We start from the raw sequence: 45,407 nt of genomic DNA, 5'->3' as shown, positions 1-45,407 counted from the left end.
CGGCAGCAGACTCAACTGCTCCATTGCGTACGGCTTGAAGGTGAGGTTTCGGTTGTTCATCTCCCTATTGTATTAAACTTTTCCCCAACTGAGGAGGGGCTGTCCTCCCCTTTTTAGACAGCCCCTGTTCGTCGAAGAGGATGGGGTTATTTCGCGGCGCGGGGCCAGACCGCAAATTCCAGCGTGACGCGTTGGAAGTAACTATTTTGGGGCATCGAGCCCATTCCGTATTCCAAATCCACCACGGTGGCGAGGAGTTGCAGATTGGCGGTCTCCAACAGGATTTGTTCCCTCGGCTGAAGCAAGACCAACTCTCCCTTGGCTTCGAGCCGGTCGCGAATCTCCGGGTTGTTGAAGGCATGGTCAGACATCAGCACTTTGGTGGCGGTTTTGATATCGTTTTCCTCGAAGAGCCAGATTTCCAGCGCGGTGACCTTCTTCGGCTCGCCGACGCCGATCTTTTCACAAATGCCAACACCGAACTCGCCGAGGTACTTCCCCGCCTGCGTGTCGATGCTGAACGATTCATCGTACAGGTCGTAACCGTACACATACGTTGTTAGGGATTGCGTGATCGGGGGCTCAAGGCCATGTTGCTGATAATCGGTGCGCTCGATGCTCTTGTTGAGTTTGGTCGCTTCCATCGCCGGGGTGACCGTGCCGCTCCCTTTGCGGAACAAACGGAACAGATAGAATGCGGCAACCGCCAGGAGGATAGCAACCACCGCGATCGCTCCGTACAGGACGAACCGACCTATGCCGGAAGACACCGAACCAGAAGATGGGACCTCCGCGCCAGGCGTTTGGGGGTTTTGAATAGGCGCGCCTTTCACCGCCTGCACCAGCACCCCAAACTCTTGCACTTCCTGTGAGGTCAGGTTCCCCGGATCAGATTGCAAGCTGATATACGCGGGAGCGGCGGAGGCGCCGAGGCTGTCCCAACGGCGCATGGCGGCGTCCACATCGCCGGTCTTGTTATAGGAATCGATGGTCATCCGCAGGAAGTCTTGTTGCAAATCAAAGCGCATCACGTCCGGCGTGGTATCCACCACTTCAACGGGCCAAATTCCCCACGCGAACGTAATCCCAAGCGCCAAACCTAAAAGCACTCCGAGGATGAATACGATCCGATTATTCTTTAGAAGGTTTTTCACGATCGCGATTATCGCTTCCATAGCCTTTTCCTTTTTTCGCAGGTTTCGCTAATTATATACCATCCCACATTCAATACAACACCTGAATTACCTACCATGTCGCCCTGAGGGAGCGTTCTTCAGCGACCGAAGAGTCTCGATCGCAATAACAGAGATGCTTCGGGGCGCGAGGTGTCCCTCAGCATGACATGCCGTTATTGACTTACTTCCTCTCCATCAAATACAACACCCGTTCCGATTCGCGGATCTCAACCGCCTCTCGAATTGCGAAACGTTCAACAAATGCCGCTTCAAATCCCTCGCGTGTGTACGAGGGGAAAATATCTTTCCGCGAGGCGAGTAGTTTCTGCACTTGGCTATCTTGCTTCGGGACGAACTCGATCACCAGCCATTTTGTGGTTTCGGCAAAAAAGTCCGCGAGTTGAGGTAGCGGCACATTGTTTGAAATCGCGAGATGATGAATGACCGCCAGAGCCAGCGCCAGATCGGCGGGACCTCGCCCACCGAACGAATCGCGCTCACGGTTCGCCCAGCCGATGGCGGGACTCGGATTCGTCAGGTCTAATAATAGCGGCAAAAGATTCTCAGTTTTATCGTGCTTCATCTGCCGATAATTTTGTTCGACGGCGGCGGGATCAATATCGAACGAAACAACGAACGCGCTGTTCGCGCCAGCCACGCGGCTGAACTCGCCGTTGTTCGCGCCCAAGTCCCAGGTGAGCGCGGGCTTGAGTCGCGCCGACCATTCGCCCACGAGTTGCTTTTTGTGTTCAAACGCCGCGTCGGAATAATTGGTGATGTCGTAATAATTTCCCCATTCGGTGCCGCGCGGAGTCCAATCGAGTTTTTGAATCGTAGACTCGAGACTCTCGATCAAACCTGTCATCGCTTGTCGGCTCATCGAACCTCCACGCGACTTGACTTCCTCACCCGCATATTTTTTCTGCGCGCCCGCGTGAACGTGAATATGCGTAAGCAAACCAAAATTAAATCTTGTCTTCGTTGGGAGCAATTCGCTCGCAAGGTCAAGCGGCACGCCGTCAATGTAGGCGCGCAAAAGTTGACTCAAGCGCACGTCGCGCAATGCCATCAACGCCAGCGGCGCGAGAAAATGTTGGCAGAATTGTTTATATGCCACCCACGGCTGTCCCTCTTCATACACTTCAAACGACAACGTGTCGATCAACGTCGCTTTGCCGCGCACGAATTGCATGTTGTACGCGCTCGCGTCTTTCAACGACATGTCCGCTTTCAACGCGCGCTTTTGGATGGTCAACGTCGCCAGCGCGGCAGACTTCAACTGCCCGAACGACCATTCATACGGATACGAAATGAACGGCACGCGCTCAGGCTGGATGACTTTAAATGCTACATCCCCTTTAGGGGACGCTTCGCTCTCAGGGGCAACCTGATTCGCTTCGACATGCGGAATCAAAAACCCAGCCTTCACCAGCCTCTCGTACAACCCCGACTCCATCAAACGCGAATAATCGCGCTCGTAAGCGCGATTAATCTGTCGGTACAGGACTCCGCCTCGAGAAAACAAAAACCCGCTGGGGTCCCGAAAAGAAGCGGGTAGTCCTCCGCTATTCGTTTTCTGATTCGTCATCGTCTTCGGTCGGCTTCGGTTTGACTCCGAACCATCCTTTGATCTTGCTCCACGAGGCGCGGAATGCGACCCCTAAACCAAGCAGTGCGGCGATGGCGAGTTGAATCAAAAAACTGCCAGAGCCAGGATCGAGATATGGAAGAGGCGCAAAGTGCATGGTGACTCCTATTCAACTGTTTCGGGAATAATCGTTTCGAGCAGGAAAGTTTCCTGACAGTTCGTGCATTGCGCTTCGCGTTTGTTGGCGTACACAAGCAAGCCGTTGCATTTTGGGCAGGGCTGTTTGAGCGGGCGCTTCCACGAGGTGAAATCGCAATTCGGATAATTCGCGCATCCGTAGAACGTGCGCCCTTTGCGCGTTTTCTTTTCGACGATGTCGCCGCCGTCTTTGGGGCATTGCACGCCGATCTTGACGAGCCACGGTTCGGTGTAACGGCAATTGGGGAAGTTCGCGCACGAAATAAATTTGCCGAAGCGACCATAACGGATGACGAGATCGCCGCCGTCGGTGGGACAGATGCGCCCGATCTTTTCTGGCGCGCTTTTTGTGACGGGCATTTCTGCCTGCGCTTTTTTCAAGTCTTCCGCGAACGGATGATAGAACTCGTGCATCACTTCCGTCCACTCGGCTTGACCGTTCGAGATCATGTCGAGGTCTTCTTCCATACGCGCGGTGAATTTCAGGTCAACGATGTCGGGGAAGTATTCCACCATCAAATCATTGACTTGGATTCCGATCTCCGTCGGCACGAGTCGTTTTTCTTCGCGCAAGACGTATCCGCGCGCTTGGATCGTGGAGATCGTCGGCGCGTATGTGGACGGGCGACCAATGCCATCTTCTTCGAGCGCTTGCACAAGCGACGCTTCCGAATAACGCGGCGGCGGTTGTGTGAAATGTTGTTCGGGGATGAGGCGAATCAATTCCTGCTTTTGTCCCTCGGCAATGCCCGCAGGGATTTTGACATTCTCTTCCTCATCTTCTTCCGATTTTTTATCTTCGTTCTTGGCTTCTTCATACACGACCAAAAAGCCCGCGAACTTCACCGCAGAACCAGAGGCGCGCAATAAATATTCGTGCGCGCTTGTTTTGCCTGTCACTTCTACTTGTAGCGTGTCGTATACCGCCGCTTCCATCTGCGAAGCGACAAAGCGTTGCCAGATCAAACGATACAACTTGAACATGGCAGGCTCGAGAAATTCTTTCACCGATTCAGGTTCGCGCATCACCGAGGTTGGGCGAATCGCTTCGTGCGCTTCTTGCGCGTTGGCGGAGCGTTTTGTATATTGCGGCGGTTCGTCAGGCAAAAAGTCTGCGCCGTATTTTCCCGTCACATATTGCCGCGCTTCCTGTTGCGCGAGAGCGGAAACGTTGGTCGAGTCGGTTCGCATGTAGGTGATGAGACCCGTCGTGCCGCCGTTGCCCACGTCCTGCCCTTCATATAATCCCTGCGCCAGCGCCATCGTGCGTTTGGCGGTGAAGCCGAGTTTGCGCGAAGCCTCCTGTTGCAGGGTCGAAGTCGTAAACGGCGCGGCAGGCTTACGTCGGCGTTCGCCGCGCTTGACCTTCGTCACCGTGTACGCGGCAGTCTCCATATCCACAAGGATCGGCTTGACCGTTTCTTCGTTGGGCAGTTCGGGATCGGCATCGTCTATCTTCGCCAGCTTCGCAAGAAAATTGGATTTCAATCCCTCGGGCTGGAACTCGCCATGGATGGACCAATACTCGACTGGCACGAACGCTTCGATCTCACGTTCTCTCTCGACGATCAGCCTGAGCGCCACCGATTGAACGCGTCCCGCCGACAGGCGTCCGCGCACCTTCTCCCAGAGGATCGGGCTGATGCTGTAGCCGACCAAACGATCGAGCACGCGTCGCGCTTGCTGGGCATTCACCAAATCCATGTTGATGTCGCGCGGATGCGAGAACGCTTCTTTGATGGCGGGTTCGGTGATCTCGTGAAAGACGACGCGCTTCGTGCGCGCAGGTTCGATCTCTGCCGACTCGAGCAAATGCCACGAAATCGATTCGCCTTCGCGGTCGGGATCGGTTGCGAGATAAATCTCTTCGGCTTTTTGCGCCAACTTCTTGAGTTCTTTGACGACTTCTTTTTTCTCGTTTGGCACGCGATACTTCGGCGTGAAGCCGTTGTCCACATCCACCGATAACTGCGACTTCAACAAATCACGCACATGCCCCACCGATGCGCGGACTGTGTATCCCTTGCCGAGAAAACGACCGACGGTCTTCGCCTTCGCGGGCGATTCGACGATGACGAGTTTGCCGTCGCGCTTTTCCACCTTTGCCACCTTCTCAGGCTTCGGCGGCGGGACGAGTCCCGCGTGCGCGTCGGTCTTTCCCATGCGATATAGTTTTGTTCCACACACTGAGCAAGTGCCAATCGTGACAGGAGACGCCTTCGCGTTGAAACCCGCGACAGGGTCTTTCATCTCACGTTTGGTCTTGCATTTCATACAATAGGCTTCCATAAATTACCTTTACACCGTCATTGCGAGGGCGGTGTTCTTCCGCCCGAAGCAATCTCCAACACGTTGACGGAGATCGCTTCGTCGGGCTACGCCCTCCTCGCAATGACGAGTTACAAAAATTTCTCCTGTTTCGCTTTCTTCAACTTTTCCACAACATCGCGCACGCGCTGGGCTTGATCCGCTTTGCAGACCAACAGCACGTCGCCCGAATCTACCACAATCACGTTATCCATACCAATAGTGACCATCAAGCGTCCGTTATTTGCGCTGTAGACGAGCGTGTGATGCGAATCGATTTCGATATGCTCGGTATTGACCGCGACATTTCCATTCGCGTCTGGCATCAACACTTCGAACAACGAATCCCACGCGCCCACGTCGCTCCAACCGAGTCCGCCCGCGGGAAGGACTGCAACTTTCTCCGCGTGTTCCATGATCCCGTAATCAATCGTCTGGCTTTTCAGCCCCGACCAATGCTCTTGTATCACAGCCTCGCGTTTTGGAGTATCCCACGCGGACGAAATTTCGCTAACAACTTTGAAGAGTTCGGGCATTTGACGTTCAACTTCGGCGAGAATCACGTTTGTTTTCCAAACGAACATGCCGCTGTTCCATGAATGGTCGCCGCTTTGAAGCAACTGTTGCGCGGTGACTTCATCGGGCTTCTCTTTGAATCGCTTCACTGTGTAGACAGGATATTTGTATTCGTCAGGCAATGGCTCGCCTTGTTGAATATACCCATATCCAGTGGATGGAAACGTCGGTGTGATTCCCAGCGTGACGAGATACTCTTTTTCCGCCACATCGAATGCAGAAGCGATGAGGTACTTGAACAGATCCTTGTTGCGGATGTGATGGTCCGCTGTTTGGATCGTCATCATCGCTTGCGGATCGCGCTTTTGCAAAACCGCCGCCGCCAATGCTACCACAGACGCCGTCCCGCGCGGCGCAGGCTCGATCAAATAGTTCTCTTTGGGGATGGCAGGGACTTGTTCCTGCATCACACGCGCTTGCTCTGCAACGGTGACGATCAAGATTCGTTCAGGCGGAAACAACGCCTCCAGCCGCGCAACCGTGCTTTGAAAAAGAGTCTCTTTGCCGAGCAAAGGCAATAATTGTTTCGGCGTTTCTTTGCGTGAGAGAGGCCACAGACGAGTCCCCCCGCCTCCAGCCATGATGACAGCGTATGTGTGTGGATTCATTAGCAAATATTTTGATCCCAGAGTAATTCGGTGGTTGAGTAGTCCCGCGATGCTCGTCGCGGGACGTATCGAAACCACCACGTCGTAAAGCAATTCTTGTTACAAAATTCCTCTTGAACATCGTTGGTTTCGATACGGGTCTCGCTATCGCTCGCCCCTACTCAACCAACGGAGCACTTATGTTTTATATTCCGATTGTACCTCACGCACTGCGACGTAATTCATACCACCGACCTGCCTTACCATTCCTTTCAATTCCATAAGCGCCAGAGACGCGGACACTTTCTCGATGGGCAACTCGGATTGATTGCGGATCTCGTCAATCTGCATCGGCTCGTTCGTCAACACAGTTAATAGTTTTGCTTCGATTGCATCAGAGGGCATGATCTTACGTGCGGCTTTGTGTTCACCGACGCGCGTGATGTCTAATGCTTGCATCAAATCGTTGACGCTCAACAGCGGAAGCGCGCCGTTTTGGATCAATTTATTCGTGCCTTTGCTTTGCGGCGCAAGGATACTCCCAGGGACGGCGAAGACTTCACGTCCCTGCTCGGCGGCAAACTCGGCGGTGATCAATGCGCCGCTTGTCTCGCCCGCCTCTACGACAACGACTGCAAGCGACAAGCCCGAAATGATTCGGTTACGCGGCGGGAAGTTCGACGCGTCGGGCGGCGTGCCTGGCGCGTAATCGCTGATGATTGCGCCGCGCTCCATCATTTGTTCCGCGAGCGCGCGATGTTCAGGCGGATAGATCTTGTCCACACCCGAACCCAACACGCCAATTGTTCGTCCGCCCGCCTTCAACGTGGATTGATGCGCGACCGCGTCCACGCCGCGCGCCAGTCCGCTGATGACGGTCATGCCGTTCGCCGCGAGAAAAGCGGACAACTCTTCGGTGATCTGTCGTCCATACGGAGTCACTCGCCGCGTGCCGACGATGGCAACTGCGAATAGATCATCAGGCAGATATTCACCGCGGATGTACAACACAGGCGGAGGCTGGTCAATTTCTTTCAGTCGCTGCGGATACGCTTCATCCTGCCATGTCAGGATTTTGATTCCTTGCTTTTCGATTTTGTCCCAGACTTTATCAAGGTCGACATTTTCGCGCGCTTGCACCACGCGCTCGATCACCTTCAACCCCAAGCCTGCCTCAGCCAATTCGTTCGGCGCGGCTCCCCACGCGGACTCCAAGTCGCCGAAGTACGCGACCAGTCCCTGCATGCGGACTGCGCCGATGCCTTTGATCAAGTTGAAGCCGACCCAGAATTTTTTGTCGTCCATAAATTTGATTCTAACTCGGTGGTTGAGTAGTCCCGCGTGCTTTTCGCGGGGCGTATCGAAACCACAGGTACGCATACAATTTTTTGTAACAAGAGTTGCTTTACGGCATGGTGGTCTCGATACAGGCTCCGCCCTACTCGACCACCGTATCGTTTCCCCCGCAGTTTAACTGCGGGGGAACAAACTACTCGACCACCGTTATAAACCATCCAACAGATGAACCCTCACCAAACGGCGGGCAGGCTGAAGGTCCAGAATGACCGAGGGAATCGCGGGGAGGAGAATCTCCTTGCCTGAGTCATCCCGCACTACATAGACATCGTTCGCGCCTGTCTCCAGAATCTCGACCAACTCGCCAAGCGGATTGTCGTTTTCATCCACAACTTTGAATCCGATCATTTCGTGCTGATAGATCGTGCCCGCTGGCAGTGGAGGCGCATCCGCTTTTTTGACGAAGACCCATTGATTGCGAAACATCCCCGCGTCTTCGGGCGTTTCAACATTTTTGAATTTCACAAGCAGACCCGATTGATGCGGGCGCGCGCTGGCAAGAGTGACGGGCTTGTGTTCGTCGCCGACAAAAAGTTTTCGCCCGCTCTTCATGCGTTCGGGGAAATCCGTGTGCAAGTCCATGATGATCTCGCCGTGCAACCCATGCGGACGCCGTAAAAATCCCACGCTCAAATAAAGCGGCTCGCCTTTCGGCGAGCCTGTGACTTTTTCTTTTGCCATTATTCTGGCTCGACCACATCGAGCGTGGCTTGCTTGCCTTCGCGCTCCGCCGCCACTCGCAACAACGCGCGGATGGAGTTGGCGACCTTGCCGCCTTTGCCGATGACGCGCCCCATGTCGTCTTTCGACACGCTCAACTCGATGCGCGCGCGCGAACCGCCTCCCGATTGAGTCACGTGCACTTCCTCAGGATGATCCACTAACGACTTTGCGATGTACTCGATTAATTCTTTCATCGTATTGCGCTCTTTACGAAGTACACAATACGCAGTATTTCTTACTTCGTACCGCGTATTGCGTAATCAATAAATTTACTTCTTCACTTCTTTGCGTTTGGCTTCCGCCTCGTCCGCTTCTTTGACGAGCGTTTCAACTGCCTCGCCCTTCTTGAAGCGTTCCCAGCGGTCGAGCGTGCCAGAGGCTTTGAACACCTGCGCCACCGACTCGGTCGGCAACGCGCCGTTCTTCATCCAGTGATACACGCGGTCTTCTTTTAAATGGACTGTTGCAGGTTGGGTGCGGGGATTATAAAAGCCCAGAATTTCCAGAAACTTGCCATCACGAGGGGACTCTTTGTCCGCGGCGACGACGCGATAGGTGGGCTGACCCTTCAAACCGATACGACGTAAACGTAAACGAACCATCTTGCTTTTCTCCTATAAATTTTTGTGCATCCGCTGGCGTTAGAGAACGCCAACTACGCGACACATTTTGATTTACGTTTCAGGCAGGCATAGAGAGGTGTGTGTGAAAGGAACACATGCGGGCTGAAATCGCAGTCGCCATTTTACCAGACTTTCTCCCCGCTCATTTGCCTATCTTCTGCCAGCCGTTTTCCGCCTCGCAGGCTTGGAAGTTCGATAGCCCGCGTTCTTCTCGCCGACTTGCTTCTCAGGCACAAGCGAGATCAACGTTCGCAAGGCGCGGTTTACGCTCTCCGAATCAGGGAACCGCGCCGCGACATCGGCGTCAAGCAAAATCACCTTTTGCAGAGAATCAAAACTCTGCCTGGTGATCGTGCCGTCTGCATGACGGACATGAACCGAGTGAGCCTGCTTCGGTCCAAGATAATATTTGCCTCGCGCGCCCTTCTGCCCCTTGAAATCATATTCAGGGAGCATGTCGTCATCAAAAGTTTTAGATGTGTTATTCGCCTTCTTCATATAAATTTCTTTCAAGTTGAGTCGCCTTGCGACAACTGATCATTCGGATGAACACGCCTTCGGATGTCTCTTCTCTTTCCAAATGGACAACCAGCAAAAGTCTTTCGTTGAACGATGTGCCTATGCTGATCAACCGCTCTTCATGACGCGAATGAGACTCATCGTCAAACGTAATAATGAACGGGTCGTAAAAAATTGTCTTGCCTTCGTCGAAACTCACTTTATGTTTCGCCAGATTACTGCGCGCTTTATTGTCGTCCCACTGAAAAATATACTTCATGTCCAAATTATACCCCTCAGGTTTACAGAATCGGTAACGTGAACGAAATCCTCGTCCCCTGCCCCATTTCGGATTCCGCCCAAATCTTGCCGCCGTGCGCCTCAACCAGATATTTCGCAATGGACAGCCCCAGCCCCATCCCACCCGAATCGCTGGATTTGTAGAATCGGTCGAAGATACGACTCAGATCGTCGGCTTGGATTCCCTCCCCGCTATCTTGGACGAAGACCGTCACGCTTCGAATCTCAGGGACAGCTGATTCAGTCACCCCAACCTTTATCTCCCCTCTGCTTGGGGTATATCTCACCGCATTCGCCACGATATTCGTCAACACCTCGCGGATGCGCAATGGGTCAATTTCAATTGCTTCCACATCATCTAGTTGAAACTCAAACCTGAACTTCTTTTCATTTGCCCGTGATTCAAAACCCGAAAGGACTTCACGAATCAACAAACCCAAATCGGTCGCCTCGCGCTTCAATTGCAGTGACCCGCTTTCGGCGAGCGCGAGAGTCCGCAAGTCGTCCACCAGCCGCGAAAGGATTTGCGTCTCATCGTACAGCGACTTCAATCGCTCCGTATCCGCCGCGTAGACTCCGTCAATCATCCCTTCGAGGTTGCCCTGCATGATCGTGATCGGCGAGCGGAGTTCGTGGGAAATATCCGCCAGCATGTTGCGGCGTTGTTTATCGTTCAACTCCAATTTCTGTGCCATCGAGTTGAACTCCCGCAACAACGCGCGGACTTCAAACGGTCCCCGCTCCTCCACGCGCACGGCAAAGTCGCCATCCGCCACGCGGCTCGACGCTTCGAGCAATTCATCCAACGGCATGGACATTCGCCGCAAATTGCGAACGGCAAAAAATACAGTTGCTATCAAAATGAGGAAGCCGATAAACCCAAACGGCACGATGAAACCTGGGCGATCCATTGGCGGCATCATCGGCGGCATGTTATGAAATTCAACGAATGGATCGAGGAAGAATCGCAGCATCGCCATCACGCCGATGCACGCGAAGAAACTGAACAGGATGAAAAAACATCCCATCCTGCGGAAGAAAGGTTTGCCGCGCATGTGACGCCAACGTTTGGGGGGCCATTCTTCGTTGTCGGGCCACCAAGGTGGTTTGGAGCGGTGAGGGTGGGAGTGGGTCATTTCATTCATACTTCGGTGGTTGAGTAGGCGGCGTTCGTCCGCCGTATCGAAACCACCAGTTACAGACATACTCTTCAAACAGAAATTGCTTTGCTTACATGCTGGTTTCGATACGCCCTTCGCAACGAACGCTCAGGGCTACTCAACCAGCAGAGGCATCTTATTTATCCGAAAATTTGTATCCAACGCCGTACACAGTCAACACATACTTCGGCTCGCTCGCTTTGACTTCCACTTTGCGGCGGATGTTTTTGATGTGCGCGTCAATGGCGCGTTCATAAGATTCAAATGCCACGCCGTGAATCGCATCCAACAATTGGGCGCGGGTGAAGACTCGCCCAGGCTGGCGGGCGAGGGTGGCGAGCAATTCAAATTCGGTGGGAGTCAACTCTTCGATCTCGTGCTTCTCAGCAGTGACACGCATCCGCGGCACATCGAGAGTGAGGTCTGCCACGCGGATCATTTCTGAGCTCATGCTGGTCGCATTCTCAATCCGTCGAAACATTGCACGGACACGCGCCACCAATTCTTTCGGGCTGAATGGCTTGGTCATATAATCGTCCGCGCCGAGTTCGAGCCCGATGAGTTTGTCCGATTCGTCGGCGCGGGCGGTGAGCATGATGATCGGCGCGTTGGATGTTTTGCGAAACTCGCGGGTGAAATCCAGCCCATCGAGCTGAGGCAGGCCGAGGTCCAGAATGACCGCGTCGGGTTTATCCGTTTTTGCATGCGACAAGGCATTCTTCCCATCATGCGCGATCAAAACGCCAAATCCCGCGCGTTCGAGATAATCGCGCACGAGTTGGGTGATCTTGGGTTCGTCGTCTACAACGAGGATGGTTTTCATGGTGAGGGATGGTCGAGTTTCCACTTTCTACTTTCATTGGTGAAGAAAGTGGAAAGTGGAAAGATCGTGAGGCGGAGAATCTTGCCGCCTCACGACCATTATACGTTCTTATTCTTTCTTTTCTTCGGCCGACTCACCGTGCGCTTTCTTATGCCACTCATCGAACATTGGCGGGACGTTGTGCTCGCCCCAGCCATGACGACCTCCCCAGCCCCAGCGCGGACCCCACATCATCACGCGGAATGACTTGAGCGCGAGGACAAGCAGGAAGATGCCAACGAGGGGAATCAAGCATCCGAAGCCAAATCCGAATGGATGATGACCGCGCATCCCGTATCCATACTCGTAATGCGGATACGGCATGGGCATCCCTTCGCCCGAAGGCGCTTCGATGGTGATCGGCGAGCCTTGGGCGACTCCCGCCTGAAACGCGAAGAAGCCGATGGCGGCGATGACCGCCAGCAAGACCAACCCCGCAACGACACGTAGTGCAATTTTTCCGTTCATGTTTACTCCTTTGTTTTGAACTGATGCTCGGAGTATAGGAGTCGGTTGTGAATTCGGTGTGAAGAGAGGAGGGAACTTTGTAGTTCGTAAATTCCACAGTTTCCCATCATTCCCAACAATGCTATAATCGCCCCATGCAAGCGTTCGCCCCTTTCCCCAAAAATATCTCACGCAACGCATTGACCCGCCTGCGCGACGATTTGTCGCGCCGCGAGTCGGTCTTGCAAGCGATGATCCAACGCTTTGAGACGCAATACAACGTGTCGTTGGAATCGCTTGAGACGCGCCTCGCAGAAGGAAAAGGACGGGAGCACCCCGACTGGGAAGATTCCATCGAGTGGCGAAATGCGCTTGACGCTTTAAAGCAAGCAGACCTGATGAAGCGGGTGCTGGAATGGCTGCTCCAATCGAAGCCGCATTAAACCGTTTCGTCGCAACCTGCGCTCTTGTCGTCTCGGTACATGATCTTCTGACCAAGTGGCGGATTCAACTTAAGGGCGGCTATATTCTCGATATTTACTTCAACGAGAGCAACGATAAATACTCTTACACTCTCACACAGGGCGAGAAGCGAATTTTAGGCTGGGATAATGCCCCTCATCATTCCGATCTGTCAAGTTTTCCTCATCACTTTCATAACGCAGACGGAATCGTTGCCATTTCGGCGCTAACTGGTGATCCCAATAACGACCTGGAAATTGTTCGTTTGGAAATCGAGCGATTTTTGAAGGAGATGAACTATGAGTGATCTATATACCCTAAAGCATGGAGACCTCTTCGTTGAGTTCACGCGCTTTATTGCCATGCATCCCAAATTCAGCGAACAGATTCCCGATGGCGCGGAAGTCATTTTGCTCGATTCCCGCGACAAGGGCTATACGCGCTTTATGCTCAAGCACGCCCCAAAGAAAGATGTAAATGTTGTTTTTGTGGATGTTGGCGAACTTGCTCCTATTCGTTCTCGCGTAAAAAATCCAAAAGTTATCTCACGTGAGACGGCGAGGAAGGTCAGCACAAAGAACGGGAACTCCTCGCGTACCCGCAAGGCAAACTTGCGCTTTCAGCCCACGGATGTGGAGGGTGTATAATCTTCCTAGCGATGAAAAATGGCACACGCGGAAGCGTTTGCAGATGCTTATCATCTGCCTGAGGTGAACCATGAACATGGTGACAGTTAACGAGGCAAAACGCAATCTCGACTCGCTGATCAAGAAAATCTTTTCAGACGCCGAGCCGACGATTATCACGACCGAAACGGGTCAGCAAATTGTCCTTCTATCTTTGGATGAATTCAATTCATGGCAGGAAACAGCCTACCTGTTGTCTAATCCTGCAAACGCCGCGCGTCTTCGAAAGTCCATGGCGGAGGCGCAAGCAGGAAAGGTAACCGAGCGCGAACTGGATGAGGCATGAGGCTGGTCTTCACCGAATCGGCTTGGGAGGATTATCTATGGTTTCAGGAGAAAGATCGCCAGCTACTGAAACGGATCAATCAACTGATCAAAGACACAGTACGCACACCATTTGAAGGGATTGGAAAACCCGAAGCGTTAAAGGCGGACCTATCGGGTTATTGGTCTCGACGAATTGACGACGAACATCGTCTGGTTTATGGGGTATCAAAAACAGATCTCGTGATTATTTCCTGCCGCTATCATTACTCGAAGTAAAGCGATGCCCAACATGGCTGTTGTTACAAAACTCAACAAAGCAAAACGACACCGTTGCCACACGCGCTCTTTTCGCAAGACGTTGCGATGGATGAAATCCAGCGCGCATCGAAAGTATCGCCGCTCAGCCAAGCAGGCTATCAAAACGGGACAGGAAATAGATGAGAAGCCGCGCTTGACTTCGTGGGATGTTGTGTAGGAGAAAATGCTCCCTCGGTGAATTCACTACGACCAGCTCAATTCGGTTGTGACTTCGGTGTGAAGAGAGGAGGGAGGAAAGCTGCGAGACGGGCATGGCATGGCATAACAGGGCATCACATTGTTAGGAGTCAGTTCCTATGAAAAAATCAACAGCAGCGATTAGTGCAATCTTCATTACCAGCATTTTCATCCTTGCTTGTTCATCGGCGTACCTGCCCAGCCTGGCAACGGCAACCCCTCAAACAATCATCACTATCCCGCCCATGCCGACCGAGTTTTTCACTCAGCCTCCTCCAGCGGATACGCCTGAATCTGGAATAGGGTTGGAAAACGAAAATCTCCTGGCAGGACTACCCGATGGATTCAAGATCGGCTATCAGGCAGAGCAGGGAAATGAAACCATCACCGAGATGATCGCAGAAAACGAGACTGTCGAAGACTGGACAACCATGGTCACGGTTCTGGTTTATCTGGGCGAAAAGAATACCACCCCGCAACAAGCCCAAGAGACCATGACGAATCGCTGGTTCGGCGCGTGTGAGAACAGCGAGTCTTATCCTGTAGCCGATGGCGTTGAAAACGGATACAACTTCGTGCTTTGGATGTTATATTGCCCCTTGAACCCGTCCACGCAAAAAGTGGAGTTTACTTACATGAAGGCGATTCAAGGCAACGACAGTTTTTATCTTGTGCAAGTCGCCTTCAGGCATAAACCGTCAGAGGATGAAATTACACAATGGATGAACTACTTGCGTGATGTGAAAGTCTGCGATTCGAGAATCCCCGAGCGGGCTTGTCAATAAATCTCAGCAAAAAAGTAGGTCACGCTTTAAGCGTGACCTACAACATTAATCAGCCAAACCGCAATCACGCGACTATCAAACTACCCAACTAATAAACTATCCAACTAACCCCCAAACAACCTCCCCAATCCTTTTCCTCCCGTCTTCGTCAACATCTTCATCATCTTCTGCGCTTCGCGGAACTGTTTGATCAGGCGGTTCACATCCTGCACTTCCATGCCAGAGCCAGCCGCGATGCGACGTCGGCGTGAGGCGTTCAAAATGTCAGGGTCGCGGCGTTCTTTCAATGTCATTGAATGGATGATGGCTTCGGTCTGCTTGAAATTCTTTTCGATATCCTTCGGGTCAATCTGACGCGCGGCTTGTCCCATTTGCCCAGGCAACATGTCCATGATCTGCGCGAGCGGTCCCATCTTTTTCATCTGCTTCATTTGGTCGAGCCAATCTTCGAGCGAGAACTGTCCCTTCATCATGCGCTCGGCAGATTTTTGCGTCACTTCCTGATCGAACGCGGCTTCGGCTTTTTCGATCAAGCCGATCATGTCGCCCATGCCCAAAATGCGAGACGACAACCGCGCGGGGTCATATGTTTCGAGGGCATCCAATTTTTCACCCGTGCCGATAAACTTAATCGGCACACCCGTCACCGAACGGATCGAGATCGCCGCGCCGCCGCGCGAATCGCCATCCATTTTCGTCATCACCAATCCCGTGATCGAAACGTTATCGCGGAATCCCTGCGCGATGTTCAACGCTTCCTGCCCGATCATTGAGTCGACCACGAGCAACGTCTCCACAGGCGGGACTTTCGCCACGATGGACTTTAACTCGCTCATCAACTCCGCGTCCAACTGCGACCGTCCAGCGGTATCCACGATCACGACGCCGTATCCGCCCTTTTGGGCTTTTTCGAACGCGCGTTGGACGAGTTCTGGCGGCTTGACATTCAAATCAGACTCAACGGGGACATCAATCCGTTCGCCGAGTTGTTGCAGTTGAGTCACCGCGGCGGGGCGATACGGGTCGCCTGCGACGAGCATTACCCGCTCCCCTTTTGAACGCAGCATCTTTGCGATCTTGCCCGCGTGAGTCGTTTTACCCGATCCCTGCAAACCCACCATCATAATCACATGCGGCTTGGGACCAAAGAATTTCAGCGGCGCGGGTTCGCCGAGAGTCGCGATTAACTCTTCGTTGACTATTTTGATTACTTGTTGACCTGGAACCAACGCCTTCGACACTTCCGCGCCGACGGCGCGTTCACGCACACGCGCGATGAATGTTTTGACGACGCTGAAATGCACGTCCGCTTCGAGCAGGGCAAGGCGCACTTCGCGCATCGCCGCGTCCACATCCGCTTCGGAGAGTTTGCCGCGTCGGCGCAGTTGGTCGAATACTTGGTTGAGTCGTGAGGTGAGGTTTTCAAACATAGGTCAATTATACGTCATCAAGTTGAAGGGGAGATAAAGTCGAAGAGGGCGAACCAGACCGACGCCAAGAGAGAAGCGCGGCTCTTCCCGTTCTTGTTCCGCAAACTTTACGTCCGTCGCCCTTTCGAGTTACGTCACCGCGCTCGGGCTTAATAGGCGATTAGACGACAAACAGAATCGTACAATCTGGGGCTGTTGACATCCCACCTTGAAGGGGATAAAATCTCTCTACAAATTACGAAAAGACCTTCTCAAAGGAGTAGCAATGTTAGAAGAAATCAACACTCAGGTTATTGTAGGAACCGATACGCCCCAGATCACCCTCTCCAGCGCCGCATCGGATGCTGTCAAAAATATCCTTGCCGAACGTCAATTGGAAGGTTACGCTTTGCGCGTGTATGTTGCAGGCGGCGGTTGTTGTAGTGTGAACTTCGGCATGGCGTTAGATAACAACTTCCGCGATCTAGACACCACGCTCGAACTGAATGGCGTCAAAGTGGTGATCGACGAAGTTTCGATGGAATACCTTCACGGCGCGACGATCGATTTCATCGACGACCCTGAACGCGGCGCCGGCTTCGCAGTGGATAGCCCCAACGCAAAAGGGCACGGGCATGAGCACGGAGAAGGCGGTTGCGGTTGCGGCGGTTCATGCTCCTGCCAAAACTAACCGCTAAACGAAAAGAAAAAAGACCGATCTCTCGGTCTTTTTTTTATCTGCCGCGCAGGTATGAGATGACCGCGCCCATAAACCCCACCAATCCCAACAAGACAATAGCCAGCCCGGCAGGAATTGGCGGTTGCGCTTCGGTCACATCGCTGAAGGTCGGCGGCTCGATCACAGCAGGTGGAGTGAATGTCGGTAAGCGGGTTGCTGTTTGCTGACCGATAAAAGCCGCCTCCAGTGTCGGGTTGATCGTCGGCGTTGAAGCAAGCGTTGGTGTGGCAGGAATTTCTTCTAGCAGTAGAACCGCGCCCGGAGATAAAGATACATATAACCCGAATATCCATGCCGTTGAACCCGGCACGCCCGGATAATAGATCTTAATCCAATCCTCCCGGCCTTGCGCGCGCGTCAGCGCGGGAACTGTCTCGCCGGCTACCAAAACCCCCACTGCGGGATAATCAAAAGAGCTGGGTCCCGCATAAACACGGACTTGGGGAATACTTGGGTCAACCTTGACCGTTGGACCTGCGGGCGTGCCTGTCACGGTCGGAATACTGCCGGTCGGCTGTTGCGCGCGGACAACCGCCGGCTCTGTATAATCGAACAAAGCCAGCAGGAGGCAAACAACAATAATAAAGAAAACAGGGAATACCCGGACTTTACGAGCGTTCATCTTCGCGCGGTAAATGAAAAAACCAGCCCGATCAAGCCGAACACGCCGAGGATCATAATGAATATACCGGATGGAACCCCGGACGGTGAAACCGGCGCGCCTTCCTCAAACGACAACTCGGTCATCGGCGGAGGAGGCGTAAAGGTCGGCAACCGCGTCACCGTCGGCGTGAGGTGGAATTGGGCGGCAAGGGTTGGGTCCACCGTATTGGTGATTAGCGGCGTCGGTGTCGGAGGCGACTCGACGACCTGCAATTCGCCGCCAGAGACCGCCACATACGAAGCGTACACCCATCCGATACCGCCCTCATAAGAAATTTGGATCCATTCCCGTCCCGGCGAAATTCCCAGCGCGGGGAAGACATCGCCCGGGAAAATTTGCCCGACAATATCGTAGAAGGTTCCGGGCCCATTGCGGACATTCATTGGGTCGGTGTACGTCACGGTGATGACGATGCCGCCCGGGGTAGGCGCATCTTGATAAGCCTCCGCCTGCCCCGCCAGCGGAAACATGACCAACCCCGCGCAAAGAGCGGCGAGCAAGATTGAGAAAGACTTAAACCAAATTTGTTTCATTACGTATAACTTCTGTGAGAGACAAAACGCGACGACTCGTAGTCGTCGCTGATGAAGCGGATTATAATCGAAATCATGGACAGACGAATTTTTCACGGAAGTATAAAACCTGCCGATCTTGCGCATGCGCTTTTGGCAGAATTCAACCGCGGCAATATGCTTGCGCAAACCGTCGGCGGGCCGGAGAAGATGTCAGTACAGATCGCCACGCGAACGGGTTCCATGTCGGGCGGGCAGACCGCGCTCACGGTCAACATCCAAAAAACCGAGGATGGGATCATGGTTCAGGTGGGCGAGCAAGCGTGGCTGGGAGTTGCGGCGAGCCTCGGTCAGACGGCGTGGTCGGCGCTGAGGAATCCGTTCAATCTGCTTAGTCGACTGGACGATCTGGCGCAGGATGTTGAAAGCATCCAGCTTAGCGACAGGGTCTGGAAGTTGATCGACCGAACCGTCGCCGCTTTTGGCGCGTCACACGAGCTCTCTGAACGCTTTGCCCGCCTGACGTGCGATTACTGCGGTGTGGCAAACCCGGTAGGCGAGGGGGCGTGTCTGGCGTGCGGCGCGCCGCTCGGCGACGCCCAACCCAGCGCATGTAGGGCGTGCGGCTTTATCGTGCGGGGCGACGAAGCGGTTTGCCCGAATTGTGGACAAAAACTCCATTAGGCGACCTGCCTGTCGGTTTTGAAATTGTAAGTTTGCCGCCTTGCAGTTTTTTGTCTCCGCTTCTATAATACTCGCAAAAGTTGCAAATCAAAATGCGCGGTACAGGAAAATGACGAAACTGAATCTGGACCTGTTGGAAGCCAAATTACAATCACTCGTTGAAAACCAATTGGTTGGGATCTTACCGGGTTTGAAGTTGGAGGACCGGGTTATCCAACGCCTCTCTGCGGCGTTAAAACAAAATATCATCGATAAAAAAGACGCGGAGGGCGTTGCGCCAAATGTTTTTACGCTCATCGTCGCCCCCGAATCTTCCCCCATGTGGAAGGAACAGCGCACGCTCGATACACTCAAAGCCATTATTACCACAGCCGTGCGAGATTCCGGGTTGAAATTCACCGGCAACCCCACGATTACAATCTCAACAGACGACAAATATACGAACGACGATATTAGCGTGGTTGCCTCGCATAAACTTGAACCGGTCGCCGATACACAGGGCATGGAAAATAAAGGCGGGGTCACCAAAGAACTCGAAGATGACGCGTATGTGCCGGATAATGCCTTCCTAATCGTCGAAGGCGTGAAAGTGTTCCCGCTCACCGAGCCGGTTGCCAATATTGGGAGACGGTTAGACAATCAACTCGTCATCGATGATCCGCGGGTTTCGAGAAATCATGCCCAATTGCGCTCCATCAAAGGGAGATTCGTGTTGTTCGACCTAAATTCCACCGGCGGCACGTTTGTCAATGGACAGCGCACCAGCCAGACCGTGCTCTACCCCGGAGATGTGATTTCCCTCGCCGGCGTGGCGCTCATCTTTGGGCAGGACAATCCTCCTGTGCGCCCCGATATGGCGGAAACCTCTCCTTTGAATCCCAACGGTATAGGCAATAGCGAACGCCCCACCGCATTAGTGGACCAAAAAACAGTCGACATTAAAACAGACCGCCTGAAACAAGAACAACAAGGACGATGATCGCTACCGTTGTTTTGGTTCTTCGGTTTGCGCTGTCGATCGCGCTTTATGTATTTCTTGGCTGGGCGCTGTGGACGCTCTGGCGGGAACTTGACCAGCAAGGAAAAGCGCTCGCTGTTCAGAAAAAACCGCGGATTTCTCTGCGTTACAAACCGGAATGGGGAAACGATCGCACTCTTTCTTTTTTGCAGTCGGAGATCATCATCGGCAGGCATGCCTCTTGCGACGTTTCGCTGATGGACGAAACCCTGTCTGCCCAGCACGCGCGCATCACATATCATCACCGTCAATGGTGGCTGGAGGATTTGAATTCCACGAACGGCACCAGCCTCAACGAGAATCCGCTCACGACGCCGACGGTCGTGATCTCGGATGACGAATTCCAATGCGGAAACGTTGCGTTCGTGATCCGCATCGACACCGAAGAACCGATTTCCACCCAATAGGATATGAATAAAACCATGGCAGACACCATCAAACTTGCCGTCATCGGCGGTTCGGGCTTGTATGAAATTCCCGGTCTCCAACACGCGCGGGAACAAGCGATCGATACCCCGTTCGGGAAGACCAGCGCGCCGATCGTCACTGGGACTCTTGAAGGCGCTCCGGTGGCTTTCCTCGCCCGTCACGGGATCGGGCATCACATCACGCCAACGGAAGTGCCGTATCAAGCCAATATCTTTGCGTTGAAATCCCTCGGCGTGGAGCGGATCGTCAGCATCAGCGCATGCGGGTCGCTGAAGGAAGAGTTTGCGCCGGGGCATATTGTCATCCCTGACCAACTCTACGACAATACACGCCTGCGCCCGCGTTCATTCTTCGGCGAAGGGTTTGTGGCGCACGTCAGCGTGGCAGACCCGTTCTGTGGGGATTTTTCTTCCCAAGTTGAATCAGCCGCGCGGGAGGCGGGAGGCGTTGTGCATAAGGGAGGGGCATTCATCACGATCGAGGGTCCGCGCTTTTCCACGCGCGTCGAGTCGAATACTTTCCGCTCCTGGGGCATGTCGATCATCGGGATGACCGCGGCGCCCGAGGCTTTTCTGGCGCGCGAGGCTGAAATCTGCTACGCAACGATGGCGCATGTGACCGATTACGATGTCTGGCATGTGAGCGAGGAACCTGTCACTGTGGACATGGTCATCCAAACCTTGAACCGAAATACATCGCTGGCGCAAGAAGCGATTCGCGCGCTCGCGCGGAACTTCACGGCAGAACGCAACTGCGATTGCGAACGCGCGCTTGCTACCGCGCTCATCACGCGCAAAGACGCCATCCCTGCCGAGACTCGTAGAAAATTAGACCTGCTCGCGCATAAATATCTCGAAGAATGAATCGCGTTATCCAAAGCAACCTGCTGAAATTAGCGGCTGTCTTTCTTGTTTTACAGTCCATCATCCTTACGCTTGCGCCCGCCGTCAAGATGCGAACGCTCGATGCCGATTTGCGATTCTCGCATTGGATCGCTTTGTTCGTTTGGGGGTTGCTTGTTTTTCTGATCCACCGCGCCATCGTTAAATACCTGCCAGACGCCGACCCGTTCCTCTTCCCTACCGCCGCGCTACTGAGCGGATGGGGCTTGCTCGCCATCTGGAGGCTGGACGCTTCCAATATCGGGCCGCGCCAGGCGCTATGGCTTGTGGTTAGCCTGCTTGTTTTTTTGCTGGGCTTGCGCCTCTCCTCGCAACTTGTTTTTCTGCGCAGGTATAAATATCTCCTGTTTGCCGGCGCGCTGGCGCTTGTGGGGCTCACATTATTTTTTGGAACCAACCCCATCGGTATCGGTCCGAAATTATGGTTTGGTTGCTGTGGGTTATATTTTCAGCCCTCCGAACCGCTCAAACTTTTGCTGGTGGCATATCTTGCGGCTTTTCTGGCAGACCGCATCGCGTTAGGCGGAAGAATGCTGGCAATCATCATGCCCGCTTTCATCATCAGCAACCTGGCAGTATTATTGCTCCTCTTCCAACGCGATTTGGGCACCGCCTTGATCTTTATGGCGCTCTACACGATCATCATCTACCTTGCCACCGGGCGGCGCCGAGCCATATTGGTCAGTGTCTTATTTATCGCCCTGTTTGGAATCGCCGGGTATTACTTCATTGGGGTCGTGCAGGCGCGTATCGACTCCTGGCTTCATCCATGGGATGACCCGATCAGCGGTTCGTATCAGATCATTCAGGCTTTGCTTGCCGTCGCAAACGGGGGCATCGAAGGGCGCGGACCCGGGTTGGGCAACCCCGGGATCATCCCTGTGGCAGGATCGGATTTCATCTATGCGGCAATAGCGGAGGAAACGGGTCTTTTCGGGACCCTCGGCCTGCTTGCCCTCTTCATCTTGATCGTCGGGCGAGGTTTTCGCGCGGCTTTGCGCGCGCCAGATCTCTTTCGACGGTTGTTCGCGGCGGGAATCACCTCGTACTTTGGCATTCAGGCATTGCTGATCGTCGGGGGAAATATTCGCCTCCTGCCATTGACCGGTGTTACGCTTCCCTTTGTTTCCTATGGCGGCTCATCCCTGTTGGTTTCGTATATCGGGTTGTTGTTTCTCATGCACATTAGCAACCACTTGGACGAAGAACCCGCGCCTCTACAAAATCATCAACCTTACCTTTTCGTGAGCGGCGTTCTCTCATTGGGGTTGTGTATTGCCGCGCTCGTAACCGGATGGTGGTCTGTCGTTCGCGGACCAGATTTATTGACCCGCGTGGATAATCCTCGGCGAATGATCGAAGATCAATTTGTGCGGCGGGGCGCGCTCCTGGATCGTTCCGATACCATTATCACCACCACCATTGGCAAGGTTGGCGAATTGGAACGCTCGTATAAATACCCCGATCTTGCGCCTGTGACCGGTTACAACCACGCCAAATACGGGCAGGCTGGGCTGGAAGCGTCGCTCGATGAATACCTGCGCGGCAATAAAGGCACGCCGGCGACTACCATTTGGTGGAACCACCTGCTCTACGGCATGTCGCCCACAGGGTTGGATGTGCGGTTGACGATCGATCTCTACCTGCAATTTCGCGCCGATGAAATGTTGCTGGGTCATTCCGGCGCGGTGGTGATGATGAACGCGCAGACAGGCGAAATCCTTGTGATGTCTTCGCATCCTACGTTCAATCCAAATCACCTGAACGAGATCGGGCAGAGCCTGACCAGCGATCCCGATCAGCCGTTGATTAACCGCGCCACCCAGGGGCTATACCCCACCGGCTCGGTTATCGATCCGTTTGCCGCGGCTTTGTTTGGCAGACAATTTGTTACAAGCGAGGAACTTTCGTCTTTGCATGAGTCGATGGGTTTTCTACAGCCGCCGCAACTTGAATTGCCGGCGGCTGAGTCGCTTTCTACCAGTGAGCTTGAACATTTCCATGTGTCGCCTCTGCAAGTTGCGCTGGCATCTGCCGCGTTGAGCAATCATGGGGTTATCCCCGCGCCGAGTATCGCATCGGCGGTCAATACTCCAGTGGAGGGTTGGGTGGTGCTCCCGGTGTTGGGAACGCCGGTGAGGGCGATGCAGGCGGAAATGGCGGATGAGGCGTCTTTGTCGTTCATCCAGAAGGGCGACAATTTTTGGTCGCATCTTGGGAAGGCTAGCGAGGGCGATACATCCGTAACGTGGTTCCTGGCTGGCACGCCGGGGAACTGGCAGGGCACGCCGTTCGTCGTGGTGGTATTGATCGAGGAAGATAATGAGCGCCTTGCCGAGCGGGTCGGCCGCGAACTCATTGTGGATGCGATGAGTCCATAGTAGCGCCTGCCAAGATGTTTTATTTGGCGATAAACGAAACAGGGGTATCGAGCAGGTTTGGCAGGGCGTTGCTTGACAATCCCCTACTCCCAAAGTAAAATTCCGCACGCTTAACCAAAGGAACATCGCCGAGATAGCTCAGTTGGTAGAGCACGCGACTGAAAATCGCGGTGTCCACAGTTCGATTCTGTGTCTCGGCACTATCGGTGAACGTTAACCGAATGCGGGCGTAGTACAGTGGTAGTACGTCTCCTTGCCAAGGAGAAGGTCGTGGGTTCGAATCCCATCGCCCGCTCAGTTTTTTTATGGCGTCGTGGCCAAGTGGTAAGGCAAGGGTCTGCAAAACCCTCACCACGGGTTCAAATCCCGTCGACGCCTCTCTCAAGTTTTGATAGACGGTTACAAACTTTTGAAGAATGAACGCCGCAAGGCGTTTTTTTGTTGCCACAGCATGATGCGCAAGAATTGCAAACCTCAACCGCTCATTTCAGCATATAATTGCCTTAGTAACTTATCCTGTCGCTGATCGATCATGCATTTATGACGACGCAAGATTACAATTCCATCGATGAAAATATTATACGTTGAAGACGATCCCGCTCACGTAGCTCTCACCGAGCGAGCGCTTGAAGATGCGTTTCAGCGCGGGTTTGAATTAATCCACGCAGAGACGCTTTCTGCCGCTTTGGATATCCTCGATTCGCAAACCGATATCGATCTGGTGCTCTCCGATCTTCGCCTGCCGGACGGGACCGGGCTAGATCTGTTGACGCATGTCAAAAGCCGCTCGGCGATCATGCCGGTTGTTCTCGTTACTGGCCAGGGCGATCAGGAAAATGCGGTTGCGGCGCTCAAGGGTGGAGCCACCGACTATCTCGTCAAACAAAGCGACTATTTACTGCGCCTGTCGGTGGTGATCACCAATGCCATTGCCCAGAGCAGATTGCTGAAGGAACAAGCGGCATTACGCGATACGGAGATCAAATACCAAACGCTCATTGAACAAACGCCGGCCGTCGTTTTTCTTAGCAATGCAGACGACAAGGAAACAGGGGTCTATGTTTCGCCTCGTTACGAGGAATTGACCGGTTTCACCCCAACCGATTGGTATTCGGATCCTACCCACTGGTTCAAAACCATTCATACCGACGATCAAGAGAGAATCAGACAGGCGTTCGTCCTATCACATAACAAGGAAACGCCCTTTCGTGAAGAATATCGGATCGTGCGGCGCGATGGCCAAGTGATCTGGATCAAAGAGGATACCAGCCTGATCCGTGATAATCACGGGGTCCCGATCTACTGGCACGGCATCCTAGTGGATATTACGAAAGAGCGGGAAATTCAAACCGCCCTGCAAAATGAACGAGATTTTGCCCTGCAAATCCTCAATACCATGGCGCAGGGTCTTACCATCACCAATGAACAAGGCGTGTTTGAATACGTCAATCCTGCGTATGCGAAAATAATCGGGCGGAGTCAAGAGGACATTATCGGACAAAGACCCTCAGATTTTACCGATCCGTCCATGCGCGCGGCGCTTAACCGACAGAGTGAAATCCGTCAGCGCGGGCAGTCTTCAACCTACGAATCCATACTGCTCCATAAACAGGGTCATACCGTGCCTGTGATTATCAGCGGCGCGCCGCGTTCAAACGAGATTGGAAAGCGGGGCGCGATTGCGGTGATCACTGATCTCACTGCCATTAAGAAAGCGGAGTCGTCGCTTTCCCGGCAAGTGAAGGAGTTGACGGTTCTGCACATGGCTTCGACGGCCGAGGCGGAAATTGCCACCTCGGAAAATGAATTGATCGAAAAAATTACCAGCATCATAAGCCATGTTCACACAGAGGTGTGCGGCATCCTTTTGCTGGATTCTTCCGGCGAAGTCTTGTTTCCTCATCCCTCCTACCGCGGGGCGAATATCTCCAGTTGGAGGGATGGATTCCACATCTCTCAGGGAATCACCGGAAAAGCCGTTCGCCTTGGAAGACCCATCAGGACCGGCGATGTAAGTAAAGAAGATGTTTATGTGCCGATCGCAACCGAAATTCGCTCGGAGTTGTGTGTGCCGATCCAGGTTAATGAGCGGACCATCGGCGTAATCAACGTGGAGAGCAGATCGCCGGATGCGTTCGACGATGGCGATGAGCGATTCCTGGTTACCATTGCGGGAGGGCTTGGAAGCGCCATTGAGCGGCTTCGCCTTTATAAAGCGGAACAACGCCGCGTGCGAGAATTGGAAATCATCAACCAGATCTCCGCCGACCTGCGCACTGCCCAGACCCTGGATGAAATGCTCGTAATCTTGCTGGATGAAACAATGCGTTTGATGAACACCGAGCATGGTTCGATTTGGCTCTTCAGCCAGACGGACAACCTCCTTGTTCAACGGATCGCCAAAGGGAACGAACTGAATATATCTGTGAAAGAATTAAAACCCACGGAAGGAATCGTTGGGCGAACCTTCGTCACCGGCACAAAGTATATTTCGCGCGATTTAAGAGCCGATCCATTAACCTACGAGAAAAACCGCGATAGCATTTTACCCGGCCTGGGAGGGGTCGCCATTCCGATTCACTCGACAGCGGGAATTGTGGGCGTTTTGGCGATTTTCATCGATTCGGAGCGGCACATCACGAATGACGAAGTAAACCTGATGACCATTCTGGCGGAGATCGCCGGCAATGCCGTTCACCGCACGGAATTGTTCGAACAGGGGCAGGAACAAATCCGCCGCCTGACAACCCTGCGCGATATCGATTCGGCGATCGCATCCTCCACCGATTTGAAAGTAACGCTTAGTATCCTGACGGAATATTCTGTCAGACAATTGAAAGTCGACGCCGCCGAGATCCTTATTTATCGACCGGAGATCCAGAGTTTATCCTACCTGTCTAGCGCTGGGTTCAAAACGATCACGCCCACCCGCCCACTGGTGCGAATCGGCGAGGGATTGGCTGGGCAGGTGGTAATGAAGGGAAGAATCGATCATGTGATCGACTTGAAAAATTCTCCTGAAGCCCGTCGAGATCCATTCTTGTTACGCGAGGGATTTGTTACATATATCGGCATCCCGCTGATCGTCAAAGGACAGATCAAAGGTGTCTTTGAGGTGTTCCATCGTTCGCCGCTTTCCCCCAACGCAGATTGGATGCAATTTCTCCAAACGCTCGCTGGTCAAGCCGCCATCGCCATCGACAACGCGCACTTATTTGAAAATTTACAAAAGTCGAATCAGGAACTCACCCAAGCATACGATACCACCCTTGAGGGATGGGCGCGCGCGCTGGAACTGAGAGACCGCGAAACCGAAGGACATACCCGCCGCGTAACCGACCTGACCTTGCGGCTGGCAAGCGCCATGGGTATCAAAGAGGAAGACCTCGTAAATATCTATCGCGGAGTGCTCCTCCATGATATCGGAAAAATGGGCGTTCCAGACCAAATCCTGAAAAAAACAGGACCACTTACAGCCGATGAATGGGATGAAATGCGACGCCACCCGCAATATGCCTATGATTTGCTCGCCCCCATCACATTCCTGCGCCACTCGCTCGACGTTCCTTACTGCCATCACGAACACTGGGACGGTAGCGGATATCCAAATAAATTAAAGGGCGAACAAATCCCGATCTCTGCGAGGATCTTTTCTGTCGTCGATGTTTGGGACGCCCTGCTTTCAGACCGATCATACCGAAAGGCTTGGCCCCGCCCAAAGGTGATCCAATACATCCGCGAAAACTCCGGCGCGTTGTTTGACCCCGAGGTGGTCAATGTGTTTCTCGCGATGATCGCCGAAGATGAACAAAAAGATGATTGATCGCAATTCGACTCTGGGGCCCTGATTACCTTACAGAGTGCGTTTGGATGCAACCCCTTGCACCGCCCACAAGGGCAGGTGAAAACGCTGATTTCGCTGATTCCAAAGGGAGAAAATCTGCGTTTTCAGCGTGAATCAGCGTCCCGATTTTGAAAGTGTAATGTAGTCAATCTGGGGCGCATTATTTGACCCGCAAGAATTTGCGTTTACCCACTTGGATTACGCCAGGATGCGGAAAAGGTATGTCTCCGCGCTCAATGGTTTCCCCATCGAGTCGCACTCCCCTCTGATCGAACAACCGCTTCGCGTCTGACCGGCTTGCCGTGAGTTTCGCCGCGAGAATGACATCCAGCACGGTTTGCCCCGGCTGTAATTGGAACTCGGGCATTTCATCGGGAATCTCTTTTTGCTGGAACATCTTCACAAAAGATTCCTGCGCCAACGCGGCGTCGGCGTCGCCATAGAAAATCGAAACAATCTCGCGCGCCAACCTCATCTTCACATCGCGCGGGTGCGCTTTCCCTTCGGATAATTCTCTTTCGAGGCTGTCGATCTCCCCCGGACTCCAGCGCGTGACAAGCCGCATATAAACGCCCATGGCAAAATCGGGAATGGACATCAACTTGCCATACATATCGTCCGCACCGGTGTTGATGGGCACGATATTCCCGATAGATTTGGACATGCGTAGCACGCCGTCGGTGCCGGGCAAGATTCCCGTGATGATGCCCACCAGCGGCTTTTGCCCAAGCGCCTCCTGCAATTTTCTCCCCGCCACAATGATGTTGAATAACTGGTCCGAGCCGCCAACTTGAACGTCGGTTTGCATGGCAACCGCGTCATAGCCTTGCATCAACGCGTAAAAAGTTTCGTGCAGGTAGATCGCCTCGCCTTTTTCCAGGCGTTTTGCAAAATTTTCACGGGCAAGGAATTGCTGAACCGTGAAGTTCTGCCCCAGGCGGATCAGATCGAGCAGGGAGAGTTCACTCAGCCACTCTCCGTTATATCGAACCTGCGTCTTCTCCCTGTCGAGAACACGGAAGGCTTGATCGGAATACGTCTTCGCGTTTTCAGCCACTTGCGCTTCCGTCAGAATCGGGCGCGCTTTATTTTTGTCAGACGGGTCGCCGACCAACGCCGTGTAACTGCCGATCAGAAACGTGACCTCATGACCCAGATCCTGAAACTGGCGAAGTTTTCGCATGGAGATGGTATGCCCGAGATGCAAGTCGGTGGAGGTTGGGTCGTAGCCGCAGTACACGCGCAAAGGTCTGCCTTCTGCGAGACGCGCGCGCAGTTCAGCAGTCATTGCTTTCTTGGTATCTTCGTCACCGTATTCGGTGCCTTGCATCAATAATTCAACTTGTTCTTCGATATTCACGAACAACCTCCGGGCACAAATAAAAACGCGCGGCGCAACGGCGCCACGCGTTCAAGTCGCCATCGCTGAGTTAGGGGCGGCGGTAGTCATAGGATTTTTCTACGCGCGAGAAACCAGACATGCGCCGATTATAAACCATCACTGCCCAAGATTGAAGACAAACGACCAGGGACCGCGGATCGTGTAAAACTCATCGCTAAACACGATCTGCTCCGCCTCTTCCTGCGACAGGCTGTCTGGTTTGCCCACCACCTGCATGACCGGCGCCCCATTCACATCGGAGCATCCGAGCGTGATGCCTGTGCCTCGTTCGTTCATGGTCTGCTGAATTTTTGAAATGTAAATGTTGCAATAATCCTCCGGGCGCGGCAGGGCGGCAATGGCGTCCACAGTGATCGTTACCGCCGAGAGATCGGCATCGGGCGGAACGTTGAAAAAGGACAACATATCACAGCGAAGGCCAGACGCGCCCTCCACAGGTTCTTGAATGCTTAGCAGGGTCGAGGCGAAGTCGAACAACGCCACACCGCCGTATTGCAAACTTGCGCCCCAAATCGACCAGTCTGACCCGTCGATCAACGTGAAGCAGACTTCCGCGTTGACGTTTTTTCCATCGCGCCAGGCGCGGGTTGCGCTCACATTGATTCCGCTGGAGGATTGAACCGGCGCCGCAGGAGCCGATTCAATCGTCGGGTAAGATTGATCGATGAGCGCTGTCGGCAAGGGTTGAACAGCCCCTTGAGGGAATCCGCCCGGGGCGCACGCCGTAGATAACAACAGGATCGCAACCAAAGTTCTTTTCATGCTAAAACTCCTTTTAGGCTGACAAATTTGCCAGCGCTTTTTTCAATGTATCGTATTCAAACGTGAAACCAAAATCAAGAAGCCGCTTGGGTTGGGAGTATCGTCCTTCGGTCAGCAGTACGCTCATTTCACCCAGCATCACTCGCAACAGAAACGACGGCAGATGAAACCAATATGGGCGGTGAAGAATCCACGCGACCCCGCGCATAAACTCTGCATTGGAAGTTTGCGCGGGGGAGATCAAGTTGAATGCGCCTGAAGCAGATTTGTGCGTGAGCAGAAATTTCATGGCATCGATCTCATCCACGATATGAATCCAAGGCATGGCTTGGCGCCCATCGCCAAACTTGCCGCCAAAAAACAAGTTGACGGGTAGTTTCATCAACGGGAATAACCCTTTACTCTTATGAAGCACAACCGCGGAACGGCAGATTACCCTGCGAACGCCGAGTTGTTCAAGCGGTTGCGACGCATCCTCCCACTTGACCGAAAGTTGAGCGAGGAAATCATCTCCGGGCGGGGTCGATTCGTCTGCGACTGTATTGCCGCGCAAGCCGTAATAGTTGATGCCAGAGGTCTGGAGGTACACACTCAGGCGGCGGTCAGCGCCGGCGATGGCAGAGACAAGCGCGCGGGCGGGAAGGACACGCGAGTCTTCGAATCGCCGCTTGCGTTGTTGAGTCCAAGGCGCGTGGTCGAGGCTGTATCCTGAAACGTTAATCAGCGCGTCCATCTCGTTGATGATCTGCCCCCACCTCCCGGCAGTCTGCCCATCCCAGTGAACGTGATTCGCGGCGCGCGGCTTTCGCCGCGTCAAAATGGTCACTTGGTGTCCATCCGCTTGCAGGCTGGCGGCGAGGGCTGAGCCGAGGAACCCGGTCCCGCCGGCGATTAGTATGTTCACAAACTTTCCTGTAACAGATTCATGACATCTCGAGGAGCGACTTTAACGCTTTCAAATATTCGGCAGTATAATCGTGCCTGTTTGTAGAGCCAGAATGTACGAGCCTGTATTGGTGTTGAACGCTAATTTCGAACCGATCAACGTGTGCACGACAAGACGGGCAGTCGGTTTGTTGCTGGCTGGCAAGGCGGATATGGTATTGAACGGTCGCGGTCATATTCGGACCATTCGAGAGTTGCTCCCGCGCCCTTCGATCATCCGGCTTGAAAGCCAGGTTCATAGACCGCGCCCGCACGTCAAGTTGACGAGGCGCGAAGTGTTTCGCCGCGATAATTATACCTGTCAGTATTGCGGGAAGCGCGAAGGCGGGTTGACAGTGGACCACGTGATGCCCCGACACATGGGCGGCGCGCACGTGTGGACGAACGTGGTCGCGGCGTGCCCTTCATGCAATCACCGGAAGGGCGGCAGGCGCGTGGAAGAGGCGCACATGCGGTTACATCATTTGCCCAAGGAGCCTCCCGCCAATGCGGCGTATATTTTCGGCAAGCATTTGAATGAGTATCAAGAATGGGAGCCTTTTATCGCAGGCTGGTAAACAATCCTCTCCGTCGGAGAGGATTGTTTTAGCTCTCCCGTTTCTGAGAGGATTACGACTCGCAGGAAGATTCTTTGCCACGAATTTACACGGATATTCGCGAATGTTTTAAACAATCCGTGTGAATTTGTGAAATCTGTGGCTAAGGTTTTTGGGCTTTCCCGTTAATAACGGTAAAGCTATTTTTTTTATAGCTCGATCGTCATAAAGTCTTTCGCCACGATCACTTCGCCGGTAAACGTTTTTCGAGCGTCTGCGGCGATGTCTCCACTGGCAAACCGCCCCGTTGGATAATGGATCAGATACAACTTCCCCACTTCGGCTTTCGCGGCGATCTCTCCCGCCTGTTCGGCGGAGGAGTGACCGAACGCGGCTCCAGCGGCTTCATGGATGAGCACATCTGCCCCCGCGGCAAGGCGGACGGTCTGCTCGCATGGCTCAGTGTCGCAAGAATAGGTTAGCACTTTGCCATCGGTCAGGCATTCCACACGCAAGCCGATGGTCGGGATCATATGGTGAACCGGCGACGAGCGCACGCGGAACTCGGCGCTATCAAACACCAACGACATTTCGGCTTCGGGCAGGCGATAAAAACCAACGGGGAAAAAGTTGGGCCATTCGTCCCAGCCGTAAAAACCCATCAGGTCTTCGAGTCGATCCATGGTGTAGTGCAAGCCGTAAATGTTGACTGGCTTCGTCCGTCCCATCAGCCACATATCCATGAGCAACAGCGGAACACCCGCCACGTGGTCCGGGTGAAAATGCGTGATCACAATATCGGTCAGGGAGTTGAAGTCCACGCCCGCTTGTTCGAGTCGGACGACGGGAGTGCTGACGCAATCCACAAGAATCGTCCGCTCCTCGCCCACGATAACGAGGTGGGTGTTTTCGTGATCGATCGATGGCACCGCGTTGGACGAACCCAGGATGATGATTTTTGGCATGTGCCCCTCTTCTTTAAAAGTATGGGACGAACAATTGTAGGAGTTGTGGAGTGACGTACACTTCGATTATCGCCGCAATGGCAAGAAGCGGCAGGGCAATACCGATGAAAATACGGAGCCAATCTGCAAGGGCAACGAGCAAAAGTTCGCCCAGGCTCTTTTCCTGTTGTGGGGTAACCAACAACGCGCCAGCCTTCAATGTGGCGGCGACCGAGAGAAACACAGCGGACAACTCGAAGATGCCGTGAGGCAGAATCCCAGCCACGAACAACAAACCAGGCGAAAACCCCAGCACACTTGCCCCGCCGAGCACGCCGCCCACCAATCCCATATTGATCAGAAATAAAGTGACGCCGAGCGTCCCGAACGATACAATTCCGAGCAACAACATGATCACGACCGCGCGAGCATTGTGATAAAACAACACAGGCATGGGAATCTGAGCGCTCAAATCGTCAAAATCCATTAGGTTTTGGTTCATCAAGGTCTTGATTCGATCCGCAATATCCGGTGAAAGATCCAGGTAGGCAGGCACATTGATAACCACCCACAGATAACTCGCCGCGATCGCCGCAACGCCAAGCGCCGCCACAAGCGCCAACGGGCGCTTAATCTGTGAAATGGTTTCAGGCAATTCAACCGCGTACCAAGCGCGGATCGATTCAGCCTTTCCAATAAACCGCCCGGTAAAGACCCGCCACATCTGTCTGAAGTTCAGGGTGTCGATCTCCCTACCCAATAAATACTCGCGCCGAAAGTGTGAAATTCCCAGACGGACGATCAACACCGACAGCAGGGTAACGCCCGCAATCGCGTACCAGAGCACGCTCTCGTTGCCCCAAAAGATCAGCGCGGTTTCTCCCTGTAACAAAAACGCAACCGGCACCACCACGAACGACGCCAACAGATTTGCGGCGCGAATAGACGTGGCTTGCACAGAGATAACGATCGCCGAACTCACCATCAAGACAGCGTGAGCGAATGTGAGCAACAAAACCAGCGCAAGCAAATAAGGGCTGGGGAACGCCACGTCGCGATACGTGATCAACACCAGATAGATCACAATAGACACAAAACTAAACACAAGCGGAGTTGTGATCCCCACCAACATTTTTCCCAAATAGAGCTGATGGTCTTCAAGCGGAGAACTCAAAAGCGGTTCGATGGTGCCGCGCTCTTTTTCACCCACGAAGGTTTCCAACGCAACCACCAGAGTAAACGAAAGCGGAAAAAACCCGATCACCAGAATCACGAAAGGAACAAGACGCTCGAGGATCAAGCCGCCGCCGAAGCGATTCATGAATCGAATGGCTTCCTGCGTGCTATCGTCCGCAACGAATGGAAACAGCGCCATCAGCAACGTCATCGGCGCCACAATGCGCCAATCGCGGAATTGGTCGACGAACTCGCGCCGCGCCACCATCCAGATGGCATCCCAGTTACGCCGCATACGCCAACCCCTGCGCCTCAGCCATGGTCTTCAAATATACCTGCTCCAATTTTCGAGGGACTTCGTGAAAGGATATCAATGGCGCATTCATGGACGTGAGCGAGTGGACAAGTTTGGAATTCGCAACCTGCGGCGCTTCAATTCGGAATTTGAGACTGGTCCCGCCCCTCGAAACGACCTCCACCCCGGCAGGCAGGCTCAACCCGCTTGCATCGAAAACCTCCGCGAACCTTGCTTCGTATTCCACAGGACCCAACACACGACGCTGTAATTCATCCAGCGTGCCGCTCAAAAGAATCTTGCCGCGATAAATGATGGCGATATGGTCCGCCAACGCTTCGGCTTCCGCAAGGTTATGCGTGCAGATGACAATCGTCCGCTGGGATGAACGCAGACGGGCAATTTCATCCCGCACCAATCGCGACGACTCCGGGTCCATGGCGGAGGTCGGCTCGTCCAACAATAACACAGACGGATTATGCATCAACGAGCGGGCGAGCGCGAGTTTTTGCTTCATCCCTTTTGAATATTCCCCTGAGCGCCGTTGCGACGCTTCGGTAAGCCCGAAGTAATCGAACAAATATTTACTACGCGTAGCGCGCGCCTGAACATCCAATCCATAAATTTTCCCAAAGTAATCGAGGTATTCGGCGCCGGTCATGCGCAAATACAAGCCGTGCTGTTCTGTCAACACCCCCACGTTCATGCGAATCTCTTTCGGGTTCTGCGTCACATCATACCCGGCGACGCGAGCATACCCGCGCGTCGGCATAAGCAACGCGGTCAACATGCGGACGGTGGTTGTCTTCCCCGCGCCGTTCTGCCCCAGCAACGCCAGGATCTGACCGGGTTGAACGTTCAGCGTTACGCCCTGCACTGCCCAAAAATTGTTATTGAACTGCTTGCTTAAATCGTTTGTTTCGATCATAAGATAAATTTATTTTCCGATCGTTTTGTTGGCGAGCATAGCCAGCGCCTATTGTACAGTCAATCAGACAACAGTCCCCCCGCAAATTTGAAAAGTCATTAATGTACAATGGAATCCCGGCGATGCCGCCAATACAAAGCCGCGCCGGCGCATACCGCGATGACCGCCATAAACGTCTGGTTAATGTTGATGCCAGCCACCAGGGAGGCGTCGAGTCGCAAGAAGTCGAGAAAGAAGCGGATGACCGGGTAGGTGACCAAATACGCGAGGAAGATATCGCCCGACTTGAGTCGATCCGCGTACCGGCGAGAAACCCATAACAGCAACAGCATATTTGCAAAATTCAAAATCGACTCATACAAGAACAGCGGGTGGTAATAATCCACGTCGAAGTACCCTGCAAGGCGTTTTTCGGGCTCGATGTACAACCTCCACGGCAGGTTTGTGGGCGCACCGTAGAGTTCCTGGTTGAAGAAGTTTCCCCAGCGACCAATCGCCTGACCGAGCGCCAGGCATGGAGCGGAAATATCCGCCCATTCTGAAAATTTCAAGTTGTGCTTGCGGGAATAAAAAAATAGAACGATCGCGCCGCCGATGACCGCGCCGGGAATACCCAACCCGCCCTTCCAGATCGCAATCGCATCCAGCGGATGGGACAGATACCACGCCGCGGTGATGCCAGACGAAGGAGGCGGGGTGAGGATATGCCAGACACGCGCGCCAATAATGCCGCCAACGATCAAATAAATGAGCAGGTCCCAAACGATTTCCGATTCATACCCCCGCCGACGCGCCTCTTTTGAGGCAAGCCAGGCGCCAGCCACCGCGCCAAGCATCAGGATGATGCCATAAAAACGAAGGACCTGTTCCGCGCCAAACAGAAAGTAATGGATGCCGTCAAATTGAATACTCATGGTTTTTTCTCTTCCAGCATTGCCGTTCTCATGCGCGCATGCGCCTGCGCGCGGACGTGCCAAATCCTTTGAAACGCTGTAATATTAGCGAAGATGGCGATGACAGCCAGCCCAAGGTAAAGTTTATTGAAAACCAGGGAAGGCGCAAGCACAAGATATCGCTCCACCCGCGTGAGCAAACCCACTTTTGCTCCGTAGCCCAGCCCTTCGGCGCGCGCTTTCACGTATGAGACGAGCACAGATCCCGCGGCGGCGATGAAAGTCAACATGCCGCCTAACGGTTCGCCAAGGGTCAGAAAATGATACAACAACCCGCCGTAGATGATCAATTCGGAATAGCGGTCGCTGACCGAATCGACGAACGCGCCGAAATCGCCCGGCTCGCCGCGCAACCGCGCCATGGTTCCGTCTAACGCGTCGACGGGCGTCATGATCAGTACCCAAAGCCCGCCGGTAAACATCTCGCCTCGCGCCAGATAATACGCGCCGATGCAGTTGCCGATCATTCCGATGACGGTCACCATATTCGGCGTGAGACCCAAACGGTTGAAAAGCCTGCCGAGCGGGTCGAGCACCCACTTGAACCACAGGCGCAAATAATCGGTCAATGTCTTTCGCGTTGCCGCAGGAGAGGATTTATTTTCCATAGCGAATACGTTCAGCAATCATATCAGGGTTTTACGATCATTTTAGTCCTTGTGATTTACGGGAGCGTCGATGATTTACCAGAGTCTCCCAATTCCTCATCCAACGGACCGACTAACACATCGCGTTCCTTGCCGCCTCCCTGCGAGGGACCCACAACGCCCATCTCTTCCAGCTGGTCGAGCAAGCGCGCCGCGCGCGGGTAGCCGATTCGCAACCGTCTTTGCAGTAACGACGCCGACGCGCGTTGACTCTGCCGGACGATCGTGACCGCCTGCTCGATGAGACCTTCGTCTTCGTTTTCATCCGGTTCGCTCAACAATTTCTCCCAGGGCGGGGTAGCGTCTTTCTCCTCGGCATTCTTCTGCCAATGCGCGATGATCCGCTCGATCTCCATATCGGTGATCACCACTCCCTGCGCGCGCGCAGGCGAGCCGCTTTCCGGGTTCAAGAACAACATATCGCCGCGCCCCAGCAATGTTTCCGCGCCGGTGGTGTCGAGGATCACGCGGCTATCCACACCGGAGGCAACGGCAAAGGCGAGGCGCGCCGGGAAATTCGCTTTGATCAAGCCGGTCACCACGTCGGTTGACGGGCGCTGCGTGGCGACGATCAAATGGATGCCCGTCGCGCGCGCCATTTGCGCCAGACGGACGAGGTTATGTTCCGTCTGGTCGGGCGCAGACATCATCAAGTCCGCGAGTTCATCGATCAACACAACAATGCGCGGAAGGGTGACGCCGTCTTTCTTCTTCGAAATACGGCGGTTATAGGTTTCCAAATCGCGGACATGCGCGCCTTCGAGCAGGCGATAGCGATGTTCCATCTCCACCACCACCCAACGCAACACGCCGAGAATGCGCTCAACGTTGGTCTCGACCTTCCCATACAAATGCGGCAAACCGTTGAAGCGAAGCAACTCGACCATCTTTGAGTCGATCATCACCATGCGCAAATCTTCGGGCGGGTTGTTCATGGCAAAACAGGCCGCCAACGCCGTGATACATATCGACTTGCCCGAGCCGGTCGCGCCGGCGATCAACAGATGCGGCATGCGCGCCAGATCCGCCGCCAACGGTTGACCTGAAACATCGCGCCCAAGAGCCATCGCCAAAGGCGCGCCGATCTTGTGGAACGCGTCGGTTTCGAGGATCGAACGCATCCGCACGACCGAAGTATGCGTGTTCGGCACTTCGATGCCCACATAAGGCTTGCCTGGCACCGGCGCTTCGATGCGCAACCGTTCGGCAGAGAGCGCCAACGCCAAATCTTTTTGCAGTGACGCAATCTGCGCAACGCGCACTTTCATCTGTTGCGCCTCTTCCTCGGTGGCGCCCGCTTTTTTCATGAAGCCGGGCTGAACGGCAAATTGCGTCACCGTCGGACCCACGCGAAAACCGATCACCGTTGCGGCAACGCCAAACTCGGCAAGCGTCTTTTCGATCATGCCGGCGGTTTGGTTGATCGTCCGTTCATCGGGGCGGGCGTTTTGGTCGGCGAGCAACACGTTCAACGAGGGCAGGCGATCATCGCGGTCTCGCGGGGCGGCAGGCTTTTTATCTTTTTGATCGGCAATACGCAGAGACTTTCTAAATTCCGGAGGCAACGCCGGCGCGGATGATTTTTTGCGCGTGGAACGCTCCGGCTTCTCCTCCGCCTTCGCTTCCACCGGGATTTCAAGTTGGGTCGCCAGTTGGGGAGGTGGCGCCTCGCCTGCGAGTTTCAACAACCATCTTTCGAGAAAAGCCCATACCTCCAAGCCGGTCATCGCAAAGAAAAACCAGAGGACCGCCAACAACAGCGCGCCCCATAATCGATCGATCCGCCAAAATAGAGTGACGAGTCCCCAACCGATCCGGCCGCCGTCTGCTCCAGCCTCCGCGCGGATGAGCGATCCGCCTCCGCTGGCGGCGAGCAAACCCAACGTCAGGAGAGAAGCGAGCAACAGCGCGGAAAGCCTCCCCCACCCGAGAGGAGGTCCGCTACGTCGAACGGCTAGGAATCCGAAATATCCCAACCCGACCGCCACGAGGTAGGCTCCCCAGCCAAACCAAAGCGACAGGAAATCAACCCAGGGCGAGAGCGCCGAGCCTTCGGTGAAGTTTCGCAACGCGAGGAAGGTCATGAGCGCTGCGGCGAAAAGTAAAATGCCGAAGGCGTCGCGCGCGAAACGTCCAAAGCGCTCGTTGAGCCGCGCAAGTTGTGTGAGCCAATCGTTGCGCGGCTCAGGGGCGGGAGGCAGGTTGGAATGTTTTTGCATGAGAGGCTCAGGTCGCGCTTACCCCTTCGTTCGTTTCCATGTCCAGGATGGCGCGCGCAACGGCTTCGACAGCCACGCGCTGTTTGCGGTACAGATCGGCTTCAGACATGGCAAGCCTGCCCGCCACTTCGCGCACTTTTCTGCCTTCGATAAATTTCATTTCGAGGATGTTATATAAGATCCATTCGCTGGTGAAGCGGCGGTCGCCGTCCGGTTTGACCTGATCCACCGCTTTACGAAGCAGGGCGCGCAACGCATTCGCGGCGTTCCCTTCGTGTTGCTCCACCAGCGTTTGGACGACCCGCAACCGCATGAGCGGGCTGTTCGATAATTTCGGTCCGCCCCAGTAATGCGCGAGAGCGTCCTTCACCCAGTCGGCAAGGTCTGATTCTTGGGGAAGAGGTTCGGTAAGGAGAGTTGCCTTCGAGTCGTAACGCCCAGCCGCGCGCATTCGTTGGAGCAGGTCGATCTGGGGTTGCAAATTTTCGAGCGAGTGAAAAACGCGTTGTTGCAGGAGGCGGTCTTCAAGGGCAAGCGCGGCGCGGTCGGCGAGCAACCACAGCGCATCGCGTTGGTCTCTGTCCATGGGTCGGTCTGCTTTGCGCGCGATCCCCAGTAAGCCCAACAACGGCGGGATCTCGTCACGGTCGCCATTTTCGGTTTGTTTATGAAGCGGGAGTATCCAGAAGTTTCCCCAGGTGTATTCATGCCGCTTGCCCTGACCGTTCAAGTGAACGACCTTCAACGCTTCATCCAGGTTCTCATTCTCAAGCATGGAACGGTTCCCGGCGACCACACTCAAAGTTAATTCATCGCCATCCAAGGCGGCGACAAACGCGCACGGCGATTGTAAATGGTCGCGCACAGCGGCAAGCACGGTTTCGAGGAACTGTTGCAAGTCGCCGCGAGTGAGCAGGCGCTCTTCAATATTTTGCAAAAGTTGAAGTTCTTCGCGGTCGCGCCCGTAAAAAAGAAATCGCTCCCACAGCGGAGAGAACAACGTCACCGCATGTTCGAACAACAGCACCGTAACCACAACCGCCAGCGGCACAAATCCCGAATACGGCTCGCCCCCGAGGAACTCGCCCGTGCGCCGAACAAGCGTCATTGTGGTCAATGCGAGAGAAGCGGTCACCGGTCCGCGTAGGAGCCATTTGAACAGGCGGCTCTTTACCACGCGGTCAGGCCACGATACGCCGAAGAAGGCAACCGCATAAGCCATCACCACTACTAAAATCGCCACGAGCAAATTGTTGATAAAGGCGATGCTCCAAAATAAAAGCGGGTACTGTGCCGCAAGGCTTGAACCAAACAACAAGTACGGGTACGAACCGAGCGCCGGCGCGGTGGCGCCTGCCATCAGGTAGATCATGCGCCGCCTGCCGGAACGCGTCAACATGCGCGAGTAGGCGCGGATGAAGTTATATCCCGCCAGGGCAATGATCAGCAGATAAAAACCGGTAAAAAGTTGCGTCCACTGCGTGTGTTGCAAGTGAGGCGCGGGTTTTCCATCAGGTACAAGGGGACCAACCAGCAAGCCCGAGGCTAGTAGAGCGACAAACCCCAACGCGACTGCATAGACAAGGCGAATGGCAAACCTGCGCCGCCCGCGCGAGGGACGCCCCGCGGTTACCAACAGCGCGTCGGAGAAATGCAAATACGCCGGGGGAAGAAAGATGATCCCGATCCATTGCAATTGAAGGAGATATTCGATTCCCCAATTCGGAACTGTTTTATTCTGCAGAGCCTCGGTCGTAAAGACCGCCACCACGCAAAGCAGGATGATGGCAAAGGAACGCGCCACACGATCGCGCAAATTAAAAGAGAAAGCATACATCAACAGCGAGAATGCTGTAATGGCGATCCCCGCCGTCAAAATATTATTCAGCGTTTGAAGCGCTGTGAGCAATCCATCCAGCCAGCCGAAGAACATAGATTACTTGATCGTCCTGCCGAAAAATAAAGTTACATCTTGCGTGGGGTAGTAATGGTCATTATACCCGCAGAACTCGTAACCGAATTTTTGCGTCAAACGGATGCCGCCCTCGTTCTTCGATTGCATTTCAAGGATCAACCGACGCGCGTTTCTTACGGAAGCCCAAGCCTGCGCTGCCATTAGGAGAGCGGAAGCCGCGCCTTTGCGCCGTACCTCCGACGTGACTATCAGATCGGTGACCCAAGCTACCGATGAAGAATGTTCCTCTTTTGCGCACAAATAACCGATAACTGCGCCTTCATCGATAGCTACCAACGTCAGGTCGCGGCGGGTCCATTCGTCGGCGAGCGCATATTGATTTCGCGGGTAGGCCACATCCACCGTGCGCGGCAGGCGCACCTCGCGGAAACTTGCAACAACCTGGTTTGTCTCGCGCTTCAAATCTAATTGCCAGACGTAGTCGCTTCGACTTTTATGATCGAGCGCCATCAGGCGGGGAATATCGGCTGCAACAGCGGGTCGAATTTCAAACAAGGTAGTTCTCCAATTTACTGGTTTTCCACTCGGACGACGATCACACAGGGTCCGATAGTTTGTCCGGCATTATCGATGATTACAAGTTGCAGGAAGTAATCGCCGTTGGGCAGGGTGACTGTGTCCCATTCGCCGAGCGTATCGTTCTTCACGATCTTATCTCCTGCCGAAATTGTCGCCCAAATATTTGAGCCCATCGAGGAAACTTCATATTTAAAGAACGCAAGATTTGGGACATCCGCAGTGCCGGTCAACTCGATCTTGCCGCTGACCACGGCGCCCGGCTCTGGGGCTGTGAGTATAATCTGGTTCGGCACACATCCGCTCATGCCGCTGGGGGCCGCTTGGGTGGGCAACGAGGCTGCTTGAGTTGCCGCATCAGGCGCAAGTGTGTTCGGCGGTGTAAGAAGCAGGTCGAGGGTGGGGGTCGCAATCACATCTAAGCCGGGAAGCGATGGAACAACGAATGAGGCGATGAAGAATTCCGCCAAGATCAACCCAAGGACGGCAAACCCAAATAATGTTGATCGTATCAGCCGGCGTAAGGCGAATTCACGCTCAAGCCCGTACACCGAATTCCGCCATTCCAGCCAATAGCGAACCATGTTACGGGCAATGAATAGACCCCAGAGGATCAACCCGATATAGATCAGGGGCTGATAAGTTTCCAGGGAACGATAAAACTGACTCATTCCACGAACTTACAGGGCACGCAATACGCCGCGAATGATTTTTTCGATTTTTGGCGTGATCACCTTGCCGGCTTCGATGACCTCCTCATGAGTGGTTACCGTAGAGCCATCAAGGTTGGCCTTGTTGCTGATGCCCGAAAAACCCAGAACGCGCATCCCGCCATGACGGGCAACGATCACCTCCGGCACCGTGGACATTCCCACCGCGTCTGTGCCGGCAAGGCGGAGGAAGCGCAAGTCGGCAGGACCTTCGAACGAAGGACCGCTCAAGCCGCAATACACTCCTTCGCGCAATGCGATACCCGATTCAGCGGCAGTTTTACGGGCTTGCGCCATCAATGGCAAATCATAGGCTTGGCTCATATCCGGGAAGCGCGGACCGAGTTCTTCAATGTTGGGTCCCATGAGAGGGTTAGCGCCGGTCATGCCCATGAGGTTCAAATGATCGGTAATGAGCATCACATCGCCGGGCGCAAAGCCTGGGTTTACGCCTCCCGCGGCATTTGTGACGATCAGGATCTCAATGCCCATGCGCGCCATCACGCGCGCGGGCAAAGTCACTTGTGAAATGCTGTAACCTTCATAGAAGTGAACCCGTCCCTGCATTACCATCACAGATTGCCCCTCCAACTCGCCGATGACCAGCCTGCCGGCATGCCCGTGCACCGTGGAACGGGGCCAATCTGGAAGGTCGCCGAAGGGGATGGAATCCGCCTTCTGGACAGAATCAGCCAGACTGTTGAGCCCGGAACCGAGGACGATCCCGATTCGCGGGCTATGTGATGTTCGCGCCCGGACGGCTTCCACAGCCCGGTCGATTTGTTCGAGAGTGACAAATTGATTCATAGGTATCTTCTCGCTAAGAAATTTTGCCGTCAATTATCTCACGGCAAAAAAATTATATCAGATTAGAAGGTTACAAATCCCTCGCGCTCATGAAGTACAATAACGGCGAATTTTCACTTCCCTCATGACAAACAACATGCTCCCGCCCGCAAGCCGATTCATGTTGCTCCTCGCAACGTTGATTTCGCTTCTCGGTCAGGGTTTTTGGCTGGCTCCTGGCAGGTTTGAGTTCATCCTAATTTCTTTTTCCGCTGTGGGGAACATCATCCCAGGCGGCGTTTTCCTTGCGCTCGCATGGTTGTTATACATTCAGTCCCTGCGGCGCATACGCCTTTCGCAGGAGCGCATCAAACGTCAGACCGAAACCTTGCTCTCCATTCAATGTGTCGCCACGGTGGGAACTTTGCTTCTGTTAATGGATTTTCCCGCGGGGATCAAGCAGATGGGATTCTTGCTAAGCGGGACGATTACCCTATTAACCAGCATCGGTCTCTATCTTAACTTTAGCATCCCCATCGGGGAAGATGTCGGGAGGTTTGATCCTATGGCGGAAGGCAATGAGGCAAAAGCGCTTCGCGCCCAGATCGAATCGCTCAACGAACGGTTGGCTGTCGAAAAACATCGGAACACGCAACTCACCTTCCTGAACGAGCTCAGCAAGCAGTTGGAAGCCGAATTGGAATTGGAAGTTGCCGCGCAACTCGCTGTAAACACGCTCGCCCATGCGATCGATTCTTCGTTCGCATCGCTGTTATGGCACGAACCGGAACATAAGCGCTATGTGATGCTCACCGCTTCAGGCAAAGATATCGGAACAATTCCGCCGGGGTATCAACAAGACTCCACCCGAGGCGTGCTGGGGCGAACCACGCGCTTGAAAAAAACCCAAATCGTGCACGATACGCGAACCGATGCCGATTTTCTGCCGGTCGATTCGTTCACCGTGCGGTCCATGATCAGCGTGCCGATCCTCCAGCACAGCAAGATCCGCAGTGTCATCGAGATCTGTTCCGACAAAGTTTCGGCATTTTCAAGCGACGATGTAAGTATTGCTGAGGATGTGGCGCTTGAATTAACGCGGGCTTGGGAGCGGGTTAGTTATCACCAGCGGTTAAAGGAGTTGATTCAAGCGGGCACCTCGCTGACCACTTTGCTCGACCCGCAAGCCGCCGTGCAGGAGGTGGCGTTGATCGCCCAGAAAACGCTGGAGGCGCGCTTTGTATTCGTCACCTTGCTTGACCAACAGGGAAATTTCTCGCGGATTGCGGCGGCAGGCAATGCCCCGCGCTTGTTCGCCGCATTGAGCCAAAATTCCACAAACGAACCGATCATCCAAGCCGCGTTGAACTCCACGAGACCTTTCCGCATCCGCGACATACGCAAATACGCGCAACCGGGAAAAATGGACGTGGACACAACGGGCTTGAGAAGCGCGCTCGCCATCCCCATCCGGTTGCACCGGCTGAGTATTGGCACCATCATTGCGTTTGGCAAGCAGGATGGCGTTTCCTTTTCAGAGAACGACGAATCGCTCGCCGATTTGATGTCTTCGCAAGCGGCGGCGTCCATTGAGAGTTCGTGGCTGTATCAGGAATTACGCAACACGCTCAACACAACCTCCATGTTATATCAACTGAGCGTGGATGTTATTCAGGCGGAGGAATTAAGCGACGCGGCGGAACTGATCGCCCAAGCCGCGCATAAACTCACCAGCGCAAGCGAGACCGGTATCACCTTGTTGTCGAAGTCGGGGAAGATCGAAGCGGAAGTTGGCATCGACGCGAATGGATTCCACAACCGCCGCGAACATCCGCAAACCAGTATCGACCAGGCAATTCAGACCGGGCAAAGCATCATCATCTCGAACGAAAACGGCTCCATCGTCTGCTATCCGCTATTGACCGTTGGCGGAACGTACGGCGCGTTATGGATGAATATCCCTGAGAGTCGCGGGCAGAACTTTGCGAATCTGCAGACGCTGGCGAATCAAGCCGCCATTGCGCTTGAGCGCGCCATCCTGCTGGCGGAGTCGCGGCGTCAGGCGGAGGAGATCAAGCGGGCATATGCGGAGTTGGAAACCACCTATGATCGCACGTTGACTTCGCTGATGTCCGCGTTGGACGCGCGGGACCGCGAAACAGAAGGACACAGTGTGCGCGTCAGCCGTCTTGCTTGCACGCTGGCGAAGGCATTGGGATTGTCGGAACCGCAATTGAAATCGCTCGAGCGCGGCGCCTTGTTGCACGACATTGGAAAGATCGGCATCAGCGATACCATCCTGCACAAGCCGGATAAATTGACCGATGATGAATGGAAGATCATGCGCGTGCACCCTGATATCGGCGCGCGGATTGTGGAAGGTATCCCCTTCTTGAATGACGCCGTGCCTCTGATACGGCATCACCACGAACGCTGGGACGGGAGTGGCTATCCTGCCGGGCTAAAAGGCAGGGAAATTCCCACGCAGGCGCGCATCTTCGCTGTTGCAGATGTTTTCGACGCGCTGACCAGCCGGCGAAGGTATCGTGAAAAGTCCACCCCGGAAGAAGCGCTCCAGTTTATGAAGGACAACGCGGATATTTTGTTCGATCCCGATATCATCGAAGCCTTAACGCGCATTTCGCATCATGAATATACCGAGAGCGCGAACGCGCAATAAACGCGTTTCTGTTAGAGAGTGTTTCTGAAGTCTGACCCTTATTCTTTTTGCACACGGATTTCACGGACCACACGGAAAAAAGACGTTTTTCTAAAGATTTTTCCGTGAAAATCAGTCAAATCCGTGGTGGGTGCGCTAAAAGTATGTAGATGAGTTTCACTACAGACAGGAAACCCTAACCACGGAGTCACGGAAACACGGAGAAAAACAATTAAAAAAACTCCGTGACTCGGTGACTCTGTGGTTTGTCTGTTGG

The 45,407-nt window shown here is 54.1% G+C and carries 47 protein-coding genes and 3 tRNA genes; 19 read left to right on the top strand and 31 right to left on the bottom strand.

Annotated features, from left to right (window positions below; genetic code table 11):
• Positions 1-146: 146 nt before the first annotated feature.
• The 14 genes from AC16KF_RS05355 to AC16KF_RS05290 all read right to left on the bottom strand — a co-directional run bounded on the left by AC16KF_RS05355 (position 147) and on the right by AC16KF_RS05290 (position 12,421).
• Complete coding sequence (locus AC16KF_RS05355; RefSeq protein WP_484036267.1) at positions 147-1,175, bottom strand: hypothetical protein; 1,029 nt, start codon at positions 1,173-1,175, stop codon at positions 147-149.
• Between the two features lie 181 nt (positions 1,176-1,356).
• On the bottom strand, positions 1,357-2,763 hold the full coding sequence (locus AC16KF_RS05350; protein ID WP_484036266.1) for an SAM-dependent methyltransferase: 1,407 nt from the start codon (positions 2,761-2,763) through the stop codon (positions 1,357-1,359).
• On the bottom strand, positions 2,741-2,920 hold the full coding sequence (locus tag AC16KF_RS05345; protein ID WP_484036265.1) for a hypothetical protein: 180 nt from the start codon (positions 2,918-2,920) through the stop codon (positions 2,741-2,743). The genes AC16KF_RS05350 and AC16KF_RS05345 overlap by 23 nt, the downstream gene beginning before the upstream one ends.
• A gap of 8 nt (positions 2,921-2,928) precedes the next feature.
• Positions 2,929-5,235, bottom strand: a complete 2,307-nt coding sequence (gene topA, locus AC16KF_RS05340) for a type I DNA topoisomerase (RefSeq protein ID WP_484036264.1) — start codon at positions 5,233-5,235, stop codon at positions 2,929-2,931.
• Between the two features lie 125 nt (positions 5,236-5,360).
• The gene (locus AC16KF_RS05335) at positions 5,361-6,452 is read right to left on the bottom strand and encodes a mannose-1-phosphate guanylyltransferase (protein ID WP_484036263.1); all 1,092 of its coding nucleotides are present in this window, start codon (positions 6,450-6,452) and stop codon (positions 5,361-5,363) included.
• 177 nt (positions 6,453-6,629) lie between these two features.
• Positions 6,630-7,736: a DNA-processing protein DprA gene (gene dprA / locus AC16KF_RS05330; protein ID WP_484036262.1), complete on the bottom strand. Its 1,107-nt coding sequence runs from the start codon at positions 7,734-7,736 to the stop codon at positions 6,630-6,632.
• Positions 7,737-7,934: 198 nt separating this feature from the next.
• Complete coding sequence (gene rimM, locus AC16KF_RS05325; protein ID WP_484036261.1) at positions 7,935-8,468, bottom strand: ribosome maturation factor RimM; 534 nt, start codon at positions 8,466-8,468, stop codon at positions 7,935-7,937.
• The gene (locus tag AC16KF_RS05320; RefSeq protein WP_484036260.1) at positions 8,468-8,704 is read right to left on the bottom strand and encodes a KH domain-containing protein; all 237 of its coding nucleotides are present in this window, start codon (positions 8,702-8,704) and stop codon (positions 8,468-8,470) included. Before AC16KF_RS05320 ends, rimM begins: the two co-directional genes overlap by 1 nt.
• Before the next feature lie 75 nt (positions 8,705-8,779).
• Entirely contained in the window at positions 8,780-9,112 is a 333-nt protein-coding gene (gene rpsP / locus AC16KF_RS05315) for a 30S ribosomal protein S16 (protein ID WP_484036259.1), read from the bottom strand.
• 171 nt (positions 9,113-9,283) lie between these two features.
• The gene (locus AC16KF_RS05310) at positions 9,284-9,631 is read right to left on the bottom strand and encodes a hypothetical protein (protein ID WP_484036258.1); all 348 of its coding nucleotides are present in this window, start codon (positions 9,629-9,631) and stop codon (positions 9,284-9,286) included.
• On the bottom strand, positions 9,615-9,911 hold the full coding sequence (locus AC16KF_RS05305) for a BrnT family toxin (RefSeq protein ID WP_484036257.1): 297 nt from the start codon (positions 9,909-9,911) through the stop codon (positions 9,615-9,617). The genes AC16KF_RS05310 and AC16KF_RS05305 overlap by 17 nt, the downstream gene beginning before the upstream one ends.
• A 22-nt stretch (positions 9,912-9,933) precedes the next feature.
• On the bottom strand, positions 9,934-11,067 hold the full coding sequence (locus AC16KF_RS05300; RefSeq protein WP_484036256.1) for a sensor histidine kinase: 1,134 nt from the start codon (positions 11,065-11,067) through the stop codon (positions 9,934-9,936).
• Positions 11,068-11,227: 160 nt separating this feature from the next.
• Positions 11,228-11,938, bottom strand: coding sequence for a response regulator transcription factor (locus AC16KF_RS05295; RefSeq protein ID WP_484036255.1), 711 nt, complete (start codon positions 11,936-11,938; stop codon positions 11,228-11,230).
• An 84-nt stretch (positions 11,939-12,022) separates the two neighbouring features.
• Positions 12,023-12,421 carry a hypothetical protein gene (locus AC16KF_RS05290; RefSeq protein ID WP_484036254.1) on the bottom strand — a complete coding sequence of 133 codons (399 nt, stop codon included), beginning with the start codon at positions 12,419-12,421 and terminating at the stop codon, positions 12,023-12,025.
• Between the two features lie 134 nt (positions 12,422-12,555).
• Here AC16KF_RS05290 and AC16KF_RS05285 point away from each other — a divergent pair, with 134 nt between their 5' ends.
• The 7 genes from AC16KF_RS05285 (at position 12,556) to AC16KF_RS05255 (ending at position 15,095) form a co-directional block, all read left to right on the top strand.
• Entirely contained in the window at positions 12,556-12,843 is a 288-nt protein-coding gene (locus AC16KF_RS05285) for a hypothetical protein (RefSeq protein ID WP_484036253.1), read from the top strand.
• Entirely contained in the window at positions 12,816-13,169 is a 354-nt protein-coding gene (locus AC16KF_RS05280; protein ID WP_484036252.1) for a toxin-antitoxin system TumE family protein, read from the top strand. The genes AC16KF_RS05285 and AC16KF_RS05280 overlap by 28 nt, the downstream gene beginning before the upstream one ends.
• A complete protein-coding gene (locus tag AC16KF_RS05275) occupies positions 13,162-13,509 on the top strand; it encodes a DUF5647 family protein (protein WP_484036251.1) in 348 nt (115 codons plus the stop codon). The genes AC16KF_RS05280 and AC16KF_RS05275 overlap by 8 nt, the downstream gene beginning before the upstream one ends.
• Before the next feature lie 70 nt (positions 13,510-13,579).
• Positions 13,580-13,834, top strand: a complete 255-nt coding sequence (locus AC16KF_RS05270) for a type II toxin-antitoxin system Phd/YefM family antitoxin (protein ID WP_484036250.1) — start codon at positions 13,580-13,582, stop codon at positions 13,832-13,834.
• A complete protein-coding gene (locus tag AC16KF_RS05265) occupies positions 13,831-14,091 on the top strand; it encodes a Txe/YoeB family addiction module toxin (protein WP_484036249.1) in 261 nt (86 codons plus the stop codon). Before AC16KF_RS05270 ends, AC16KF_RS05265 begins: the two co-directional genes overlap by 4 nt.
• A gap of 13 nt (positions 14,092-14,104) precedes the next feature.
• Entirely contained in the window at positions 14,105-14,290 is a 186-nt protein-coding gene (locus tag AC16KF_RS05260; RefSeq protein WP_484036248.1) for a hypothetical protein, read from the top strand.
• A 139-nt stretch (positions 14,291-14,429) separates the two neighbouring features.
• Positions 14,430-15,095: a hypothetical protein gene (locus AC16KF_RS05255; RefSeq protein ID WP_484036247.1), complete on the top strand. Its 666-nt coding sequence runs from the start codon at positions 14,430-14,432 to the stop codon at positions 15,093-15,095.
• 104 nt (positions 15,096-15,199) lie between these two features.
• Here AC16KF_RS05255 and ffh read toward each other — a convergent pair whose 3' ends face one another.
• Entirely contained in the window at positions 15,200-16,525 is a 1,326-nt protein-coding gene (gene ffh, locus AC16KF_RS05250; protein ID WP_484036246.1) for a signal recognition particle protein, read from the bottom strand.
• 265 nt (positions 16,526-16,790) lie between these two features.
• On the opposite strand from ffh, the gene AC16KF_RS05245 reads away from it, so the two are divergent.
• Positions 16,791-17,195, top strand: coding sequence for a HesB/IscA family protein (locus AC16KF_RS05245; RefSeq protein WP_484036245.1), 405 nt, complete (start codon positions 16,791-16,793; stop codon positions 17,193-17,195).
• Positions 17,196-17,238: 43 nt separating this feature from the next.
• Here AC16KF_RS05245 and AC16KF_RS05240 read toward each other — a convergent pair whose 3' ends face one another.
• Positions 17,239-17,865, bottom strand: a complete 627-nt coding sequence (locus AC16KF_RS05240) for an SH3 domain-containing protein (protein WP_484036244.1) — start codon at positions 17,863-17,865, stop codon at positions 17,239-17,241.
• Positions 17,862-18,440 carry an SH3 domain-containing protein gene (locus tag AC16KF_RS05235; protein ID WP_484036243.1) on the bottom strand — a complete coding sequence of 193 codons (579 nt, stop codon included), beginning with the start codon at positions 18,438-18,440 and terminating at the stop codon, positions 17,862-17,864. Before AC16KF_RS05235 ends, AC16KF_RS05240 begins: the two co-directional genes overlap by 4 nt.
• A 75-nt stretch (positions 18,441-18,515) precedes the next feature.
• On the opposite strand from AC16KF_RS05235, the gene AC16KF_RS05230 reads away from it, so the two are divergent.
• From AC16KF_RS05230 to AC16KF_RS05190, 9 genes are all read left to right on the top strand, one after another.
• Positions 18,516-19,103, top strand: coding sequence for a zinc ribbon domain-containing protein (locus AC16KF_RS05230; RefSeq protein WP_484036242.1), 588 nt, complete (start codon positions 18,516-18,518; stop codon positions 19,101-19,103).
• 109 nt (positions 19,104-19,212) lie between these two features.
• Positions 19,213-20,082, top strand: a complete 870-nt coding sequence (locus AC16KF_RS05225) for an FHA domain-containing protein (protein WP_484036241.1) — start codon at positions 19,213-19,215, stop codon at positions 20,080-20,082.
• A complete protein-coding gene (locus tag AC16KF_RS05220) occupies positions 20,079-20,528 on the top strand; it encodes an FHA domain-containing protein (RefSeq protein ID WP_484036240.1) in 450 nt (149 codons plus the stop codon). Before AC16KF_RS05225 ends, AC16KF_RS05220 begins: the two co-directional genes overlap by 4 nt.
• 15 nt (positions 20,529-20,543) lie before the next feature.
• Positions 20,544-21,413, top strand: a complete 870-nt coding sequence (gene mtnP, locus AC16KF_RS05215; protein WP_484036239.1) for an S-methyl-5'-thioadenosine phosphorylase — start codon at positions 20,544-20,546, stop codon at positions 21,411-21,413.
• Complete coding sequence (locus tag AC16KF_RS05210) at positions 21,410-23,833, top strand: FtsW/RodA/SpoVE family cell cycle protein (RefSeq protein ID WP_484036238.1); 2,424 nt, start codon at positions 21,410-21,412, stop codon at positions 23,831-23,833. Before mtnP ends, AC16KF_RS05210 begins: the two co-directional genes overlap by 4 nt.
• A gap of 127 nt (positions 23,834-23,960) precedes the next feature.
• Positions 23,961-24,033 (top strand) — tRNA-Phe (locus tag AC16KF_RS05205).
• 23 nt (positions 24,034-24,056) lie between these two features.
• Positions 24,057-24,128 (top strand) — tRNA-Gly (locus tag AC16KF_RS05200).
• A gap of 12 nt (positions 24,129-24,140) precedes the next feature.
• A tRNA-Cys gene (locus AC16KF_RS05195) sits at positions 24,141-24,211 on the top strand.
• A 190-nt stretch (positions 24,212-24,401) separates the two neighbouring features.
• On the top strand, positions 24,402-27,656 hold the full coding sequence (locus AC16KF_RS05190; protein ID WP_484036237.1) for a GAF domain-containing protein: 3,255 nt from the start codon (positions 24,402-24,404) through the stop codon (positions 27,654-27,656).
• Positions 27,657-27,837: 181 nt separating this feature from the next.
• Here the strand turns inward: AC16KF_RS05190 and tyrS are convergent, their stop codons facing one another.
• The 3 genes from tyrS to AC16KF_RS05175 all read right to left on the bottom strand — a co-directional run bounded on the left by tyrS (position 27,838) and on the right by AC16KF_RS05175 (position 30,745).
• Positions 27,838-29,037, bottom strand: a complete 1,200-nt coding sequence (tyrS, locus tag AC16KF_RS05185; RefSeq protein ID WP_484036236.1) for a tyrosine--tRNA ligase — start codon at positions 29,035-29,037, stop codon at positions 27,838-27,840.
• A gap of 138 nt (positions 29,038-29,175) precedes the next feature.
• Complete coding sequence (locus AC16KF_RS05180; protein ID WP_484036235.1) at positions 29,176-29,841, bottom strand: hypothetical protein; 666 nt, start codon at positions 29,839-29,841, stop codon at positions 29,176-29,178.
• A 13-nt stretch (positions 29,842-29,854) separates the two neighbouring features.
• The gene (locus AC16KF_RS05175) at positions 29,855-30,745 is read right to left on the bottom strand and encodes a TIGR01777 family oxidoreductase (RefSeq protein ID WP_484036234.1); all 891 of its coding nucleotides are present in this window, start codon (positions 30,743-30,745) and stop codon (positions 29,855-29,857) included.
• Between the two features lie 94 nt (positions 30,746-30,839).
• Between AC16KF_RS05175 and AC16KF_RS05170 the strand changes: the two genes are divergently transcribed.
• A complete protein-coding gene (locus AC16KF_RS05170; protein WP_484036233.1) occupies positions 30,840-31,343 on the top strand; it encodes an HNH endonuclease in 504 nt (167 codons plus the stop codon).
• A gap of 188 nt (positions 31,344-31,531) precedes the next feature.
• On the opposite strand, the gene AC16KF_RS05165 is transcribed toward AC16KF_RS05170, so the two are convergent.
• The 10 genes from AC16KF_RS05165 to AC16KF_RS05120 all read right to left on the bottom strand — a co-directional run bounded on the left by AC16KF_RS05165 (position 31,532) and on the right by AC16KF_RS05120 (position 42,492).
• Positions 31,532-32,287 (bottom strand): MBL fold metallo-hydrolase, encoded by a 756-nt coding sequence (locus tag AC16KF_RS05165; protein WP_484036232.1) that lies wholly within the window; start codon positions 32,285-32,287, stop codon positions 31,532-31,534.
• A 13-nt stretch (positions 32,288-32,300) separates the two neighbouring features.
• Entirely contained in the window at positions 32,301-33,737 is a 1,437-nt protein-coding gene (locus AC16KF_RS05160) for a stage II sporulation protein M (protein ID WP_484036231.1), read from the bottom strand.
• Positions 33,727-34,665: an ABC transporter ATP-binding protein gene (locus AC16KF_RS05155; protein ID WP_484036230.1), complete on the bottom strand. Its 939-nt coding sequence runs from the start codon at positions 34,663-34,665 to the stop codon at positions 33,727-33,729. Before AC16KF_RS05155 ends, AC16KF_RS05160 begins: the two co-directional genes overlap by 11 nt.
• Before the next feature lie 98 nt (positions 34,666-34,763).
• Positions 34,764-35,579 carry a prolipoprotein diacylglyceryl transferase gene (gene lgt / locus AC16KF_RS05150; protein ID WP_484036229.1) on the bottom strand — a complete coding sequence of 272 codons (816 nt, stop codon included), beginning with the start codon at positions 35,577-35,579 and terminating at the stop codon, positions 34,764-34,766.
• A complete protein-coding gene (locus AC16KF_RS05145; protein WP_484036228.1) occupies positions 35,576-36,226 on the bottom strand; it encodes a CDP-alcohol phosphatidyltransferase family protein in 651 nt (216 codons plus the stop codon). The genes lgt and AC16KF_RS05145 overlap by 4 nt, the downstream gene beginning before the upstream one ends.
• Positions 36,227-36,282: 56 nt before the next feature.
• Positions 36,283-38,484 (bottom strand): FtsK/SpoIIIE family DNA translocase, encoded by a 2,202-nt coding sequence (locus AC16KF_RS05140; RefSeq protein WP_484036227.1) that lies wholly within the window; start codon positions 38,482-38,484, stop codon positions 36,283-36,285.
• 7 nt (positions 38,485-38,491) lie between these two features.
• Positions 38,492-40,417 carry a hypothetical protein gene (locus tag AC16KF_RS05135; protein WP_484036226.1) on the bottom strand — a complete coding sequence of 642 codons (1,926 nt, stop codon included), beginning with the start codon at positions 40,415-40,417 and terminating at the stop codon, positions 38,492-38,494.
• Between the two features lie 3 nt (positions 40,418-40,420).
• Positions 40,421-40,954 (bottom strand): GNAT family N-acetyltransferase, encoded by a 534-nt coding sequence (locus AC16KF_RS05130; RefSeq protein WP_484036225.1) that lies wholly within the window; start codon positions 40,952-40,954, stop codon positions 40,421-40,423.
• A gap of 14 nt (positions 40,955-40,968) precedes the next feature.
• Entirely contained in the window at positions 40,969-41,646 is a 678-nt protein-coding gene (locus AC16KF_RS05125; protein WP_484036224.1) for a hypothetical protein, read from the bottom strand.
• 9 nt (positions 41,647-41,655) lie between these two features.
• Positions 41,656-42,492, bottom strand: a complete 837-nt coding sequence (locus AC16KF_RS05120) for a purine-nucleoside phosphorylase (protein WP_484036223.1) — start codon at positions 42,490-42,492, stop codon at positions 41,656-41,658.
• Between the two features lie 124 nt (positions 42,493-42,616).
• Between AC16KF_RS05120 and AC16KF_RS05115 the strand changes: the two genes are divergently transcribed.
• Positions 42,617-45,151 carry an HD domain-containing phosphohydrolase gene (locus AC16KF_RS05115; protein ID WP_484036222.1) on the top strand — a complete coding sequence of 845 codons (2,535 nt, stop codon included), beginning with the start codon at positions 42,617-42,619 and terminating at the stop codon, positions 45,149-45,151.
• A 38-nt stretch (positions 45,152-45,189) separates the two neighbouring features.
• Here AC16KF_RS05115 and AC16KF_RS05110 read toward each other — a convergent pair.
• A partial coding sequence (locus AC16KF_RS05110) for a hypothetical protein (protein WP_484036221.1) occupies positions 45,190-45,407 on the bottom strand: 218 nt, incomplete at its 5' end.

The organism is Candidatus Defluviilinea gracilis, from assembly GCF_057138825.1.
Note: the sequence above shows the minus strand (reverse complement) of the source record. Positions and strands in the feature narration are given on the sequence as shown.

Excerpts from the sequence above, each read along its gene's own strand:
- dprA (WP_484036262.1), bottom strand. The coding sequence starts at position 7,736 with ATGGACGACAAAAAATTCTGGGTCGGCTTCAACTTGATCAAAGGCATC.
- AC16KF_RS05245 (WP_484036245.1), top strand. The coding sequence starts at position 16,791 with ATGTTAGAAGAAATCAACACTCAGGTTATTGTAGGAACCGATACGCCC.
- AC16KF_RS05270 (WP_484036250.1), top strand. The coding sequence starts at position 13,580 with ATGAACATGGTGACAGTTAACGAGGCAAAACGCAATCTCGACTCGCTG.
- AC16KF_RS05140 (WP_484036227.1), bottom strand. The coding sequence starts at position 38,484 with ATGCAAAAACATTCCAACCTGCCTCCCGCCCCTGAGCCGCGCAACGAT.
- AC16KF_RS05320 (WP_484036260.1), bottom strand. The coding sequence starts at position 8,704 with ATGAAAGAATTAATCGAGTACATCGCAAAGTCGTTAGTGGATCATCCT.
- AC16KF_RS05280 (WP_484036252.1), top strand. The coding sequence starts at position 12,816 with ATGGCTGCTCCAATCGAAGCCGCATTAAACCGTTTCGTCGCAACCTGC.
- AC16KF_RS05310 (WP_484036258.1), bottom strand. The coding sequence starts at position 9,631 with ATGAAGAAGGCGAATAACACATCTAAAACTTTTGATGACGACATGCTC.
- AC16KF_RS05115 (WP_484036222.1), top strand. The coding sequence starts at position 42,617 with ATGACAAACAACATGCTCCCGCCCGCAAGCCGATTCATGTTGCTCCTC.
- AC16KF_RS05265 (WP_484036249.1), top strand. The coding sequence starts at position 13,831 with ATGAGGCTGGTCTTCACCGAATCGGCTTGGGAGGATTATCTATGGTTT.
- AC16KF_RS05230 (WP_484036242.1), top strand. The coding sequence starts at position 18,516 with ATGGACAGACGAATTTTTCACGGAAGTATAAAACCTGCCGATCTTGCG.
- AC16KF_RS05180 (WP_484036235.1), bottom strand. The coding sequence starts at position 29,841 with ATGAAAAGAACTTTGGTTGCGATCCTGTTGTTATCTACGGCGTGCGCC.
- AC16KF_RS05155 (WP_484036230.1), bottom strand. The coding sequence starts at position 34,665 with ATGATCGAAACAAACGATTTAAGCAAGCAGTTCAATAACAATTTTTGG.
- AC16KF_RS05275 (WP_484036251.1), top strand. The coding sequence starts at position 13,162 with ATGAGTGATCTATATACCCTAAAGCATGGAGACCTCTTCGTTGAGTTC.
- AC16KF_RS05260 (WP_484036248.1), top strand. The coding sequence starts at position 14,105 with ATGGCTGTTGTTACAAAACTCAACAAAGCAAAACGACACCGTTGCCAC.
- AC16KF_RS05135 (WP_484036226.1), bottom strand. The coding sequence starts at position 40,417 with ATGTTCTTCGGCTGGCTGGATGGATTGCTCACAGCGCTTCAAACGCTG.
- rimM (WP_484036261.1), bottom strand. The coding sequence starts at position 8,468 with ATGGCAAAAGAAAAAGTCACAGGCTCGCCGAAAGGCGAGCCGCTTTAT.
- AC16KF_RS05355 (WP_484036267.1), bottom strand. The coding sequence starts at position 1,175 with ATGGAAGCGATAATCGCGATCGTGAAAAACCTTCTAAAGAATAATCGG.
- AC16KF_RS05235 (WP_484036243.1), bottom strand. The coding sequence starts at position 18,440 with ATGAAACAAATTTGGTTTAAGTCTTTCTCAATCTTGCTCGCCGCTCTT.
- AC16KF_RS05300 (WP_484036256.1), bottom strand. The coding sequence starts at position 11,067 with ATGACCCACTCCCACCCTCACCGCTCCAAACCACCTTGGTGGCCCGAC.
- AC16KF_RS05225 (WP_484036241.1), top strand. The coding sequence starts at position 19,213 with ATGACGAAACTGAATCTGGACCTGTTGGAAGCCAAATTACAATCACTC.
- AC16KF_RS05240 (WP_484036244.1), bottom strand. The coding sequence starts at position 17,865 with ATGAACGCTCGTAAAGTCCGGGTATTCCCTGTTTTCTTTATTATTGTT.
- AC16KF_RS05120 (WP_484036223.1), bottom strand. The coding sequence starts at position 42,492 with ATGAATCAATTTGTCACTCTCGAACAAATCGACCGGGCTGTGGAAGCC.
- AC16KF_RS05220 (WP_484036240.1), top strand. The coding sequence starts at position 20,079 with ATGATCGCTACCGTTGTTTTGGTTCTTCGGTTTGCGCTGTCGATCGCG.
- AC16KF_RS05345 (WP_484036265.1), bottom strand. The coding sequence starts at position 2,920 with ATGCACTTTGCGCCTCTTCCATATCTCGATCCTGGCTCTGGCAGTTTT.
- topA (WP_484036264.1), bottom strand. The coding sequence starts at position 5,235 with ATGAAATGCAAGACCAAACGTGAGATGAAAGACCCTGTCGCGGGTTTC.
- AC16KF_RS05285 (WP_484036253.1), top strand. The coding sequence starts at position 12,556 with ATGCAAGCGTTCGCCCCTTTCCCCAAAAATATCTCACGCAACGCATTG.
- AC16KF_RS05290 (WP_484036254.1), bottom strand. The coding sequence starts at position 12,421 with ATGAACGGAAAAATTGCACTACGTGTCGTTGCGGGGTTGGTCTTGCTG.
- AC16KF_RS05125 (WP_484036224.1), bottom strand. The coding sequence starts at position 41,646 with ATGAGTCAGTTTTATCGTTCCCTGGAAACTTATCAGCCCCTGATCTAT.
- AC16KF_RS05210 (WP_484036238.1), top strand. The coding sequence starts at position 21,410 with ATGAATCGCGTTATCCAAAGCAACCTGCTGAAATTAGCGGCTGTCTTT.
- lgt (WP_484036229.1), bottom strand. The coding sequence starts at position 35,579 with ATGAGTATTCAATTTGACGGCATCCATTACTTTCTGTTTGGCGCGGAA.
- AC16KF_RS05170 (WP_484036233.1), top strand. The coding sequence starts at position 30,840 with ATGTACGAGCCTGTATTGGTGTTGAACGCTAATTTCGAACCGATCAAC.
- AC16KF_RS05190 (WP_484036237.1), top strand. The coding sequence starts at position 24,402 with ATGAAAATATTATACGTTGAAGACGATCCCGCTCACGTAGCTCTCACC.
- rpsP (WP_484036259.1), bottom strand. The coding sequence starts at position 9,112 with ATGGTTCGTTTACGTTTACGTCGTATCGGTTTGAAGGGTCAGCCCACC.
- AC16KF_RS05305 (WP_484036257.1), bottom strand. The coding sequence starts at position 9,911 with ATGAAGTATATTTTTCAGTGGGACGACAATAAAGCGCGCAGTAATCTG.
- AC16KF_RS05165 (WP_484036232.1), bottom strand. The coding sequence starts at position 32,287 with ATGCCAAAAATCATCATCCTGGGTTCGTCCAACGCGGTGCCATCGATC.
- AC16KF_RS05145 (WP_484036228.1), bottom strand. The coding sequence starts at position 36,226 with ATGGAAAATAAATCCTCTCCTGCGGCAACGCGAAAGACATTGACCGAT.
- AC16KF_RS05350 (WP_484036266.1), bottom strand. The coding sequence starts at position 2,763 with ATGACGAATCAGAAAACGAATAGCGGAGGACTACCCGCTTCTTTTCGG.
- mtnP (WP_484036239.1), top strand. The coding sequence starts at position 20,544 with ATGGCAGACACCATCAAACTTGCCGTCATCGGCGGTTCGGGCTTGTAT.
- AC16KF_RS05160 (WP_484036231.1), bottom strand. The coding sequence starts at position 33,737 with ATGCGGCGTAACTGGGATGCCATCTGGATGGTGGCGCGGCGCGAGTTC.
- AC16KF_RS05335 (WP_484036263.1), bottom strand. The coding sequence starts at position 6,452 with ATGAATCCACACACATACGCTGTCATCATGGCTGGAGGCGGGGGGACT.
- AC16KF_RS05255 (WP_484036247.1), top strand. The coding sequence starts at position 14,430 with ATGAAAAAATCAACAGCAGCGATTAGTGCAATCTTCATTACCAGCATT.
- ffh (WP_484036246.1), bottom strand. The coding sequence starts at position 16,525 with ATGTTTGAAAACCTCACCTCACGACTCAACCAAGTATTCGACCAACTG.